This window comes from Arthrobacter glacialis (genome assembly GCF_002909415.1).
Taxonomy (GTDB): domain Bacteria; phylum Actinomycetota; class Actinomycetes; order Actinomycetales; family Micrococcaceae; genus Specibacter; species Specibacter glacialis.
In genome coordinates, this window is sequence record NZ_PPXB01000007.1 from 113509 (window position 1) to 170832 (window position 57324).

Consider the following 57324-nt stretch of genomic DNA (forward strand, 5'->3'; position numbering starts at 1 on the left):
AGCTGTTGCCATGACTTTTAATGAAGGTGCCCGACTGGACCCGTCGCAGGCTGAGGACCGCAGGGGCCGCACGGGCATGGGGCGCGGCGGCAAGGTGGGGCTGGGGCTCGGTGGTGGAATCGTGGTGCTGATTGGCGCACTCCTGGGCATCAACCCTGACTTGCTCTCGGGTTTGTTGGGCGACACGGGCACCCAGCCGGCCATTGAGCAGAGCGGTGCCAGCGGCTTGGAAAGCTGCCAAACCGGCCAGGACGCCAATGAACGCCTGGACTGCCGGATCCTGGGCACGGCCAACTCGCTCAACAGCTTCTGGCCCGGGTATCTGGCCCAGTACAACATCAAGTACTCAGTGCCGAAAACAGTGATCTTCACCGGCAGCGTCAGCACTGCCTGTGGTTCTGCCACCTCGGCCGTGGGGCCGTTCTACTGCCCCGGGGACAACAAGGCGTACTTCGATCCCGACTTCTTTGCCCAGCTGGAGGAACAGTTTGGCTCCTCCGGCGGGCCACTGGCGCAGGAGTACGTTGTGGCGCACGAGTTTGGCCACCATGTCCAGAACATCACCGGCACCATTGACAAGGGCAATCAGGGCGCCACGGGCGCCCAATCCGCAGCTGTGCGAACCGAACTGCAGGCCGATTGCTATGCGGGTGTGTGGATGCGCTACGCCTCAACACAGCCGGCGCCGGGCTCCACGCTGCCTTTCCTTAAAGCATTGACGCAGCAGGACCTCAACGACGCCCTCTCGGCGGCCTCCTCGGTGGGTGACGACCGAATCCAGCAGGCAGCCACGGGCCGCACCAATCCGGAGTCCTGGAGTCACGGCTCCAGCGCCCAACGTCAAAAGTGGTTGTACACCGGCTACCAAAGCGCCGACATGGCCGCCTGCGACACCTTCTCAGTCCCCAAGGTGTAGCCACCAACCGAAACGAAAGAACCGCCGTCGTCCGGGCAAATGCCAGGACAACGGCGGTTCTTTGCGCAAGCAGCATGTGCGCCGAGGCGCTGATGTGCGTGCCGGGAGCGGCTCCGGGCGTCCGCGATGGGCCCACAGCTGCGCGGGCCCCACTGCGAGCTTGCGAGTGGAGGGAGCAGCTGGGGACGGGCGGGCACCAGATCAGCGCGAAGGTGCGCTTGCTGCCTACTAGATGTTGAAGCCGAGGGCCCGCATCTGGTCGCGGCCGTCGTCTGTGATCCGCTCGGGACCCCACGGCGGCATCCACACCCAGTTGATGCGCCATTCGTCAACGATGGGACCCAGGGAGGCCTCCACCTGCTCCTCGATGACGTCCTGCAGGGGGCACGCCGCTGTGGTCAGCGTCATGTCCAACAGCAAGGCACCGTCGTCGCCGTAGCGCAAGCCGTAGAGCAGGCCCAGGTCCACGATGTTGACGCCGAGTTCCGGGTCAATGACGTCCCTGAGGGCTTCCTCAACGTCTTCGAGGTTGGTTTGCCCAGCAACAATCGCTGCGCTTGTTTCGCTGATGTCAGTCATGATTACCTTCTTGGCAATATAGAGAGTGGCGTGGCGGTTAGGCCGTTGCCGACTCTGCAACCTGGTAGCGGTCGTAACCTTCGTCTTCCAAGCGGTCGGCAAGTTCCGGGCCGCCCTGTTCGGCAATGCTGCCGTCAACGAACACGTGCACAAACTGCGGCTTGATGTAGCGCAGGATGCGTGTGTAGTGGGTGATGAGCAAGGTGCCCAGCCCGCCGTCTTCGATGGAACGGTTGACGCCTTCGGAGACAACCTTCAGCGCGTCAACGTCCAGGCCGGAGTCGGTCTCGTCCAGGATGGCGAACTTGGGCTTGAGCAGTTCCAGCTGGAGGATTTCGTGGCGCTTCTTCTCGCCACCGGAGAAGCCTTCGTTGACGTTGCGCTCAGCAAACTCAGGCTCGATGCGCAACTGCGCCATGGCAGCCTTGACGTCCTTGGTCCAGGTGCGCAGCTTGGGGGCTTCGCCGTCAATGGCAGTCTTGGCGGTGCGCAGGAAGTTGGTCATGGTGACTCCGGGGATTTCCACGGGGTACTGCATGGCCAGGAACAGGCCGGCGCGTGCACGCTGGTCGACTGTCATCTCCAGGACGTTTTCGCCGTCCAGGGTGATGGAGCCGCTGTCCACTGTGTAGCGGGGGTGGCCGGCAATGGTGGCCGCGAGGGTGGATTTGCCGGAGCCGTTGGGGCCCATGATGGCGTGGGTTTCCCCGGTGTTGATGGTCAGGCTGACACCCTTGAGGATGGGCTTGACGCCCTGCTCGGTCTCAATGCTGACGTGCAGGTCCTTGATTTCCAGAGTCGACATACTCTATTTTCTCCTAAAAATTTGTGTGTGCGGGCCGCGGCGCTACTGCGCGCTGACGCCGTTAAGAATGTTGGTGACGTCCACATAGACGTCGCTGCCATGAATGCTCAAGGCAAAGACGGGCACCGGCTCAAATGCGGGCAGGGTCAGCGGTTCGCCTGATTTCAGATCGAACGAGCTGCCGTGCGCCCAGCATTCAATGGTGCCGTCCTCCACGTCGCCCTCGCTCAGGGAAATCTCTGCATGGGAGCAGGTATCTCCAATAGCGTGAAGGTCTCCGTAGGAGTCCCGCACAATCGCGATGGGGAAATCATCAACCTCGACGAGCAAGGATGACTTGACCTGAACATCGCTGTCTTGGCAGACAATGACGCCGGCAGGCGTGGAGGAATCACTCACTGTGGTGTCGCCGCCAATTCGCGTTCCACGGCATCGCGCAAACGCTCTTCGAGGGCAGGAACCTTGATGTGCTGGATGACTTCATTCAAGAAACCACGAACCACCAAACGGCGGGCCACATCTTCTGCAATGCCGCGAGCCTGCAGGTAGAACAATTGCTCGTCATCGAAACGGCCGGTGGCACTTGCGTGTCCGGCGCCTTCGATCATGCCCGTCTCGATTTCCAGGTTGGGCACCGAGTCGGCACGCGCACCCTGGGTCAGGATCAGGTTGCGGTTCATCTCGTAGGTGTCGGTGCCTTCGGCCTGCTTGCGGATCAGGACATCGCCAATCCACACAGCGTGTGCCCCGTCGCCCTGCAGTGCACCCTTGTAGGTGACGCGGGACTTGCAGTTCTTGGTGGAGTGATCCACGAACAAGCGCTGTTCCAGGTGCTGGCCGGCGTCGGCAAAGTACAGTCCGTACATTTCAACCTCGGCACCGGTGCCGCTGTAGCGGGCGGCAGGGGTGGTGCGCAGCAAGTTGCCACCAAGGTTGACGACGACGTGCTTAACTTTCGCGTCGCGGCCCACCAAAATGTGCTGGGCACTGGCGTGCACGGTGTCGTCGTTCCAATCCTGGATGCTGACAACCGTCAGGTTGGCACCGTCCTCAACCAAAATCTCAATGTTCTCGGAGAGAACTGCACTGCCGCGGTGGTCAAGGACCACAACGCCGGTGGCGAACTTCTTGGCGTGCACCACAATGTGGGCTGCAGCCGGAACGTCGCCCTGGCCGGTGAGGGTTAAGGTGGTGACGTTCTCAGCGTTGCCAACAAATTCTGCCGGCAGCGTGACAACTGTGGCTTCGGTGAAGTTCTCCCATGCGGCAGCTGCCACACGGTCCTCGGGGATGCCTGCCTTGCCGATGCGTGAGTCGTCGCGCCCCACGGTCTCAACCGTGACGCCGTCGGGCTTGGAGACCTCAACGACGGGTGCCGGGCCGGAGAGTTCCTGACCCTTGACACCAACACGGTCAAGGCCGCGCATGCGCTTGAGCGGGGTGAAACGCCATTCTTCTTCACGGCCGGTGATGAGCGGGAAGTCTGCCATCTTGTAAGAGGTCAGACGGCCTGCGCGGGAGCTGTCGGGAACGCCAACGCCGCCGCCGTGGCTGTCGCCGCCATGGCTGTGCGCCTTGGCAGCGCTGCCGCCCAGCGGGCCGGTTTCAGGGTTGATCTCGGAAAGCTGTTCGCCTTCCTCATTCATGCCCTTGATGAATCCCTGCGACCAAGTCTTGCCGCCTGTTGTCTTTTCTTCTGTGAGCTCGGTCATTTAACCGACGGCCCCTTCCATCTGCAGTTCGATCAGGCGGTTCAGTTCAAGTGCGTATTCCATGGGAAGTTCCTTGGCGATCGGCTCGATGAAGCCGCGCACAATCATGGCCATGGCCTCGTCCTCGGGCATGCCGCGGGACTGCAGGTAGAACAGCTGCTCTTCGCTGACCTTGGACACTGTTGCCTCGTGGCCCATGGAGACATCGTCTTCACGAACGTCCACGTACGGGTACGTGTCGGAGCGGGAAATGTTGTCCACCAGGAGGGCGTCACAGCGCACGGTGTTGGCCGAGTGCGTTGCGCCTTCACGGATCTGGACCAAACCGCGGTAGGCCGCGCGTCCGCCACCGCGGGCAACGGACTTGGAGATGATGGAGGACTGCGTGTTGGGCGCAATGTGAACCATCTTCGAGCCCGTGTCCTGGTGCTGGCCCTCGCCGGCGAATGCCACCGACAGGGTCTCACCCTTGGCGTGCTCGCCCACAAGGTAGACGGCCGGGTACTTCATGGTGACCTTGGAACCGATGTTGCCATCGACCCACTCCATGGTGGCGCCTTCGTGTGCAATGGCGCGCTTGGTCACCAGGTTGTACACGTTGTTGGACCAGTTCTGGATGGTGGTGTAGCGAACGCGGGCGTTCTTCTTCACCACAATTTCCACAACGGCCGAGTGCAGGGAGTCCGAGGTGTAGATCGGGGCTGTGCAACCTTCAATGTAGTGAACGTAGCTGCCTTCATCGGCGATGATGAGCGTGCGCTCAAACTGGCCCATGTTCTCGGTGTTGATGCGGAAGTACGCCTGCAGCGGGATGTCCACGTGGACGCCCGGGGGGACGTACACGAAGGAACCGCCGGACCAGACGGCCGTGTTCAGTGACGCAAACTTGTTGTCGCCCACAGGGATCATGGTGGCGAAGTATTCCTGGAAGATCTCCGGGTATTCGCGCAGACCGGTGTCGGTGTCGGTGAAGATGACACCCTTCTCTTCCAAGTCCTCACGAATCTGGTGGTACACCACCTCAGATTCGTACTGGGCAGTTACGCCACCAACCAAGCGGTTGCGCTCAGCTTCCGGGATGCCCAGCTTCTCGTAGGTGTTGCGGATGTCATCCGGCAATTCTTCCCACGTGGTGGCCTGCTTCTCGGTGGAGCGCACAAAGTACTTGATGTTATCGAAGTCAATGCCGGAGAGGTCTGCACCCCAGGTGGGCATGGGCTTGCGGTCGAAGTACTTCAAGCCCTTCAGGCGCATGTCCAGCATCCACTGCGGCTCGTTCTTTTTCGCGGAGATGTCGCGGACGACCTCTTCGCTCAAACCGCGACGTGCGTTGTCGCTGGCCGCGTTTTTGTCGGACCAGCCGAAGGCATAGTTGCCCAGGCCCTCCAGCTCGGGGTTTCTTTCGAGGATGTCGTGGTTGGTGGCATCTGCCACGTCACCGTTGGCGCTCACATCCTGCGCTAATTGATCCGTCATCACGGCCTTTCTTGCTGATGGTTGGAAACGGAGCTCGGGACACGTTGGCTTGTTGTGGGCGTGGGCCCCAACTTGCGAACTACTGCGCGTCCCGTGGGTACATGGGTGGTGCAAACATGTCCGCCACTTGCCATGGTGGAGAGCCTGCGCACATCGACGCCGATCAGTCGGGAGAATATCTTTGTCTCGGCGTCGCAAAATTCGGGAAAGGAGGTGGCTAGTTCCTGGATGGGGCAATGGCCCTGGCACAGCTGCTCGGCAGCCATGGCGGAACCGGCGTTGAGGGAGTTTGACGTGGCCACAAAACGATCGGCGTTCAGCGCCTCGGCAAGAGCCTTGGAGCGGGCCGCAACATCGTCGCCGGCGGCATCAACCAACGGCTGGTATTTGGCTTCCATCATGGCAAAGCGGCGTTGCGCAAATTCAACAATGCCTTCCTCGCCCCGGGTGTCGGCGATCTGCCGCAGCGCCAGGGTGGCAATTTCCAGGTAGTCATCGCCAATTTCGGTCTGCCCTCGCTTGGAGACAACATATCTGCGCGCCGGCCTGCCAGCACCGGACTTGGCGTTGCTGATGAGCTTGATCTCGATCAAGCCTTCACGGGTCAAGGAGTCCAAATGTCGGCGCACGGCAGCAGGCGTCAGCCCCAGCAGCGTGCCCAACTGGGCTGCACTGACAGGTCCTTGCTTGAGTACGGCAGTTAAGACGCGGTCTCGGGTACGTTCATCAGGCTCCACACTGGACAATGTCCCGGTATCAATTTGCTGACTCATTCACACCTCACACACAATCGAAATAACACACAACATTAGACAAGACAAGTATGCCGTAATTAGCCCGCGACATCCACTAAGGTGAGCCTACCCACGCAGCGCTGGTGAGGGGTCCGCCGTCGCGCCCTACTACCTCGCGTAGAATGGGCGGGTGCCACAGCCTCTCTCACCCGAACCTGCCCTGATCATCGAGGGGCTCATAAAAGACGTTGGTCCCATCACGGCCCTTGACGGCCGGATGAAAAGAATCGTCTCCAATATTAGTCTCCGGGCCCATTTTGGCCAGGTCACAGCGCTGCTCGGAGCCAATGGCGCCGGAAAAACCACCACGATTGAATGCGCCCAAGGCCTGCAAAACCGCACCGGCGGGTCCGTTTCCCTGCTGGGCCAGGACCCCGAGAACGCTGACGCGGTGCTGCGTTCCCGCGTGGGTGTCATGCTTCAGGACGGCGGACTCCCCCCATCGGCGCGGCCCATTGCCCTGTTGCGGCACGTGGCCAGCTTGTATGAAAATCCGCTGAGCGTGGATGCCCTGGTGGACCGGTTGGGGATTGCAGAATTCTCCAACACCACCATTAGGCGGCTCTCCGGCGGCCAGAAGCAGCGCGTTGCCCTGGCCGCGAGCCTGTTGGGAAACCCCGAGGTATTGTTCCTGGATGAACCCAGTGCAGGGCTGGACCCGCAGTCGCGCCTGATGGTCTTTGAGCTGATCCGCGAATTGCGTGACAGCGGCAAGGCCATCATCCTGACCACCCACCTGCTCGACGACGCGCAGCGACTTGCCGACTATGTCTACATTGTCAACCACGGCGAGTCTGTCGCCGAGGGCACTGTGGCGCAGCTGCTGAGTCAGTCGACGGCAGCGCAAAAGCACCGCACCATGACGTTTGAGACGGTGCCGGGCCTGGACACAACTGGCTTGCAACACAGTGGCCTGATCTGCTCGGAAACCCGCCCCGGCGCGTACAGCCTGTCTGGGTCCTTCACACCCGCCGACATGGCGGCTTTTGGCCAATGGTGTGCCGCTTCGAACGCCATGCCCACCTCGGTGCACCTGGCCTCCCAGTCACTTGAGGATGTCTTCCTGGCCGTGTCAGCCGCAGCGTCGCCCTCCAGTGAGGCATCGGCCAGTGGATCAGCCAGCACCACAGGCAACACGGAATCAAGCCGCGCAGAAGCAGAATCGGAGCTCTCATGAGTACACCCTCACTTTTCGCTGGCGAGAGGACCACACGTCCGGCGACACGCCTGCGCCGTGTCATCAGCCAGGGCCGCTATGAGGCGGCCACCATGCTGCGCAACGGTGAACAACTGGTCCTGATGGTTGTCATGCCGCTGCTGGGCCTCATTGCCTTGACAGCCACTCCCCTGCTGGACGGCATGGGGTACAGCCGCGTCGAGATGGCAGCACCGGGCATCCTTGCCTTGTGTGCGTTGTCCACGGCGTTCACAGGCCAAGGCATTGCCACGGGTTTTGACAGGCGCTACGGCGTGCTGCGGTTCCTGTCCACAACACCGCTGGGCAAGGGTGGCCTCATTGCCGGCAAGGTCATTGCCGTGCTTGTGGCGCTGGCTCTCCAGGTGGTCATCATCTCCACGGTTGCCGCGTTTCTGGGCTGGCGCCCGCCGGTTGCCGGTGTGCTGCTGGGGATTCCCCTGCTGATTTTGGGGGCGATCACCTTCACAGCGCTGGGCCTGTTGATTGCCGGGACCGTGCGCCCCGAGGCGACGCTCGCCATCACCAACCTCGGTTGGATCCTGTTTGCCGCGCTGGGTGGCATTGTCCTGCCAGCCGGCAAGTTCTCGACGTCGATGGCCGACTTTGTCCAGTGGCTGCCCTCCGGCGCGCTGGGAAATTTGATGCGGGGGGCGCTCCTGGAGAGCCGGCTCGATATTTTTGCAATGGTCATCCTGCTGGTCTGGGCGGCACTTTGTTCGCTTGCGGCCGTTAAGTGGTTCAAATGGAATTGAAAGATGTGAATGACGTGACACCTCCCACCACCGCCAAGCGATCCTTTGCCGATCGCCTGCCCACCAGCATCACCCCGGCCCTGCGGCGGCTGTCTATTGCCTCGCTGGTTGGCCAGGGCGTTCTGATTGTTTCCGGTGGCGTGGTGCGCCTGACCGGTTCGGGCCTGGGCTGCCCCACGTGGCCCAAGTGCACCGCCGAATCCATCACCAACACCCCCGCCATGGGCATTCACGGTGTCATCGAATTCGGCAACAGGACACTGACCTTCCTGCTGGCCGCGATCGCTTTGGCCATGCTGGTCATGCTGTGGAATCTGCGCAAGGAACGCAAGGACCTGTTCTGGCTGGCCTTTGGCCTGCTGGCCAGCATCCCGGCCCAGGCCGTCCTGGGCGGCATCACCGTGCTTTCCGGACTGAACCCCTATGTGGTGAGCCTGCACTTCCTGGTCTCGGCCGCACTAGTGGTGGTTTCCATGCTGCTGGTCAACCGAACCTATGGGCGCACCGGCATGAGCGCACCGTCCGACGCCGAGCGTCCCCGCCCCCTGATTCGCCGGCTCAGCGTCGTTGCCGCAATCGCCACGTACCTGGCAGTAATTCTGGGCACGCTTGTCACGGGAGCCGGACCGCACTCCGGCGACTCTTCCTCCCCCAGGATCGAACTTGACGGCTACCTGGTGACCCGCATCCATGTGGTCCCCGTGTACGTTCTGGTGGCCGTTTCGCTTCTGCTGCTAGTCCTGCTGTGGCGCCGCGGCAAGGGCGACATCCTGCGCCAGGCCGCCATCCTGCTCTTCCTGGGCGTCCTGCTCCAAGGCTTCATTGGCTACTGGCAGTACTTCACCGGCATCCCCGCCCTGCTGGTTGGCTTCCACATGCTGGGTTCCTCAGTCATGCTCGCTGCGGGCACCAACATTGTTGACCTGGCCCTGCGACGCGGCAAGTAAGTCTAGCTTTTCACGCCCTAGTACGACGGCGGCCGGTGACCTTCTTTTTTGAAGGTCACCGGCCGCTTTTGCTTGCCAAAGAGCACGCACTGCAGCGTTTTCCACATGGCAGGTACGAACAATGACAGGTACTAAACGGTCGGAATTTCCGGTCCCAATCAATGAGTTTGAAATGAAGCGGTTGGATCCCTCAACCGCACTCGGCCCCTGAATCTTGCCTACGAAACACTTGGTGGCCGGGCGGTACGCTGAAAGCCAAGGCCAGCGAGCGGGAGGTGCCCGCATCTGGTTGAAAGGACATCATGGAACTTGACGACCTGCTTGAGGCTTTGAATGCCGGCCGCACCATCGCTGGGGACTCGCCGTTGCATGAGGTCATGCACCGCGTCAGCCAAGAAGCCCTTCGCATTACGGGGGAGCTAAATGGCGGATACCAGGAACCGGCGCGGGTTCGGGAGCTGCTGGCCCGGCTGACGGGCAGGCCGGTTGACGAATCCGTGACGCTCTTCCCGCCCTTCAATTCCGACTTCGGAAAGAACATCATTCTTGGGAAACGGATCTTCATCAACTCAGGTTGCAAGGTTCAGGACCAGGGCGGGGTGACCATCGGCGATGACACCCTCATCGGGCACAACGTGGTGATCGCAACACTGAACCACGACCTCGCGCCGAGCCGCCGAGCCGACGTGCATCCTGCCCCCGTGACAATCGGCCGCAACGTGTGGATCGGCTCCAACGCCACCATCCTTCCGGGTGTGCACATCGGGGATGATGCAGTGGTTGCGGCCGCCTCCGTCGTCACGAAAGATGTGCCGGCAGGAGCCGTTGTCGTGGGCTCCCCTGCACGGGTGGTGCGCACGGTGACCGACTGAACCGGGCTGTTTACAGGCCCCATTCTGCCGGGTCAGGAATTGCTTCTGCACCATCTGCGCTCAAGGTCCCAGACGTCGGTCGACAAAGAAGCGGCCGCTTTCCCTTCGGAAGAGCAGTCTGGAGACAATCCGTCAGCAACCCAGAACCGCCGCGACGGACGCTTCAACAATGGCCCTCCCGACGAGGAGCCCCCTCCATCTGCGTAGTCACCTTCTCAGTGGACCTCGTGCGACCCCACGGATTCCCCGTCAGAACCTCGTTGGGCACGCCCTCTCTGAAACGTCGTTCGGGCAAGACCCCATTTTTTGAGACCAAAGGCGGCATGCCGAGGCCAATGACATCTGCCTGCCGCCTGACCACCGAAGACCAAGGGGTGGCCTCGCCCGTGCTTGTCCTTACAGAGTAATGGTGCCTCGGATGCACGTGATGGTGGATCCGCCGACCCAGACTTTGCCGTTGGCGTCGGTACTGACCTCGATGTTGCCGGCACGTCCGACGCGTGCACCCTGCGATACCCGGTAGGAGGTGGGTTCGGTTTCCGTGGAGGTAAGCCACTGGCCCACGCTGGCGTTCATGCTGCCGCATACAGGGTCCTCGGCGACGCCGACTCCGGGTGCGAAGGTGCGCAGCTCAAACGCATGCTCTGAACCTTCGGGACAAGCGCCAAGCACACCAATCATCGCCTCGGGTATCCGGGACAGATCGGGTTCCAGGGCGAGGACCTCCGCTGCCGTGGCGAGTCGCACGACGGCCCAACCTGGGCCATTGTCGACCCATTGGTGGTCCAGGATGAGGTCGCGGTCAATGCCGAATGCGGAGGCGATGTCCGTGACATAGGATTCCTCGACCGGGCCGGAACGAAGCGTCGGAGGGGCCGCGAAGGAGAGAGCGTCGCCGTTTCGGCGTAGCTCGATGAGACCCGCGGCGCATTCCTGGATGACGTGTTCGCCCGATCGCGGACTTCCGCCCCGCTCCAGCCAGGCGTGGGCCGATCCAAGCGTTGGATGTCCGGCGAATGGCAGTTCACCCCCTGGGGTGAAGATACGCAGGCGGTAGTCGGCTTCGGGGGTTGTGGGCTGCAGGATGAAAGTGGTTTCGGACAAGTTCGTCCAGCGGGCCACCCGCTGCATCGCTTCGTCCGTCAGTCCGTCGGCGGCCAGTACAACGGCCACGGGATTTCCAAGGTAAGCGGAACTAGAGAACACGTCGACCTGGGCGAAAGCGAAATCACTCATGAGGGCTTCCTTTCAAGGAAAAGGCAAGGGGGTTCGACCTCCATCAGACCCCAAAGCCGCACGCGAGTACATGGCCAATTTACCTAAACTGGCTGGATGCCCGCCAAGGCAACGTCCGCCACATACGACATCAACGTGGGAGTGCAGTAAGCACCTGCGTGAGGATGCAGTTCCGTCACGCAGGGTCGGCCTGGATGCGGCCCAAATCCAGGAAGGTTAGCATCTCGTGGTGTGGTGGAGTTTTCCTCGACACGGTGCGGGTCAGTGCTTTGATTGTGCTGCAGTCATTTCTGGGAGCAAAATTCCTTCCTCTACTGGAGCGTGGGTAATCCACCCGGCCCGAGGTTGAAGCTCCATCACCCCGCTATTTTAGGCCGGTCGGCTAAAACACATCACGGGGTAGCCGAACTTACGAGGAAATAACTCCAAACTTTCGGGCTGGAAACTAAATTTGGGCAACTTTTCCACTCCCCCATCGCCTGCCACTGTCCGAAAGCGCAGCTTTATTCCAAATCTAGAGTTGATTATTGCCCCTACGGCTAGTTTTCGATTTTTGTCACTGAGATGAGTTTCAAGATGCCGAAAGACACTGTTGGCACATGTTTGTCTCGTTGGCGACTAGGCAGGGGGCCGGCGCGGTATTGCGGGAGTCGCACCCCAGTAGTGGAGTTGCCTGCACTAATCGTGGGAGCATGGTTGATTCCTGGCGGCTCGGAGGGCTGCGCCCTGAAGATCTAGGGGGGTCCCGCGTCTGAGGTGCGTGGCGTTCCGCCATCCGCAGGTCAGGGTATTGCCATTCCGGCAGCGTGGCCGGAATGATACTCAAGGCATTCAAACTGGCCTACCCATACTTAGCTGCTTTGTGTCAAATTATTCTTTTTCATTGTGTTACATTATAGGTTCAGATATTTTTGGGCCATTTTTTTGCCCAAACCACGAGAATAACCAGCTGCCAGGATACGTGCGCCATTTTGCTACAGATGCAGGGAAAAACAGACAAGGGCTTTGGCCCACCACGAGCACATCTTATTAAGAGATTCGAACGGGTCGGTGCCGTCTTTCTGGTTCTACTCCTAGCAGCGGCTTCGTTGATATTCATCAACAGTCAACCCGCAGCCGCAGCCGCAGATGGGAAATTGACCGTTCGTGCAACCAGTGTTGCTTGCGGATTCACAAACGTCATCGCTCCGAATCTAAGAACCCAATGCGCGGATATCGCGGACCACTGGTACCCGAGTGAGACAGCCAATAGGCAGGCGATACTTGAAGGTACAGGCACCCCTGTCGCCAACTGCGGCACCAGCGTCGGCATCACCGAGGCTGTGCAGAACATCGGCGTGAGCTCAGTCGCTGCCAGGGACCTGACGTGCAACGAGCGAACGCATTCAACGGATAACCTCCTCGCATCCATTTTCAGCGGAGTCGATGCTAACAACCAGCCTGACCTTCCAGTTGTTGGAGGCCCTTGGTCGCCGGCCGCTCCCACCAAATGTGAAGTCGCTGATGCCTTGGTTACAGACATCGCCCCGGCCACCTGCGGGGTGGGCGGCATCTCACGGACCACAGCCGAGTGGTACATCATGGAGGGCTACGTCAGATTCCCCGCCACGGCCAGTGGACAGATCACGTTTGAGGCCAGCAACCTAGGCCGAGATAACACCTCGCGGGCCGAATATCTCGCGTTCATGGCCTCCCCAGACCGGACCTTCGCCAATCTCGCCTTCGTTGGCGAAGCTGAAACGGCTCGCAATTCAACTGTCGGTTTGCAGGTCTCCGTGAACGTGAGTACTGACGTCGGGGACAGGTGCTCCAACATTCGGGGCATCCGCCTCTACATGCAGGACCAAATCGAAGGATCCTCCGCGAATCTTCGCTGGGACATCGGAAACGGCATGGTGCCAATCCCTGCCGCCAATGTGGGCACCAACAACGATCCGCTGGAGGGTTGCATGCCTCCGGTTGCTGAAAATAATGAAGAGACGACTAATCCTGGTGTAGCTGTGGACATTCCTGTACTCGGTAATGACACCAAGGGTTCAGGAGATATCGACCCCACAACGGTTCGCTTCCTTGATCCGATCAGTGGGGACCGGATGGAGAGCCTTGTTGTTCCGGGAGAGGGTACCTGGAGTGTTGATACTGCCACGGGTGTTGTCACATTTACTCCGCTGCCTGAGTTCACGGGCGTTACGGCCCCGGTTAACTACGAATTTTTCGATGGGAACGGATTGTCGGCTCGGGCCGAGGTTGTCGTGACGGTCAACGCCGGTCCAACTCCCTCAACGGAACCAGCCACTGATCCGACAACAGACGCTGCTACTGATCCCGCGACGGAACCAGCCACTGATCCGGCAACGGACGCCGCGACAGATCCGACAACGGACCCCATGAAGGATCCGACACAGAACCCAACGACGAACCCTGTTGCGGTCCTGACGAATGGTTCAACTTCACAGTCGAACAAGGATGACTTGGCCACCACAGGATCGTCCGCCAAGTTACTGATTACAGGCGGCGGGCTGCTGCTTGCGTTGGGACTTGTCGGCCTGTTCATGTCCACCCGTCGCCGCAGTCAGCACTGAGCGGAAAGACTCGTAGTTAGCTAGTGCGGACGCTGCTTCACTGTTCAACCACTGACGGCCGGCGCGACACCCCGAATGCGGGGTCGCTCCGGCCGTCTTTGCGTTCAATGCTCACCACGGGAACACGATTGACGAGGACGCCTCGGGCCTCGAACTGGTCAGGGCCGAAAAAGCCTTCTTGTCATTGGCGTTCTTGTCTGCGAATCCTGACGCCGGTTTCACAAGAACCCGAGCCCAACTTCAGGAGATGCTCGCCTATGTCCGTCGCGGTGGAATTCAGCGACAAAGAAGCCGCCGGCATCCGCACCCGTTCTTGTCCAATTAAGTGTTCCGCCGGTCCAATCGATGACGTGTCGGTCCTTGAATGATGTCGCGACGACTGCCAAGCTAGTCGCGAATCCAGGTCAGGCCTCCCCTCGGCTCGGCCATCTCGTGGACAAGGAAATGAAACCCCTCCACGTCGAAGCTATCAGGGCCACAGACCCAGGTGAGCTCCATGGTGAACATTCACCGACGTAGATTAAGTCGGGAGGCGCAGCATTGGACTGGCAGGTCGCCAGACACTCGCCTAGGGTGGGAAGTGGACGAAAGGAGCACTTCATGAAGAAAATCCTCATGGTTCTGACCAGCGTTTCCGAGATCGGTAATACAGGAGAGAAGACCGGCTACAACGTGGCCGAGGCCGCACATCCTTGGAAGGTCTTCAAGGATTCCGGACATTTCGTTGACTTCGCCTCCATCCAGGGCGGCCAGCCCCCTCGCGATGAAGTCGACTCCGACGATCCCATCCAGGTTGCCTTCACCAAGGACGAGGCCACACGCGCCGGCCTTTACAACACCGCCCGCGTCGACGTCGTTGATCCCGAACAGTACGACGCCGTCTACCTCGTGGGAGGCCACGGCACCATGTGGGACTTCCCGGACAGCGAAGGCTTGGCGAACCTGGTGTCCAGCGTCTACAACGCCGGCGGCTTGGTGGGCGCAGTCTGCCACGGACCGGCCGGCCTGGTGAACGTGAAATTACCGAACGGGCTCGGCCTCGTCCAAGGCCGCAATGTGGCTGCCTTCACCAACGACGAGGAGGTTGCGGCAGGGAAGGACAAGGTCATCCCGTTCTTCCTGGCAGACCGGCTTGTGGAACAGGGCGCCACTCACATCCCCGCCGACGTCTTCGAGGAGCAGGTTGTGGTCGACGGCCGGCTGGTAACCGGACAAAACCCGGCCTCAGCTGCTGGCGTGGCCAAGGAGATGGAGAAGCTCTTTGCCGAGGTAATCCACCAGGAAAAGGCAGAAGAGCAACATGAGGCGGAAGCTCTGCGCGCAGAGCACGACGCCGAGAAAAACGCCAAGAAGAAAGCCGCGGCAGACGCGGAGCACTAACCACGCACAAGCGTGGGAGAATCCGCGTAACGGCACCCTGCGGACGATCACGAAAAAAAATTAATGGCGCTGGCGTGTACTCGAGCGTTGAGGCACTCCCGGTACCTATAAAGTGAACAATGTCTCTTATAAGTTTTATGGGAGATGACAACGAAGAGAACGGGAGTTACTACATGCGCGGAAGCAGTCTTGTATGGACAATCGTAGGTGTTTTGGTGGCCATTGCCTTGGTCATTTGGATCGTCTCAGCGATCTAGAACGCCTCCTCATAGTAGTCAAGAGGAGCCCCACAGTGTTTTTGGGGCTCCTCGGGAAAGGTCCTGAATGCAAAAAGTATTTTTTGCATTCAGGACCTTTCTGTCGCTTCCGCTCGCGCCTGGAACGCGGAACCCGGTGGCACGCTTGTTGGTGCGAACTGAGCCGAAGCACAGCGATGTGGCGCATTGTGGCCGCCGTCCAGATAAGGAGTGGCCTCCCGAAAGCCCTGCTAGAGATTCGAGGGTCCGTTCTTTCATGGCCGGTCCGGAGCAACTCGCCTCGCTCGAGGGCCACCAATAGGTGGTGCTCCGTCCTGCCGCCGGATGTAGTCAGCCACCCCTTCACCGGACACGTTATAGTGCGGGGTTTTTTCGAGCCCGGCCGCGTAGAACACCTGAAAGAGGCCGTGTGCGAGTGGGCTCGCGAGCACCCACCCGTCGATCTGCGAGTTGAGGCGATCGAGTGTTCCCGGCCCCATGCAAGATCGTCATTGCCCGTCTTGAGCGGACCGTGTCGCTCATGACAGCCTACCCACGGCGAAGCACAAGCAAACCGATTTCAATCGAATTGGCGAGCTAAACCTTGACGACTGGATCTTTCACATGTCGATTGCCCACTGTGGCGAGCCCCCCCGACCACGCTTAGGAGGGCGCGAGGTCATCGCTGACGGCCGAACCATGGCCGCAGACAGTCGGGAGAATGACTCCATGCGCCGGAATCAGTGCAGGGGGTTGTGTCCTCGCACCAAGCCTGTTGGGCCTTGACGAGTACGACTCGACGGTGGACGCCTTGTCCAGGTACGGAATGGTCCAGGTCGACGTGGGCAAGCAAACCCTATTGGGCTCTTCGTGACGGTCAGGCGTTGGAGGTTGGCGGGAACAGTGTTGTGCTGCTCTGACGGATCCACGGATGGGGCATCCCGCCCAAGGTTTCGCACTGGACTGATGCCCTGGCGTCATCGAGCATTGGATCCAGCTATGGGCTCTCCACTTGGCCGGGGTTGTTCGCACGTGCATCGCGACAAGGCGATCGGCCCGGGAACATTCGAGGCTGCTTGGATGCCCCAGCAGTGCGGGCTGGAGACGACTGTAAAACAACAATCTGCGACTCCGTGAGGTACGGCGGTACCCGCTCCGGCCATCGGTAGTCACCGCGGGGCTGGAGCAATGCAGTGGGATACGCACGGATGTTGGATTGCGGCGGACGCGTCTTTAAGCATGACCATGCGGCACCGGCCGAACCCCAGCAGCCCCATGACTTCAGTTGCGACACCGACCAGCATCTTGTTGCCTCGGGCCCGCCCAGGCGCCAGTAACCACTAAGCGGTATCGGGTTTAGCCCAAAATTCGTTGTTTTTGGCGGGTGAACTCTTCGTCGGTGAGTAATCCCTTGGAGTACAGTTCGGCGAGCTGCGTGAGCAGAACGACCGGGTCTTCGACAGAGGGGGGCAAGGCGGCCGGCGTGGCCGCGGTCGGCAGTGGTTCGGGGCTGCTCGCCTGTTGAGACCATCTATTGGCCTGTCGTCGTGAGACGTTATTGGAGACGGCGGTGGCGGTTCCTGAGATAATGGCGGTGCGGGCGATGCCCCTGAGAAGTCCTGGCATAGTAGTCTCTCCTTAGTTGATTGGAGTCGTGCAATTCGCCGCGTGGATTAACCGGCGTCGGTGGCCTGGAGCGCAGCCACAAGGTCTGCGGACGGGATCCGCCCGCTCGCGACCAGTTCCGCTCCCCCTCGCCGTAGAGCACCGATGAAGGGCACTGCCCAAAGGTTCTCGTAAATGACGACGCCCGCCGAGCTATTCGCCTGGATGACGCCACCCGCTTCGGCGATGTCGTCATCGTCAAGGAGACCCGATGAAGCCCCGTCGAAAACAGCGAGATCAAGCTGGCCGTCACCATCAAAGTCTGCAACGTTCAACACGGTCACTGCCCCGTCGGAAGCCTTGTGGATGAACACCAGATCGAGGATGCGGATAATCCCTCGATCGACCAGGTCGACCAAGATGGGGAACCCTTCTCCCGTCATCCGATTCCCCGGAAACTCCACCACTAGGTAGTCGACCGGGCCGGTCTCATCGTTGTCCGCCATGGTTGCCGCCGTTCGCATCGTTCGAGTGTGATTTTCTTCACAGTACGTGAGCTCCGGTGCTCCTACAAGGAGTCTCACGTCAAACGTTTGGCGGGGACTCTTGAACGCGATGGCTTCGTGTGGCCGGACATGGCGGTGGTCCATGACCCGCATGACCCGGGGTTCTGCGCCCGCATGGCAGCTACCGACCGCGGCGATATCTTCCACCCGAAGTTGTTGACCGTCCCGTCCTAGCCCTCCGCGCCCGGCGGAAAGCCTAGAGCGGTTTCTTGGCCAAGGCCTTGTCCGCAGATGAGGACTTGCGCCCCAGCCGGCGGTCAAGTGTTACCTGAAGCCGTGCAGCGGCAATCTGCGCGCGTTGTTCACCGAGAGACCTTGGCGCTGTATTTGGGTCGCTCACCTGCTGAAAGCCCTGCTCTTTTTTCGATGCTGGTGTCATCAGACTCACGGGAGCTCCTCATTTTCGTCGTTGCTTCCATTGTTGCCGTTGTCGTCCTCTGAGTCCAGATCAGTCTGCACGTACTCATTGCCTGGCGCCGACCCTGTCAGTCGTTGCCAGAATATCTTCCACGCTGACTGATCCTTTAGAGGGGTTGCCTCCGGCTCTGACCCGGACACCGCCTCCGGCTCAATTGGCTGAACTACAGCCCGCTCACCGTTGGTGGGGTTCTTGAGTGTTCGCAGGGCTTCGTCGAGCAACAGCAGCTCCTCACGGGCAGCCAGCTTGCTTTTGGCCAGCAACGTGAGGATTGAGAATCCGAGCGTTCTCGCGTCCGGATCCTTCTCGCGAGCCATTTCGATGGCCCACTGCGTTCGCTTCCACCACTCGCTGCGAGCGTCAGCAACAGTGCGCTGACGAATCGTCCTCCACCCCACGAGCCCTGCCACCAAAGCGCCCAAGATAATCGCAATGGGCCCGATGGACGCGAAAAGATCCCACCATTGCACGGGGTCTGAGGGGCTGGGAACGGGAGTAGGTGTCACCAACTCAGCCTAAGCCGTACCGGTGTCCAAATGCCTACGACACCACCGCACCGACCTGAACCATCGCATGGATGCAACCCTGCAACGGGAGGGTTGCTCACCGGAGCCAGCTCCCGACGTCGAACATGCCACCGAGCCGATCCCCCTCGACCCACAAGTGCTACGAGGAAGCGTCCTCTTCAACGTCTTTCGGTCCACTGAGATCCATGTCGAGGAGGGGAACAACTCGTGATTTGGTGACGTGTCGGTGGACCAGCCACAGGCCCAAGAAGATCGGAATGCCGATGTAGGAAGAAAGGATTTCCAGCCCACGTCCCGCCAGAACGGCCTGGTAGTTTTGCCCGGCAACCACCACAATAAGGACGGCGAATGCCAGCAGCGGTCCAATCGGGAAAAACGACGCCTTGTAGGGCAAATCGCTCACCTTGTTGCCTTGGGCGAGGAATCCGCGCCTGAAGCGGTAGTGCGAGAGCGCGATGCCTGCCCAGACAATAAAGCCGCACAATCCGGAGACATTGAGCAGCCACGCGTAGGCGGCCCCTTGGCCGACGATGGCACTGAGGAACCCAAAGAGTCCCACCGCGGCCGTGGCCAATAACGCAGCCATGGGGACGCCGCGTGAGTTGGTCCGGCCGAAGATCTTCGGCGCCTTGCCATCATGGGCCATTGCATAGAGCATCCGGGTTGAGGCGTAGAGGCCGGAATTGCCTGCGGAGAGGATGGCCGTAAGGATCACGGCATTCATCAAGGCAGCCGCAAAGGCAATTCCCGCACGTTCAAAGACCAGGGTGAACGGGGACGCTGCAATGTCTGCTTCCCCGGAGGCCAACAGGCTCGGGTCGGTGAACGGAATCAGGCAACCGATGACGAAGATGGCGCCAATGTAAAAGATCATGATGCGCCAGAAGACGGAGCGGATTGCTCGGGGAACTTCCCGGCGCGGGTTCTTGGCCTCCCCTGCTGCAACACCCACCAGCTCGGTACCTTGGAAGGAGAACCCGGCGATCATGAAGACGGAAATGATGGAAACCCAGCCGCCGTGGAACACATCTTCACGGTTTTGCCAGTTGCTGAATCCCGGTGAATTATCGCCCAGGATGCCAAAGATCATCAGCACACCTGCCACCAGGAAAAGCACGACTGCCACCACCTTGATCAGTGACAGCCAGAATTCGCTTTCGCCAAAGGCCTTGGCCGAGAGTGCGTTCATTGCCGTGAGCAGAACAAGGAAAACTCCGGCCCAGAGCCACCCAGGCACCCCGGGAAACCAGAAGTCCATGATGATTCCCGCGGCGACCAGCTCGGCAGCCACGGTGATGGCCCAGTTGAACCAGTAGTTCCAGCCGATGGCGAACCCGAACGACGGCGATACGAAGCGGGTTGCGTAGGTTTGGAATGAGCCCGCCACGGGAATTCTTGCAGACATTTCCCCCAGGGACTGCATCAGCAAGAAGACCATCAGGCCCACCAAGAGGTAGGCAACCAGTGCACCGCCGGGGCCGGCTTGGGCAATGGTTCCACCTGAAGCTACGAAGAGGCCGGTGCCGATGGCGCCACCGATGGCGATCATCTGGAGGTGGCGGCTGCTCAGCCCTCGTTTGAGTTCATTCTCTGCCTGGTCCATGGGAGTGCCGGGCTGTATTCCGCTGGCGGGGACTGGCTTCGTTGGAGATTCTTCTTGAGGTGCAACAGATATATTGCTCATTTTTGGCTTCCCGACTGGTGGTCATTGACGGATCAAGACAGTGCCAGGTTCTTGGATCCGGGCCTGCTGGACCCTGAAATGTCGGGCGGAGATTGGCTCCATGAGCTCCTATCTGACGCAACGACACTGACCATTATGACGGGGAATTGTCACAAAGCAGGAATCGGTGCACCTTGGGCGGCACCCGGATCAGCCCGGGCCGCCAATCCAACTATTTTTCGTTGTTGCGGCGCACCATCTCGTTGATCCAGCTGGGTGCGAACGGCGAGGTGCAGTTTGGTGGCGTTGGGTAGTCCTTGAGCACTTCCAGACGCTCCCCAATGTCAAGGGCCCGTGCGCGGTGCTCGGCGTGCTCAATACCGATCTGGGCCAAGCAAAAGTTCATGGCCCACTGCAGCCGGTCCGGAGCTTCCTTCATCTGCGCTTCAATGATGTCCAGCAATTCCGCAAGATCCAGTCCTTGGGGCTTCTTCACCACCCGTTCGCTGGTCAGCGCCCACCCGGCACTGGCTACCGACGCGTCCGGATCGGTGAACCAGGCCACCCGCAATTCCTGGGCATGCGGGCTCTTCTTCACCACGTAGTTCACCAGCCACTCGTTCACCTTGGGTATCCGGGCCTCGCGCATCATGGCATCCAGTTCATCGCGCCCAAAATCCTTGGGGCGGCAAATCAGCAGCGCCACCAGCCGCGCCGGGGTGTCGCCCGTCGCCCACAGCTCGCGGGCAAGCTCATGCTGCGTCTTCAGCCGTTTCGCCATGGCGCGCAGCTTGCCCAGGTTAACACCGTGGTCGTCACCATGCTTCTCGTTTACGGCGCGGGCTTTCGGATCCTCCAGCGCAGCCAACTCGGCCAACACCTTGCTTGCCGCAGCACTCATCATCGTTGCCTGGGCCATCGTGCGCTCCTGTCCATCATGGGTAGGTTCCAGCGTACTCGGAAGGTACCCACAAGCAGGAGAACGGGCGACGCCGGGCACTTGGCTTTTCTGTTCGGCTCAGAGCGGCATGGGCTAGATTCTAAGGAGCTGACAGTCAGCTGGATCGCGAAAGGGACAACCAATGACAAGCCCCGATCTAGGTGTCTGGCCACACGGCGATGCCCAGTACCGACGTTCGGAAGTCACAGCCGTGGTGGGAAACGGTGACGGCGTCTGGGAACGCGCTGCAACTGAAGTGCTGCGCTGGAAAGTGAAGACCGCAAGTGGATTCTCCGTGGATTCAACCGAATCTGTTGCGCCCGGCCAGCGTGTGATCGTCACGGCACGGATGTTCGGGATAACGGTTCATGAGCCTGTGGAAGTAGTGGCCGTGGTGGAGCAGCCGGACCGGGTGGGTTTCGCTTACAAGACTCTGCCCGGGCATCCGGTCAGCGGCGAGGAAGCATTCATTATCCACCGCAAGGGAGACCAGGTGCATCTGAGTATCCGATCGCTCACCCGCGCGGCACCGCAGCAACCGTGGCGCGCCCTGTTCCCGATCCTCTTGCTCGCACAACTAGTAGTTCGACGGCGTTACCTGCGCGCACTGCTGTGAGCCGGCTGGAACGACGCAGTGGCCAAGCCCCGCACTCGTGTGGACGCTATGCGCCGGAAACCAGGAACTCGTTCCGCGTCTCAATGAGCTTCTTCAAGTACCGGGTCAGAACCATCTTCTCCACCAAACGCCCCAACGGACCAAAAGGGGCAGCGAATTCGATTCGCTCAGTCATGGTGGTCCCGGCAGCGTCCTCGCGAAAGTCGTGAACGTGCCGGAAATAGCGGAACGGGCCGTTGACTTGCTCATCAACAAAACAGCTGGGCGTTTCCAGATAGGTGATCCTGGAGGTCATGCGCAGCGGAACGCCGAAGTGCCAGGCCCGCCACGTTACTTCCTCCCCCAGACCAATCGACCCGGATGTCACTCCGGCAACGGCCGTTTCCTTCGAATGCCCCATCGACTCCGTGTGTGCATCAATACTCAGAGAAAGGTGAAACAGCTCAGCTCGGCTCATGGTGGTTCGGGTGACACATTCAAAGGAGGCAGGCATGGTTGCCAGTATCCCAGAAGCCAACGGGCATGAAGGCACTCAGTCGCGAAGTTTAGCTTCAGCGGCCAATTCCGCCGTGGTGGGCGGGCGGCCGCTGGAGAGGTCCTCGGGCAGGTCCCCCGGGAGCCGGTTCGGCATCCGGCCAGCCGGCACAATCGCCAGCATGGCGATGGCCGCCAGTCCGAGGAGGGAAATCTTCAGGGCCTGCAGGCGGGCGTCCTCATTAACCTTCACGGCGGCATCCACCTGGGCGGCGGTTGCCGAGGTGGTGGCCAGGAAATCCTTGAGGTGGTCGTTGGTCACAAAATTCACGCTGTCCAACGGAATCTGCTGCTGCAGATCGGCCGGGATCTCATCGTGGGCGCTCATGCCCGCCGTGACACTCATGGCCAGGATCGAGACGGCGAACACGCTCGCCACCGCGATGCCCACCGAGCCGGAAATGTTGTGCACCAACCCGCGCCAGGCACCCACGTCACCGGCAAGCCTTTTGGGGGATGCCGACAGCAAGGTGTTGAACACCAGGGCCACAATGGCACCCTGGCCCAGGCCCAGGGTGATCAGGCCCAGCACCACGAAGATCTGGCCCCAGCTGTTGCTGATGGTGAAGGCCAGCAGAATGAGGCCCAGTGACACCACAACAAAGCCCATGCGTGCCAGCTTCCGGGGCGTGAACTTATCGTAGAACTGGGCCACCATGGAGCTGGCCACAAAGATGGACAGCGTGTAGGGAATGATGGAGATGGAGGTTTGGAAGCTTGAGCGGCCCTGCACAATCTGGATGTACAGGGGAATCAGGAAGTTCGCCGCCGTGCCCACAAACAGCATGGCAGCCATGGCGAACGTGGTGGCCTTCTCCTGCCCCGACTTCAACACGTCAAGGTCAAAGATTTGCGGGCGTCCCAGCGACTTTTGCTTGCGCAGCCACATGAAGAACACCTGTCCGCCAATGATGCCCAGCACAATCAGGACCAGCGCCGGTGACAGGCCCAGCACATTGAACGGCGCGGCCTCGGTGGCCATCACCACGCCCCAGGAGTTCATGCCACTGAAGCCGAAGCTCAGGAAAATGATGGACACGGCCGCAACCATGGCCCCCACCCAGTCGATGGCCACCTCGGGCATCGGGGCAATGTTCTTGAGCTTGAAGCTCAAGGCAAAGTTCACAATTGCCAGCAGCACAATGAGCCCAAAGGAGTAGCGCCAGCCGATGGTTGAGGCGAAGGATCCGGCAATCAGCAGTGCCAGCACCCCTGCTGCCGGGATGGCCGCCGCAAGGAAGCCAATGGACTTGGCCTGCTGGTCCCCCTTGAAGTTGGCCGCGATGAAGACCACCAGGGCCGGTGCAATCAAGGCGATCACTGCTCCGGACAGCGCCTGGGCAACAAAGAGCATGACCGGGCTGACGCTTAGCGCCACCGCAGCCATGGAGAGCCCGTGGATGGCCACGGCGATCTGGAAGACCTTGCGTGAACCAAACTTGGCCCCCACCTTGGCCCCGAGCAGGATGAACGCGGCCATGGCGAACGTTCCGGCGGTGATGGCCGTGCCAATGTTCGTGGCGGGCGTGTTCAGGTCCGTGGTGATGCCCTGCATGGATACTGTCAGCGCGTTCACGGCAAACGATGCTTGAATTTGGGTTAGAACCACCACAATGAGTGGCAGCCACGACGCGTGGGCAACAGCCTCAGCGGCCCCTGCCGGTACTTGACGACTGGACATCAGCAGGCCTTTCTCTCCTCCGGCCGGCCACACACCAGATCCGGCCCGGCTTCAGCCGGGATACGTGATCTTCAGTCTAAGCAGGACGACGCAATTTCGTTAGAAGAATTCAAGCGTGCCGTAATACAACATCCAGCACAGACCGCTTAGCCGTCGTAAGCGGCCTGCAATGCGGCAATGTCGAGCTTTTGCATGCCCAGCATGGCGGCCATGGCGCGCTGTGAGCCTTCCGGGTCGGGACCATTGAGAACACTGGTGAGCATGGCGGGAATCAATTGCCAGGACACCCCGAATTTGTCCTTGAGCCAGCCGCATTGGCTTTCCTCGCCGCCGTCGGCCGTCAAGGCATTCCACGTGGCATCCAGCTCTTCCTGGTTGTCAAAGAACAGCTCAAAGGAGATTGCCTCCGTAAAGGAGTACATGGGGCCGCCGTTCAGGCCACGAAAACTGCGCCCATCCAGTTCGAAGGCAACTGTTAATGCAGTGCCGGGCTCCCCCGGGCCGCCTTCACCCCAACGTGCCACGTCCGTAATGCGGGAATTCGGGAACAACCCCACATAAAAACTTGCTGCTTCTTCCGCCTGGCCATCAAACCACAAACATGTACCAATTCCTGCCATTGCCACCACATCCATTCATCGAGACACAGACCAGACAACTGTTCCGGTCTGTGGACGAGCCTAGAGCGGCAGGCCACCGGCTTCAATGGTTACTTGCCGGTAGCTTTCGCCGAGACGAGTTCTTCGTCGGCGACGCTCTTAAGGGCGACGGCGGGGCTTGGCTTTGACGGCGTCGGCCATCACCAGAGACAGGACCAACCAGAGGCAAAAGGCCGTGCCGCCGAGGACCACGGCAAGGGTGGGCGGAAGGATCCCCGCCACCCACTGCTTGGACGTCAAGGAAATCGCGCCAGCCAGAAAAAGCAGCGCTCCACCGACTCCCAGGACAATGTTGAGCAGGCGCAGCAACCAGAGCCGCACGTCGCCTCCTGTGTCGCGGTAGGGGGAATGTCAACCGGAGTGACCGGCCCAACGGCACAGCCACCTCTGCAAGTTTACGACTAAACTTCCATGAGTGACTCAAACACAGACGCGCCCCAGTTCGAAGATTCTTTTCTACACGATCGCCGCGGACATTGTCCTGGTGCTGATCTTTGCCCTGTCCGGACGCAGCTCCCACAGCGAAAATCTTTCCGTGGGTGGCGTGCTGGAAACAGCGTGGCCATTTCTCGCTGCACTGGCTGTGGGCTGGCTGGTTTGCCGCACCTGGGTGCAGCCGCTGCGTGTGTGGCCGCACGGCGTCTGCCTGTGGATGATCACCGTGGCCGGCGGAATGGCTTTGCGCATCCTCTCCGGCGCTACCGCGGCGACCCCCTTTGTGGTGGTGGCAACACTTGTTTTGGCCGTGTTCCTGCTGGGCCACCGGCTCATTGCAACACGTGTGACACGTGGCACCAAAAGCCCATAATTAGCGAATCCCCTGCGTTACGATGGAGGCAACGAACTGCGTTTTTGTGACATCGCGCAGCATTTTTCCGCCTGCTTAAGCCACACGACAAGGACCCCGCCTGTGATCACCGCTTTTGTCTTGATCAAGACTGATGCCTCCCGGATACCCGAAGCCGCCCAAGAGATTTCTGAGCTCGCCGGAATCAGTGAGGTTTATTCGGTGACGGGTGAATGGGACTTGATTGCCATTGCGCGCGTGCAAAAGCATGAGGAGCTGGCAGATGTGATCGCCGACAAGCTTTCCAAGGTTAAGTCAATTGTCTCCACCACCACCCAGATTTCCTTCCGCGCTTATTCGCAAACTGATTTGGATGCAGCGTTCTCCCTCGGTTTCGACCACTGAACCGCCGGATGCGCCTCGAAATTGCTGTCCAGGATGTCCCCGGAGCTCACCTGGCAGCGGCGCACGGTGCCGACCGGATTGAGCTCTGCTGCGCTTTGCAACTGGGCGGGCTCACACCGTCCCACGGTTTGCTCAAAAGCGTTCGCGACGCCGAACCGAACCTGCCCATTCATGCCCTGGTCCGGCCGCGCCCCGGTGACTACGTTTATGACAGTGCTGCGGTTGCCCTCATGGTTGAGGAAATCAAGGCCCTGCGCGACGCCGGTGCCACGGGCGTTGTGATTGGCGCCCTGACCGCGGCGGACACCATTGGCTACTCCACTGTTGAGACGCTGATTGCGGCAGCGGATGGCCTGCACATCACCTTCCACAGGGCAGTGGACCATCTCAAGCTTCACGACGCCGCAGCTGCCGTTCCACAGCTGGCCGACCTTGGGGTGCAGCGCATCCTGAGCTCTGGCGGAGCCGGCCGTGCGGGTGAGGGCCTGACACAACTGCGGGCCATGCATGAGGCGGCCCAGGGTCGGTTGGATGTCATGGCTGGCGGCGGTGTTGGCATCGGCGATTTCTCCGCCTTCCACGCTGCCGGCTTGCGCGACGTTCACCTCTCGGCCAAGCGCGTGGTCACCCAAATCCTGCCCGAGCCCATCACGGCAGCAGCCCAGGCCGAGGACCACAGCTACTTTGCCACCGACGCCGACGTGGTGCAGCAGGCTGCCAGCGCGGCGCGCGCTCTGAACTAGGGCTTGGCGCCGGCCCTGGTTGTGCTGGCTTGAGCATGTTCACCACCAACACGTGAAGGGCCCTCCAGGGAGCCCTTCACCTGTTTAACCGGTGGGTTGGTGCGCGAAGACTATTCGCCAGCACCCTCAGCCGAGAGTGCAACCCAGTTCTTCAGAACGTTCGCGGCAGCGCCGCCGTCGATGGCCGCCTCGGCCCGGGCTGCGGCAAAGTGCATGCGTTCCACCAGGGTGCCTGAGGCCGACTGGTCGTAGGCCACAAGGCCCGCGGCCGCATTGAGGACCACGGCATCGCGGACGGGTGTTCGCTCACCGTCCAGGATGCGCCGAACAACGGAAGCGTTGAATGCTGCATCGGCGCCGCGCAAGTCTTCAATGGTGGCCCTGGGGATGCCAATATCCAAGGGGTCAAAAGCAAGTTCCGTGACTAACGTGTCCCTGACCTCCCAGACAGTGGAGGTGCCCGTCGTCGTGAGTTCATCCAGCCCATCGCTGCCCCTGAACACCAAGGCTCGCACGTTGCGCGCCGCCAACACGCCAGCCACCAGGGGTGCCAGACGCGCGTCCGCAACACCAATGGCTGAGGCGTTCACGCGCGCTGGATTGGTCAACGGGCCCAGCAGGTTGAACGCCGTGGGAATGCCGAGCTGGCGCCGGGCAACAGCTGCGTGTCGCATGGACGGGTGGAAGAAGTTGGCAAAGCAAAAAGTGATGCCCACTTCGCTAGCCGCACGCGTCACCATCTCCAAGGAAAGGTCAAGACGGACGCCCAGGCTCTCCAGCACGTCTGCCGAGCCTGCGGCGGAGGAGGAGGCCCTGTTGCCATGCTTGACCACCGTGGCCCCTGCGCCGGCGCAGACCAGGGAGGCCATGGTGGAAATGTTCACAGTATTGAGCCTGTCTCCGCCGGTGCCCACAATATCGAGGGCATCCGTGGAAACATGCATGGGCCGGGCATTGGCCAGCATGGCCTCCACCAGGCCGGTCACTTCGGCGACCGTTTCGCCCTTGGCACGCAAGGCCACCAGGAACCCGGCAATCTGCACATCGGTGGCGTTTCCGGCCATGATGGTGTTCATGGCCCACTGTGTTGCGTCCTGGCTGAGGTCTTCCTTGGCTATCAAGGCGGCAATGAGGTTTGGCCAGGTGCGGGTGTCGGCAACAGTGTTTGGGAGAGGATTCACTCTCAAGATGTTAGTGGAAATCGGCCGCCGCCTTCGGAATGTGACCATTGACACGCGCATCGTGTTGTGCATACGCATCTGGGTTTAGGCTGTGAATCCGCCGGAATTTCGCAAGTTTGTAGAAAAAGATCCGGCAAACGGCATTTTGCATTGGGAACTCTGGAGTTTTATAGACATAATGTCTATGTGACAACTGCGACCCATGCCCCCAGTACCCCGGCGCATCCGACGCTGAATCGACCGAACATGGTTTCTGTAGGAACCGTAGTTTGGTTGTCCAGTGAGCTGATGTTCTTTGCCGGCCTTTTTGCCATGTACTTCACACTGCGTTCCACCACTGGTGGGATGTGGGCTGAAGAAACGGCCAAGCTGAACTTCCCGTTCGCCTTGGTGAACACCATCATCCTGGTTTCCAGCTCATTCAGCTGCCAGATGGGTGTGTTTGCTGCGGAGAACCTTCGGCCTCGCCGCACCGGACGCCTCTTCCAGTTCTCCAAGTGGGGAATGACGGAGTGGTTCCTGTTGACCTTCGTTCTCGGTGCCATCTTCGTTGCCGGTCAAGCGACCGAATACGCGATGCTGACTTCCGAGCACGTGACACTGAACTCAAACCCCTATGGCTCAGCCTTCTACATGACAACAGGTTTCCACGGCCTGCACGTCCTTGGCGGACTCATTGCATTCCTACTCATCATTGGCCGCGCCTATGCTGCAAAGAAGTTTGGACACTTCGAAGCAACCAGCGCGATCGTCACTTCTTACTACTGGCACTTCGTGGATGTCGTGTGGATTGGCCTTTTCTTGGTCATCTACGTCCTGAAGTAAGCTGCCAACAGCTTTCTTCTATACAAGTAAGACTTAGCATTTGCGGCTCTCACTAGGGGCTGCTGGATATAGATCAAAGGAACCACCAAGTGAAGGCACTTTCGCAGAAGCGACGTCATCCGCTGGCTGCACTAGCGTTGCTAGTGATGGGGCTCATGCTGACAGGTGGGCTATACGCCGTTGTCACAACCATGAATGAGGCCAAGGCCGACACCACCACGTTTACCGCGCAGCAGGTCGAAGAGGGCGAGAAGCTCTTTATCGCCAACTGCGCCACCTGTCATGGGATGGGCGCCAGCGGCTCGGACGCAGGACCGTCCTTGGCTGGCGTCGGCGCGGCCGCAGTAGACTTCCAGGTCGGCACGGGCCGTATGCCCATGCAGATGCAGGGGCCTCAGGCTCGTGAAAAGCCCAAGCAGTTCGATACTGAACAGACCCGTGAACTGGCCGCTTATGTAGCCACGTTGGGTGACGGTCCGGCGATGCCGGCCGAGGAGTTCATTGACGGCGGCGGCGACGCAGCTGTTGGTGGCGAGCTGTTCCGCGTGAACTGCGCCATGTGCCACAATGCTGCCGCTGCCGGTGGCGCACTGACCCGTGGCAAGTTTGCACCGCCACTGGCTGGCGTGTCCAACAGCCACATGTACAGCGCCATGGTTACCGGCCCGCAGAACATGCCTGTGTTCAACGACGCCAACATCAGCCCCGAGGGCAAGCGCGACATCATCACCTTCTTGAACACCATTGAGAACCAGGGCTCCCCCGGTGGCGCCAAGCTTGGCTCGCTCGGTCCGGTATCCGAGGGCTTGTTCCTCTGGACTGCCGTCCTTGGCGTAGTCATTGGCTTCACCATCTGGCTGACGTCCAGGACTTCCTAAGTTTCAAGAACCACAGGTTTTTGGCTGCGCCAGCAGCCACCAGATACATACATTACGACCCCGGGAATGCGCCGGGATAAGAGAAGGATGAGGGGATTATGGGCAACCATAGTGACGGCACGCCGACAAGCTCGGACGCCGTAGCTAAGGCTGGTCACGATGAGGTGGATAAGTTCCAGGACCCTGGACTGCCACCACATCGTTTGCGACTAGCTGACACGGACCCCAAGGCTGCAAAGCGGGCCGAGCACCAGGTGGCATGGCTATTTATCATTTCCATCGTTGGCACGCTGATTTTCTTCGTTGGCTACTTTGGCGTTCGTCTTGATGACACCTTGGACACTTTGCGTTTGCAGAACACCTTCCTTGGCATAGGCGTGGCATTTGCCATGCTGGGCATTGGAACGGGAATTGTGCATTGGGCCCGCGCCCTCATGCCGGACCATGAAGTTGCTGAAGAGCGTCACGAACTGCGCTCCGAGGAAGACCGGCTGGCAGCCATTCAGATCATCGATGACATCGTTGACGAGACTGGCATCAAGCGTCGCCCGCTGATCCGCAATACCCTCATCGGCGCCGTCGCACTGGCCCCCCTGCCGGCAATTGCGATCTTCCGCGATCTTGGCCCCCTGCCGGGCAACGCCTTGCGTCACACGCTGTGGAAGGAAGGCGAGCGTTTGTCTCGCGATCCTGATGGCACCCCCATCAAGGCAGCCGATGTCACCATCGGTTCGGCTTTCCACGTGATTCCGGAGTCCTTGAACAAGCTCGAACACGGCAAGCTCAACGAGAAGGCCAAGGCAGTTGTTCTGCTGATGCGTTTGAACCCGGAAGACCTCAACCCTTCCGAGGGTCGCGAAGACTGGGCCTACAACGGCATTGTTGCCTACTCCAAGATTTGCACCCACGTCGGTTGCCCTGTTGCCCTGTACGAGCAGCAGACACACCACCTGCTGTGCCCCTGCCACCAGTCAACTTTTGACTTGACGCAGGAGTGCAAGGTCATCTTCGGGCCGGCTGTTCGCCCGCTCCCGCAGCTGCCCATTACGGTTGACGCCGAGGGTTACCTGGTCGCCCAGAGCGACTTCCATGAACCTGTTGGACCGAGCTTCTGGGAGCGTGGCTAATTATGTCGACAGCACCGCAAACCACATTTGAGCCCAAGACCGCCACAGGGCGCATCACCAACTTTGTTGATGAGCGCGTGGGCGGTTCGGGCATGCTGCGTGAATTTGGCCGGAAGGTCTTCCCTGACCACTGGTCCTTCATGTTCGGCGAAGTTGCCTTGTACACCTTCGTCATCTTGCTTCTTTCAGGTACGTTCCTGACGTTCTTCTTTGACCCGTCCATGGCGGAGACCCACTACAACGGTTCCTACGTGCCCCTCAAGGGCGTGGAAATGTCCGTGGCGTACAGCTCCTCACTGGACATCTCCTTCGAGATTCGTGGCGGCTTGTTTATGCGCCAGGTTCACCACTGGTCAGCCCTGTTGTTCGTGGCTGCCGTATCGGTGCACATGCTGCGCGTGTTCTTCACGGGCGCATTCCGCAAGCCTCGTGAACTGAACTGGGTGGTGGGCGGCGTGCTGCTCATCCTCTCGATGGCTGCCGGCTTCACCGGCTACTCACTCCCCGATGATCTGCTGTCCGGCAACGGTCTGCGCATCATTGATGGTGTGGTTAAGTCCATTCCCATTGTGGGCACCTACATCTCCTTCTTCCTCTTTGGCGGGGAGTTCCCAGGCACTGTCATCATTGGCCGCCTGTACATGATGCACATCATGTTGGTGCCGGCGCTGATCCTGCTCATGATCGCCATCCACTTGTTCATGGTTGTCATCCATAAGCACACGCAGTACCCCGGCCCGGGACGCAATGACCGCAACGTGGTGGGTTACCCCCTCGGCCCGGTTTACGCTGCAAAGGCTGGCGGCTTCTTCTTCATCGTGTTCGGCATCATCGCATTCGTTGCTGCAACGTTCACCATCAACCCCATCTGGAACTACGGCCCCTATGACCCCTCCCCCGTTTCAGCAGGCACACAGCCTGACTGGTACATCGGTTGGGTGGATGGTGCCTTGCGCCTCATGCCAGGTTGGTTCTTCAACATCCCGATGGAGTGGCACATTCCGTTCCCGTGGGGCGTGAACACCTTGTCCTTCAACGTTCTTGGCCCGGCCTTGATCCCTGCCGGAATCGTCTTCACCGCATTGTTCCTCTACCCGTGGATTGAGCGCTGGGTAACTCGCGACAACCGCGAGCACCACGTGCTGGACCGTCCGCGCAACGTACCGACCCGTACGGCCATCGGCGTTTCTGGATTCATCTTCTACTGCGTCATGTGGGCTGCTGCAAGCTCCGACTTGATCGCAACACACTTCCAGGTCTCCCTGAACGATGTCACGTACTGGTTGCGCGCACTGTTCTTCATTGGCCCGGTACTTGGTTTCATTGTGACCAAGCGTGTTGCCTTGGCGCTTCAGCGCAAGGACCGCGAGATTGCACTGCACGGCCGCGAGACCGGCCGCATTGTGCGCCTGCCGCACGGTGAGTTCCAGGAAATCCACGCACAGCTCGATGACTACAAGCGCTACAAGCTGGTTGGCTACGAGTCCCCCGTTGCCGAAGAGGGCATCCCGAACGAAAACGGGATTGTCACCAAGAAGGAAAACCTGCGAGCCAAGCTCAGCGGATTCTTCTTCGAGGATCGTGTTGCCCCGGCAACGCCTTCGGAGCTGGAAGCCGGACACCATCACGAGGCCATCGAAGCCAGTGACGATGACAAGGCCATCAAGCACTAAGCAGTTCTGAAACAAAAAGCAGTTCTGAAACAAAAAGCAGTGGCCGGTTCCCTCGAGGAACCGGCCACTGCTTTTTGTTGCCCTACCGGATTTGATGCCTTCACGGGCCGCCCGCGCCGCGCTGTGGACGTCCGGAGCCCCCTTCTAGTACATGCGCCGGGTACGCACGCCGGGGCGCTGCAGGGGCACACGGAGCTTGTAACGGTCAGCCCGGTAAAAGGACACCGAATAGTCCACGGTTGATCGGGAGACAAAGGCATGGCGTTCAGTGCGCAGCACCGGGGCGCCTATATCCACTTTCAACAGCCGGGCAATGGAGGGTGTTGCGGCGTTGGCTTCGATGATGTCCTCACCCCACTCAATGACCAGGCCGTAACGCTCGCCCAGGACGTTGTAGAGGGACGACGGCGGTCCGGCGTCGAGAATGCCCGGCACACGCCAGGCGGGGAGGAAGTTCTCATCCACGCTCATAGGCTCGTCGTCGGCCAGCAGCAGCCTTCGCAGCCTGATGACTGCCTGCCCCTCCTCCAGCTGCAGTTCGCGCGCCAGGCGGGCCGTGGCGCGAATCTGTTCAAAGGCCAGCACCCGCGCCGAGGGTCGCATGCCACGGCGCGCCATCTCCTCGGAGTATGAAGTGAGTTTGAGGGTCACATCCAACTTGGTGCGGGCCACGAAGGTTCCCACGCCCACCACTCGTTCTAGGAGCTCCTCCTCCACGAGAGCTTCCACGGCGTGCCGCAGGGTCATGCGGGCCACGGAAAAATGGGCCGCCATGTCCCGCTCTGAAGGCAATTGCCGCCCGGACTTGTTGGAGGACAGCACATAGTTGCGCAACAGTTCACGCAATTGGACATGGACGGAGACAGGCGACTCCCTGTCCAACTCCCCCGGGATCTCTTTCGCCGGCGGGACCAAATAGCTCATGAAACTCCTTTGCTCACAACTACCAGCCTAAAACACGACTACTCTCATTACAGAAACATCTACTTTCTAGGAGCCAGTGAATGTACACCCGCAAGATCACCGTGGCTGCAAGCGTCGGCTTGCACGCCCGCCCGGCAGCAGTTTTTGTCCGGGCCGTCAACCGCACGGGCCTGCCTATCACCCTGTCCAAAGAAGGCATGGAAGCCATTGACGGACGGTCGCTGTTGGCGGTCATGAGTGCCGACTTCCAACACGGCACTGAGGTTGAATTGGCTGTGGGCCCGTGCGATGCCGATGGCGACGCCGTGCGTGCTGCCGTGGACCACTTGGCGGAGCTGCTGGCGACGGACCTGACAGACCCCTCCTAACTTCTGCCCACTCGTGCTTCAGCCGGGCACAAAAAAGGGATTGTCCCCCACCATGTGGTGAGGGACAATCCCTTTTACTTTGTTCAAGTCAACCGGCTGCTGGAGCCGGGCAATGCTAGTGTGCGTGGTCTCCGCGGCTGTATTCGTAAACCCAGCCAACCAGTGCAATAGCGGCAAGGCCCAGGCCGACCATGAAGATCCACCAGCCCACTGCCAAGCCCAGGAACCCTGCAGCACAGGACAGAGCCAAAACCAGCGGCCACCAGCTCCAGGGGCTGAAGTGCCCCTGTTCGCCGGAGCCTTCGTGAACTTCGGCGTCAAGGCGGTCCTCGGGACGAGGTCCAACACGGTTACCCGTGTAGTAAAGGTAAACACCCACCATGATGCACAGGCCGGACAACAGGTACATGCCCAGGAAGCCTACGGGCTCCGTCCAGTGGGTCATGAAACCGTACACGGTGGCCACCGGAATGAAGAAAGCGCCGGTGAGCAAAAACAACCAAGATTCTACCTTCACTTGCTTGCTCCCTTCGAAGTTACTGCTGCTGCCGGTACGTAGTGCGGGGCAAGCTCCGGATGGTGAAGATCCAGGGCCGGACGCTCCGAACGGATGCGCGGCAAGGACGTGAAGTTGTGACGCGGCGGCGGGCAGGATGTTGCCCACTCCAAGGAAGCACCAAAGCCCCAAGGATCATCAACTTCAACCTTCTTGCCACTGCGCCAGGTGATGTAGACGTTCCAGAACCACGGGATCATCGATGCGCCCAGGACGAACGAGGAAATGGTGGAGAACTGGTTCATCCAGGTGAAGTTATCCTCCACCATGTAGTCGGCGTAGCGACGCGGCATGCCCAGGACACCCAACCAGTGCTGGATCAAGAAGGTGCCGTGGAAGCCCAGGAACAAGAGCCAGAAGTGGATCTTGCCCAAACGCTCGTTGAGCATCCGTCCGGTGAACTTGGGCCACCAGAAGTAGAAGCCGGCGAACATGGCGAACACCACTGTGCCAAAGACCACGTAGTGGAAGTGAGCAACCACAAAGTAGGTGTCAGAAACATGGAAGTCCAACGGGGGCGATGCCAAGATGATGCCTGTCAGACCACCGAACAAGAAGGTGATCATGAAGCCAAGGCTCCACAGCATGGGGGTCTCGAAGGTCAGCGACCCTCGCCACAGGGTGCCAATCCAGTTGAAGAACTTCACACCCGTTGGCACTGCGATGAGCATTGTCATAAAGGAGAAGAACGGCAGCATGACCTGGCCTGTGACGTACATGTGGTGAGCCCACACGGTCACTGACAAGGCGGCGATGGCGATGGTGGCGAACACCAGGCCCTTGTAGCCGAAGATAGGTTTGCGGCTGAAGACCGGGAAAATCTCAGAGACAATACCGAAGAACGGCAAGGCGATGATGTAAACCTCTGGGTGTCCGAAGAACCAGAAGAGGTGCTGCCACAGCATGGCGCCACCGTATTCGGCATCGAAGATGTGCGCGCCGAATCGGCGGTCAGCACCCAGGGCGAACAGTGCAGCTGCCAACGGCGGGAAGGCCATCAGGACCAAGATGGCCGTAACCAAAGTGTTCCAGGTGAAGATCGGCATGCGCCACATGGTCATGCCGGGGGCACGCATGCAGATGATGGTGGTGATGAAGTTGACGGCACCCAAGATGGTTCCGAAGCCTGACAGTGCCAGACCGAAGACCCACAAGTCGCCACCAACACCAGGGCTGAACGTGGTGTTGGACAACGGTGCGTAAGCAAACCAACCAAACGCTGCGGCACCCTGGGGAGTGATGAACCCGGATACTGCGATGGTGCTGCCAAAGAGGAAGAACCAGAAAGCCAGGGCGTTCAAGCGCGGGAAGGCAACGTCGGGTGCACCAATTTGCAGGGGCATGATGACGTTGGCGAAGCCGGCAAACAACGGGGTTGCAAACATGAGCAGCATGATGGTGCCGTGCATGGTGAACAACTGGTTGTACTGATCCTTGGTCTGCAAGATCTGCATACCAGGCTCAAACAACTCCGCCCGAATGATGAGCGCCATGACGCCACCGAGACAGAAGAAGATGAATGCTGCGATCAGGTACATGTACCCGATCGTCTTGTGGTCGGTTGAGGTGATCCAGTTGACGACGATGCGCCCCTTGGATACGGGAACCACCCGCGGAGCAGCCGAATTCACTTCGGTTGCTGAGTACTCGAGCGTAGACACTTTCCTCGTCCCCCTACTTCTTCTCGGTGGTGGCGGCGTTGGGATTGCGGTCATACTCTTCGCCCAAGGCGCCGGTCTGGCCCTTGGCCTTGAGCTCAGCCAGGTGCGCGTCGAATTCGGCCTGCGTGACAACCTTGACGTTGAAAAGCATTTCGGAGTGGTATTCACCACAAAGTTCGGCACACTTACCGTCGTACGTGCCCAGCGCCGTCGGCGTCAGGGTCATGTAGTTGGTCTTGCCGGGCAGCATGTCCTTCTTGTCCAAGAATGCCGGCACCCAGAAGGAGTGAATCACTTCACGGGAGTTCAGCTGAAGCTCAACAGAGCGGTTCACGGGCAAGTACAGGGTGGGCAGCTTCGACTTGTCGATCGGCTTGCCATCCAGTGTGGCCTGAACGCCAGCTGAGTAAACAGCTTCCTTGATGTCGTTGCCTTCAAGATAGTTGAAGTCAAATGACCACTGCTTGGCGCGGACATCAATAGTGACATCCGGGCTGTCAACACGGGCGTTGATGGACTTCTGCTCCACGTCTGTGAAGTGGAAGAACACCAGAACCATGAACAACGGCACCAACACATAAAAAACCTCCAGCGGGAGGTTGTAGCTCACCTGGCGAGGGAAGCCAGTGGCACCCTTGCGGCGGCGGTACGCGATGATGCACCAGATGATCAAGGCCCAGGTGATCAGGCCAATAATCAAGACTGTGATCCAGGAATTAACCCATAGATCGATGATTCCCGCCGTGTGATTGGTGGTATCACGCTCGGCTGGCAACCAGCCGTTCTTACTCTCTGCCGTACATCCAGACAAAGCTAACGCTCCGGCAATCGCCATCCCAGCCATGGGGATGACTTTTGCGCGTCGGCTGCCGGTTCGGTCCTGCGAACTCACAGACGGCCCTTCCTCTTGTTACTGCGCTCTGCGGCGATTGAGAGCCGCTAGGAGCTAAATGGGTTTTACTACTCGATGTAGAGCTTACCGCTATGGCACAGAAAATGCGTACAAAACCGCGCGTGCGTCGGATGTCCGCAAGGAATCTCCTGCAGTTAGCTCTACATCCAGTAGAAAACTTTGCTTAGTGGAACGAATCACCGCAGGCGCAAGAGCCTCCGGCGTTCGGATTGTCAATGGTGAAACCCTGCTTTGAAATGGTGTCTTCAAAGTCGATGCTGGCACCATCCAGGTAGGGGACGCTCATCTTGTCAATGACAACTTCGACGCCGTCAAAGTCGCGGACTGCGTCGCCGTCGAGCATGCGCTCATCAAAGTAGAGCTGGTAGATCAAGCCCGAGCAACCGCCCGGCTGAACTGCCACGCGCAGGCGCAAATCGGTGCGGCCTTCTTGTTCCAGCAGGCTGCGCACCTTTCCGGCAGCTACATCGCTGATCAACACACCGTGGGTGGGCAGTTCGGCGGCGGCAACATCTGCTGATGAAGTTTCTTCGTGGACATTTGCAGTCATGGCATTTCCTTACGTGGGGGTACAAGTACATGCTACGTCGAGCCCGGCAGGGGCGCTAACTTATGTCAACTACCTGGACGCGGATTGTGTTCCGCAAGGGCGCCGTTGTTAATGGCGCCCAGCAGATAAGCCTGGGCCACGATGGCCTTTTCAAAGTCGCCCAGGTGCAGGGACTCGTTGGCGCTGTGGGCCCTGGAGTCGGGATCCTCCACCCCTGTGACGAGGATTTGCGCGCCCGGGTAAATTTCCTTCAAGTCCGCAATGAAGGGGATGGACCCGCCAATGCCCGTTTCAACGGCACGTACTCCCCACGACTCCCCCAGTGCCCACAGCGCCGCCTGGGCGGCAGGCGCCTGGGTGTCCGTGGCAAAGGACTGGCCCGCCTCACCGGGCACAAAACTGACTTTTGCGCCAAAAGGCGCGTTGGACTGCACATGCTCCGCGACGGCCGCCATCGCGGCGGCTGGATCCTGTCCCGGCGCCAGGCGCAAACTGATTTTGGCCCTTGCCGTGGGAAGCAGGGTGTTGGAGCTCATCTCGACACTTGGCACGTCCATGCCAATGACGGACAACGCCGGCTGGGTCCACAGGCGCGAGGTGATGGTGCCGCGCCCGGCCAGCTGCACGCCGTCGAGCACCCCAGCGTCCGCACGGAACGTTGCCTCGTCGTAGTCCACGTCGCTGTGCTCGTTGCGCACCAGGCCCTCAATGGCCACCGAACCCTGCTCGTCGTGGAAGGTGGCTATGAGGCGCGCCAGCAAGGTGGGCGCATCCAGCAGCGGACCGCCAAACATGCCTGAATGGACCGCGTGGCTTGTCACGCTGACCTCCACCACACCATCCACCAAGCCGCGAAGGCTGGTGGTCAGGGCTGGAATGCCCACCTGCCAGTTGGCCGAATCAGCCACCACAATGACATCGCCGGCCAGCAGCGCCCGGTACTTTTCCAAGAATGTGCGGAACGTGGGCGAACCAGCTTCCTCTTCTCCTTCAATGAAGAACGTCACGCCAACTCCGAAGTCGGCTCCCAGTACCTTCTCCACCGCACTGAAAGCGGCAATGTGTGCCATGATTCCGGCTTTGTCGTCGGCAGCCCCGCGCCCGTAAAGGCGCCCCGCACGCTCCTGCGCCACAAAGGGATCACTGTCCCACAGCTGCGCATCCCCCGGCGGCTGCACGTCGTGGTGTGCGTACAGGACAACGGTGGGGAATCCGGGAGCCGCGGCCTTTCGGGCCACAACAGCGGGTCCGCCCGGGCCGCCGTCGTCCTTGGCAACACGCAGAATCTGCACATCTTCAACACCCGCTGCGCGAATCAACGCAGCAACTGCCCGGGCACTCGTGTCCAGGTGGGTGGCGTCGAAGGCGTCCCAGGCGATTCCGGGGATGGCAACAAGCTTGGTCAGCTCCGCAACGGTGCTGCTGAAGTTCTCTGCAACGCTGTGGCGCAGCTCATCGAGGGGAAGGTTGTCGGTTACCTTGGCTGGCAGCGCCGTGGCGCCTTGATCGTTGTGGGTCATAAACGCCAGACTACCGCCGGCAATGTGCCAGCGGTCAAGGCAAGGCGCCGTTTCAGGGTATTCTGTACGGGTGTTTGGACGTAAGAAAGATCAAGCCCCCGACCCGCAGCTGACGGCTGCCTCCTCCGAGCAGATTTCCCCTTCCAGGGATGCCCAATCTGCCAAAGGTGTGCCCACTCCCTCACGCAAGGACCAGGAAGCGGCACGCAAGCGCCCCCTGGTACCCAATGACCGTGCAGCCGCCAAGGTCGCTGCCCGTGATGCGCGCCGTGATGAACAGGCCCGCATGCGCCGCGCCCTGGACACCGGCGAGGAACGCTTCTTGCCGCTGCGTGACAAGGGACCACAGAAGCGCTATGCCCGCGACTACGTTGACGCCCGGTTCAGCCTTGGCGAGTACGTCATGTTCGCCGCCTTGGGCATTGTTCTGCTGACCCTGGTACTGCCGCCCACCGGCAATGCCTCCATCATTCTCTTTGCAGCATTCTGGGTCATGGTTGCTTTTGTGGCGATCGATGTCTGGTTCATGGGCCGCAAGCTCAAGCGCCTGATCGCTACGAAGTTTGGTTCCGTCGATTCCGGCGTCATCTGGTACGGCTGCATGCGCTCCATGCAGTTCCGCCGCCTACGTCTGCCCAAGCCCATGGTTCGCCGCGGGGAATGGCCCTCCTGACCAAGGTTTAACGCGCCGGTCGCTTCCTTACGGAAGTGGCCGGCGTCGTTGTTTAAGCAGCTGTCATTGGTGCGAGGTTCGGCATCCAGATTCGCTAGGCTGGGTGGATGGAATACCGCTACCTTGGCCGCTCAGGCCTGAAGATCACCGAAATCACCTACGGCAACTGGCTCACCCACGGCTCGCAGGTGGAGAACGACGTCGCCACGGCGTGCGTGCGTGCCGCGCTCGACGCCGGAATCACCACCTTTGACACGGCCGACACCTACGCCAACGGCGCCGCCGAGCAAGTCCTTGGAAGCGCGTTGGCCACCGAACGGCGCGAATCGCTGGAGGTTTTCACCAAGGTTTACTGGCCTGTTGGACCCAAGGGACCCAATGACACGGGCTTGTCACGCAAGCACATCATGGAGGGCATCAACAACTCCCTGCGACGCCTGAACATGGACTACGTAGACCTGTACCAGGCCCATCGTTACGACTATGAAACACCGCTGGAGGAGACCATCGCGGCGTTTGCCGACGTGGTCCGGGCGGGCAAGGCCCTCTACATTGGTGTTTCGGAGTGGAACGCCCAGCAGCTCCGGGACGGCCAAACACTGGCCCGCGAGGCCGGGTTCTCACTGGTCTCCAACCAGCCGCAGTACTCTGCCCTGTGGCGCGTCATTGAGCCCGAGGTGGTCCCCGCCTCGCTGGAGCTGGGCATGTCCCAGATTGTGTGGTCGCCCATGGCCCAGGGCGTGCTCAGTGGAAAGTACCTCCCCGGCGCGCCGCTGCCTGCCGGCTCCCGCGCCACGGACGCACTGGGCGGGGCGAACATGATCAGCGGCTTCCTCGATGAGCAGATCCTGACCAACGTGCAAAAGCTGCGCCCCATTGCCGATGAACTGGGCCTGAAAATGTCCCAACTGGCCGTTGCCTGGGTTCTGCAGAATCCAAACGTGGCAACAGCCATTGTGGGCGCATCCCGCCCGGAGCAGGTGGCGGAGAACGTTGCAGCCTCCGGAGTGAAGATTCCAGCCGAACTCATGGCAGCCGTTGACGCCGCTCTGGCCTCGAGCATCGTCAACGACCCGGCCAAGACGCAGAGCCCGCCAAGCCGCGTGGCGTAGCAGGCGAATTGGGCTATGCGCATGCGTGGACGGTGGCGTGGCGCATAGCCCTTGGCTAGTTTTCACATGCGCACAGCGAAGTGCCAGCACGGCGCAGCTGTCACAGGGGCGCACTGCTGTCCACAACGGTTGCGCACAGACAAAGTCGACGTGGCGCATACTCCACGTCGCGCGGTCATTTTCCGCCTAAACGTACTTTGTCCGCTTATACGTGGTTTAGAAACCACGTATAAGCGGACAAAGTACGTTTAAGCTTCGGTGCTGCCTATTTGCGCAGGGCAGCCAGTTCCTTGTTGATGCGGGCAGCCCAGAACGGGCCCTCGTAGAGGAATGCCGTGTAGCCCTGAACCAAGGTGGCGCCGGCGTCGAGGCGTTCCTGAACCTCGGCACCGGTTTCGACGCCACCCACGGAGATCAAGGTCAGCTGGTCCCCCACGGCGGCCTTGAGCTGGCGGAGCACGGCCAGCGACCGCGCTTTCAGCGGCGCACCGGAAAGACCGCCAGCACCCTTTTCCGCCACCATGGCGGCGTCGCTCAACAGACCCTCGCGGCTGATGGTGGTGTTGGTGCAAATGATGCCGTCGAGCTTGAGCTCCAACGCCAACGCGGCGACGTCGGCAACGTCCTCGTCAGCCAGATCGGGGGCGATCTTCACCAACAGCGGCACGTGGCGCCCGGCTGCCGCATCGGCGGCTTCGCGCACACCAATCAGCAGGGGGCGCAGCGTTGCAACGTCCTGCAGCAACCGCAGTCCCGGGGTGTTGGGCGAGCTCACGTTGACCACCAGGTAGTCGGCTGCTGGAGCCAGTGTGCGGGCGCTGATGAGGTAGTCCTCCAGTGCGTCCTCAAGCTCCACAGCCTTGGTCTTGCCAATGTTGACACCAACAATGGGCCGCACAGCCGGGTACGTCTTGTCCAACTCAGCGAACGCCTGCACAAGGCGCGGCGCAACGGCGGCTGCGCCGTCGTTGTTGAAGCCCATGCGGTTGATCACGGCGCGGTCCTGAACCAAGCGGAACAGGCGCGGCTGGGGATTACCCGGTTGCGACTGGCCCGTAATGGTGCCCACCTCAACGTGGCCGAATCCAAGGTTGGCCAAGGCGTTGATGCCCTTTCCTTCCTTGTCAAAACCGGCGGCAAGTCCAAACGGTGTGGGGAAGGTCATACCGAGCGCTTCGGTTTGCAGGGATGCCGCGGGGGTGAAGATGCGGCGCAAGACGGCGCCGGCTCCCACCGTGTGAGTCGCCTTGATCATGGTGAAGCCGATCTTGTGCGCTCTTTCGGCGTCCATCCAAGAAAAACAGAGCCGGAAAACTGTGGGATAAATTCGCATACCCCTAGTTTTCCGGTTCTGCCTCACATCTGCAAAACGTCGAGCCACGATCTTTGACGCATGGCGGGCACCAAAGGGCGTTAGCATGTCCACATGGATACCAATGGTGGCGGTGCATGGCAACAGGCGGATGTTGTAGTGGTGGGGGCCGGGCTGTCCGGCCTGGTCAGCGCCGCCGAGGCGTACAACGCCGGGCGGACGGTGCTGATCCTGGACCAGGAGCCGGAAGCTTCACTGGGCGGGCAGGCCCATTGGTCCTTTGGCGGCTTGTTCCTGGTGGACTCCCCCGAGCAACGCCATCTGGGTGTCAAGGATTCCGCCGAGTTGGCCATGAGCGACTGGATGGGCTCGGCCGCCTTTGACCGGCCCGAGGATCTCTGGCCGCGACGCTGGGCGGAGGCGTACGTCAATTTTGCCGCCGGCGAGAAACGTGCCTGGCTGCATGCGCTCGGCGTGAAGTTTTTTCCCCTGGTCCAGTGGGCCGAGCGCGGCGGCTACGATGCCGCGGGCCACGGCAATTCTGTTCCGCGTTTCCATGTGGTGTGGGGCACCGGTCCCGGGATTGTGGCACCCTTCCTGAGTAAATTGGAAGAAGGTGTTGCCGCGGGACGGGTGCAGTATGCGTTCCGGCACCGGGCCACCGAGTTGATGTTCGACGCCGGAACCGTCACGGGAGTGCTCGGCGAGGTGCTGGCTGATTCAGAGGCTGCCCGTGGTGTGGCGAGCAGCCGTGAGGTTGTTGGCGGCTTCAGCGTCCAGGCCGGCGCGGTGATTGTCACGACCGGCGGCATTGGCGGCAACCATGCCATGGTGCGTGAGCAATGGCCCAACGGCACCGGGCCGGGCTACATGCTGACGGGTGTTCCGGCGTCGGTGGATGGGGAATTCCAACAGGCGGTGGCCCGCGCCGGCGGGGCCCTGATCAACACCGACAGGATGTGGCACTACCCCGAGGGCATTCACAACACCGATCCGGTGTGGCCCAATCACGGGATCAGGATCCTTTCCGGCCCGTCTCCGCTGTGGTTGGACGGGGATGGCAGGCGTCTGCCGGTGCCGCTCTTCCCCGGCTTTGATTCCCTGGGCACCCTGCGGCATCTGGAAACCACGGGGCACGACCATTCCTGGTTTGTGCTGAACAAAACCATCATCGGCAAGGAATTTGCCCTCTCCGGCTCGGAACAAAACCCGGACCTGACGGGCAAGGACGTGAAATTGCTCGCCAAGCGCGCCCTCCCCGGCGCCCCCGGCCCCGTGCAGAACTTCCTGGACCACGGCATCGACTTCCTGCAGGCCGCCACGGCCCAGGAGCTTGCCGCGAAGATGAACGCCTTGGTCGGTGTTGACTTGATTGATCCTGCGGAACTGCATGAAACGTTGTTGGCCCGGGACCGCCAGGTGGACAGCGGTTTGGGCAAGGACACCCAGCTCAACGCCATCAGGGAAGCCCGGCGCTTCGCCACGGACAAGTTGATGCGTGTGGTGCCACCCCATCCCCTGCTGGCGCCCGAGCACGGCCCGCTCATTGCGGTGCGGTTGACCACCTTGACCCGCAAGAGTTTGGGCGGGCTGACCACGGATCTGTCAGCGCGTGTTCTTGACGCTGCGGGCAACCCCATCCCGGGACTGTATGCAGCCGGTGAAGCAGCGGGGTTTGGCGGCGGTGGCATGCACGGCTACCGGTCGCTGGAGGGCACCTTCCTGGGCGGCTGCCTGTTCTCCGGCCGCATTGCCGGCCGTTGTGCAGCAAGCGACGCCGGAGCGTGAGGGCTAGCGCCACGCGGTGGCATGCGGACATTCTGGGACCCGACTACCAAGCCCTGACATTGCACGTACGCGCACGGGCAGTTCCGAGCAAAGACGGCAATGACATCGCGGCAACACCTGGGGACAGCACCGCCCCGGCCCAGTCCAGCCCCGCTGAGACGGCGGAGGGGGAACCGGTACCTGTTTCCTACCGGGCAACCTTGGTCCGGCACCGGCCAGCCAGGCGGCAGGGAGGGGAGACGCCGTCGCCCCCTGCCACCAAGACTGCCGTACTGTTCATTCACGGCTGGAGCGACTACTTCTACAACACCGGTCTGGCCGAGTTCTTCACCGGCCATGGCTATTCCTTCTACGCCTTGGACCTGCACAATCACGGGCGCAGCCTGACCTCCCACGAATTGGGCGGCTATGTTGCCGATTTAGCCGATTACGACGCCGAGATCCTCGCCGCCCACGCCGTCATTGCCCAGGAAATTTCCGGTAGTTCCGTCACGTCTGGCACAGCAGGCGGCAACGTGCCGATCCTGTTGATGGGCCACTCCACGGGAGGATTGATCGCCACCCTCTGGGCGCATCACCACCCGGGTTTGGTGAGCCATCTGATTCTCAACAGCCCTTGGCTGGAAATTCAGGGCGGTGCTGCCATCAGGCGTGCAGCCACTCCCTTGGTGCAGCTGGCGGATCTTCGTCCGCTCATGCGGATGCGGGTGCCCGAACGTTCGTTTTACTGGCGGGGCATCAGCGATGAGGCCTATGGCGAATGGCCAGTGGATAAGAAACTCCGCCCACCGCACGCCTTCCCGGTCCGGGCGGGCTGGATGAAGGCGATCCTGGCTGCGCAACAGGAAGTGGCTGCAGGGTTGAAACTGCCCATGCCGGTGCTGGTGCTGCTGTCCACCAAGAGCATGCTGGGGCCCATTTGGAGCGATGCCATGCTCCGCGCCGATGTGGTTCTGGACGTGCGCTCCCTGGCACTGAGGACGCTGTCGCTGGGCAACAGCGTCACGCTGGAACGGCTGGAGGGAGCCCTGCATGAGGTGCTCCTCTCCCCCCAGCCCGTGCGCGATGACGGCTATGCCCGCATGGAGCGCTGGCTGCGCGGCTATGTGGGCCAGTAGTTAAGCCTTGGCGGCGTCAACGGCGCCGCCGTAGCGCCTGTCCCGGCGCGCGTATTCATCCACGGCAGCCCACAGGGTGGTCCTGTCCACGTCCGGCCACATGGTGTTCATGAAGACAAACTCCGCATAGGCGGACTGCCACAACAAGAAGTTGGACAGGCGCTGTTCCCCGCTTGAACGCAGGAACAGGTCAACGTCGGGAACGTCTGGCACATACATGTACTTCTGCACGGTCTTCTCATTCACGGACTTGGGGCTCAGTTTGCCCGCCGCAACATCCGCGGCCAGGGCGGAAACGGCGTCGGCAATTTCGGCACGGCCACCGTAGTTAACACACATGGTCAAAGTGATGACGTCATTGTCCTTGGTGTGTTCCTGGGCTTCCTCGAGCTCGCGGATCACCGATCCCCACAGCTTGGGCCGCCGCCCGGCCCAGCGAATCCGCACACCCCAGGCATCGAGTTGGTCGCGCTGGCGACGTAGCACATCCTTGTTAAAACCCATCAGGAACCGGATTTCCTCCGGGGACCGCTTCCAGTTTTCGGTGGAGAACGCGTAGACGCTTACGTACTTGATGCCCATTTCAATGGCACCGGCCATGACGTCCAGCAGCGCCGGTTCGCCAGCTTTATGGCCCTCTATCCGGGGCAGCCCGCGCTCATTGGCCCAGCGACCGTTGCCATCCATGACAATGGCCACGTGCTCCGGAACCAACTCCCTGGGAATGTCCGGCATGGCGGCCCCTCCCGCATGGGGCCACGGTGCCACAACCTGGGGTTTGGACTTGCTGCGGCTGCTCTTGAGCCCGCTGCTGTTGAGTCCGCTGCTGTTGAGTCCGCTGCGCTTCATTGCCATATTTTTATACACGCTCCACGAGTTTCAGGGAACGCACTGTGCGTTCCAAATGCCATTGCACATAGCCGGCAACCAGCCCGGCTGCTTCACGGCGGTGAATGTTTATTGAGGCATCAGCCCCTGGCCAATCCCCACTCAGGAGCTGGCCCAGGAGTTTCATCGTTTCAGGTGCAGGAGCCGGCGAGCCCGGAGGCCGGCAGTCATGGCACACGGCCCCGCCCAGCGCGGCGTTGAACGCCCCATGCGGGCCGGGTTCACCGCAGCGGGAGCAATCGGTAAAGCTGGGGGCCCAGCCGGCAATTGAAACCGCCCGCAACAAGTATGAATCCAGGATCAATTGTGGGGCGTGGGCGCCTCGGCTCAGTGACGACAGGGCGCCCACCAGGAGCAGATAGTGGGCCGTGGAGGTTTCCCCGTCAACATCTGTGAGGCGCTCAGCCGTTTCGGTCATGGCCGCGGCCACAACATATCTGTCGTAGTTGGCGGCAATGGCGTCCCCATAGCTGGCCTTGGCAACAGCCTGGGTCACAATGTCCAAGGACCGTCCCTTAACCAGTTGCAGATCCGCCACCATGAAGGGTTCCAGCCGGGCGCCGAACTTGCTGCTGGTTCGCCGCACACCCTTGGCCACGGCACGCAACTGGCCATGGTGGTGTGTCAGCAGGGTGATGATCCTGTCTGCTTCACCCAACTTGTGGGTGCGCAAAATAACGGCGTCATCCCTGTAGGTGCGGGCGGCAAATGATTGATAAGACACCATCTCATTGTCCCATCATTGCCGGCGTTGGCGGCAGTGGGCGCACCGGCGGCGCCAGCTCTAGGGCACAGACGCAAAACACCCCGGCACGGACCCTAAAAAGGCGGATCCGTGCCGGGGCAACTTTGCTTAAGCTTGGGCGTCCCGAATGGCCCGGTTTACGGCGGAGATGACAGCCTTCAGGGAAGCTGTGGAGGTGTTGGCGTCGATGCCCACGCCCCACAGGACACGCTCCCCAACCGTGCATTCCACGAACGCGGCGGCGCGGGCGTCGCCACCTTCGGAGAGTGCGTGCTCGGTGTAGTCAAGTACCCGCACGTCCATGCCGTCCTCGGCCAAAATGGACAGCAGCGCGGCGATGGGACCGTTGCCGGTGCCGGTGCGTGTGTGTGTCGCACCGTCAATGTCCAGCTTGGCGGTCAGCATCATCTCGCCGTCGTCGTCAGTTGAGGTGGCGAAGGAACCGATCCGGTAGCGACCCCACTGATTGTCGCTGCCTTCGGCCGGCAGGTACTCATCCTTGAAGATGGTCCACAACAGGCCGGCGCTGACCTCGCCGCCGACAGTGTCGGTGCGCTTTTGGATGACGCCGGAGAATTCGATCTGTGCCCGGCGCGGCAGGTCCAGGCTGTGCTCGTTCTTGAGCAGGTAGGCCACACCGCCCTTGCCTGACTGGGAGTTGACGCGGATGACTGCCTCGTAGCTGCGGCCCAGGTCCTTGGGATCAACAGGCAGGTACGGCACAGCCCAGACCTGGTCACTGACGGGAACACCTGCGGCGTTCGCATCTGCTTCCAGGGCTTCCAGGCCCTTCTTGATGGCATCCTGGTGGGAGCCGGAGAAGGCCGTGAACACCAGGTCGCCACCGTAGGGTGAGCGTTCAGCCACGGGCAGCTGGTTGCAGTACTCCACCGTGCGGCGGATTTCGTCAATGTCGGAGAAGTCGATCATGGGGTCAATGCCCTGCGTGAACATGTTCAGGCCCAGGGTCACCAGGTCAACATTGCCCGTGCGTTCGCCGTTGCCAAACAGGCAACCCTCAATGCGGTCAGCCCCGGCCAGGTAGCCCAGTTCCGCCGCAGCAACGCCCGTGCCGCGGTCATTGTGGGGGTGCAGGGACAAGATGATGCCCTCGCGCGGGTGCAGGTTGCGGCTCATCCATTCGATGGAATCGGCGTAGACGTTGGGGGTTGCCATTTCAACGGTGGCCGGCAGGTTGATGATGACCTGGTTGTCGGCAGAGGCCTCAAAAATGTCGGCAATCGCGTTGCAGACGCGCAAGGCGTATTCCGGCTCGGTGCCGGTGAAGGACTCCGGCGAGTACTCGTAGGTAATGACAGTATCGCTGAGGGTTTCTTCATACTTCTTGCACAGGCGCGCACCCTGCAGGGCGATGTCCAAGATGCCGTCTTCGTCCTGCTTGAAGACAACGCGGCGCTGCAGCACCGAGGTGGAGTTGTAGAGGTGCACAATGGCTGACTTGGCGCCCACCAAGGATTCATAGGTGCGCTCGATCAGGTGCTCGCGCGCCTGCGTCAGGACCTGGATGGTGACGTCGTCAGGAATGTGGCCGCCCTCAATGAGTTGGCGCACAAAGTCAAAGTCCGTCTGTGAGGCGGAGGGGAAGCCGACTTCGATTTCCTTGTAGCCCATTTTGACCAGCAGCAGGAACATTTTCAGTTTGCGGCCCGGGCTCATGGGGTCAATCAGGGCCTGGTTGCCGTCACGCAAATCCACAGCACACCAGCGCGGAGCTTGGGTGATGACCTTGTCGGGCCAGGTGCGGTCCGGCAAATTCACGGATATCTGGTCCTGGAACGCAACGTAACGGTGGACGGGCATTCCAGAGGGCTTTTGCGCATTTCGCATTGGAGGTGACCTTAATATTGTTCAACGAAGGGTAGGCCGGCCGGGCAACACAAACACCGCAGCGAGGATGGCCACATCCACGTCGATCAATTCAACGGGTTCAAGGCCTCGCCGCGGCAGCTAAGAAGAAGCATTCCAGTGCGCACTTTTTTACCCTAACACGGCACGTAGGATGATGGTGAACCAACTCACTATTGTGGACGCGTGAAAACGCCTCACAGCAGCCAACCCACGAAGGGGATCCGATTCACTTGAGCCACTCCGGTATCAACCTCAACAACATTGACCCGAACGTCCGCCCCCAGGATGACCTATTCGCCCACGTCAACGGTGCGTGGCTTGAGGCGGAGGTCATTCCGGAGGACCGGGCACTGACAGGCTCTTTCATCACCTTGCGGGACACTTCCGAAGCCGCCGTGAAGGCCATCATTGAACATGCCAGCACGCAGGCGGGCAATCCTGAGGCAACGGACGCCGAGCTGGCCGCCAAAATTGGTGAGCTGTATGCCGACTTCATGGATGAAGGCACCATCGAGTCCGCCGGCGCAACTCCCCTGGCCCCCCTCTTGGCGGCGATCGACGGCGCAGACTCCATTGCCGCCGTCGTGCGTCTGATGGGCGAACTGGACAGGACAGGTGGCAGCACACTTTTTGGCGCCTATGTGAACAACGACGCCGGAAATCCGGACCGCGCGCTGCTGCACCTTTTCCAGTCTGGTCTGGGACTGCCCGACGAGTCGTACTACCGTGAGGCGAAGTTTGCTCCCATTCGGGAGGCCTACGTGGCGCACGTGCAAAAGATGCTGGAACTGGCAGGTGTTGGCGATGCCGCCGCGAAGGCCCCGCGCATCATGGCGTTGGAAACGGAGATTGCCGCCACACACTGGGACAAGGTGACCCTGCGTGATCCACAGAAGACCTACAACCTCATGGGCAGGGACGAGGTGCTGGCCCTGCTGCCAGCACTTCAATGGTGGCTTGATGCCCTCGGCGTCAGCGCAGAACAAGGTGCGGAGCTGGTGGTTGCAACCCCCGATTTCTTCTCCGGCCAGCAGGCGCTTTTGGTTCAGGACCGTTGTGCCGATTGGCAGGCCTGGTTGAGCATGCGCACCATTTCCACCCTGGCCCCGTACCTGTCCAAGGACTTTGTGGACACCAACTTTGCCTTCTATGGCACTACGCTCAGCGGCACACCGGCCATCCGGGACCGCTGGAAGCGCGGCGTTGCCCTCGTGGAAGGTGTGTTGGGCGAGGCTGTGGGACAGCTGTACGTGGCAGAACACTTCCCGGAATCCCACAAGGCCCACATGGAAGCCCTCGTGGCTAACCTGATCGAGGCGTACCGGATCAGCATTGTGGGGCTGGCCTGGATGAGCCAGGAAACCAAGGAAAAGGCGCTGGAGAAGCTGGCCGCGTTCACCCCCAAGATCGGCTACCCGGCCAAGTGGCGCGACTATAGTGATCTGAAAATTGTGGCCGGTGATTTGCTGGGCAACATTGAGCGCAGCAACGCCTTTGAGCTGTCCCGCCAGCTCAACAAGATCGGGGCCCCCATTGACCGCGACGAATGGTTCATGACACCCCAGACCGTCAACGCCTATTACAACCCCACCATGAACGAGGTTGTTTTCCCGGCAGCCATCCTGCAGCCGCCGTTCTTTGACGCGCAGGCCGACGACGCCGCCAACTACGGTGGCATTGGCGCGGTCATTGGCCACGAAATTGGTCACGGCTTTGACGACCAGGGTTCCCAGTTTGACGGCACGGGCGCCCTGCGCAACTGGTGGAGCGATGACGACAGGACAGCCTTCGAGGCCCTGACGGCCAAGCTGGTGGAGCAGTACAACGCGCTCTCCCCCATGGCCGCCCCCGACGAGTTCGTCAACGGGGAACTGACCCTGGGTGAGAATATTGGCGACCTTGGCGGCCTTGCCATCGGCTTCAAGGCGTACCAGATCAGTCTCGACGGCGCCGAGCCGGCCGTCATTGACGGTCTCAGCGGCGCGCAGCGGTTCTTCTTCTCCTGGGCCGAATGCTGGCGTACCAAGATCCGCCGTGAGGAGGCCGTGCGTCGCCTGACGGTTGATCCGCACTCCCCCGCGGAACTTCGGTGCAACGCAGTTGTCAGCAATCTTGACGCGTTCCACGAAACGTTCGGCACCAGCCCGGAGGACAAGATGTGGCGCGAACCGGGCGACCGCGTTTCGATCTGGTAGAACTTGAGTTAAATAACTGAGGCGTTGTTACTGCCGGTGACTACCGGCAGTAACAACGCCTCAGTTGTTAAGCGCCTCAGTTGTTAAGCGCTCGACCTAGAACGTGTAGTAGTACGGGTTCACTCTCAGGCACTCGCCGCCCTGATCAGCCGTACTGGCAACAATGTCCGCCGGCACCACGATCTTGCCAAATTCAGTGCCGGAGACCCAGTCAGCGCCCACCACCAAGCTCACGCCCGAGATGGTTGGATCGGATTTCACCGCCGTTGCCGGCAGATTGAACAGCTTGGCAACATCGGCGGCAACATCAGCCATCTCGGGACCGTAGAGCACCTGTGACTCTGCCCTGGATGGTACGTCGCCCGCCTGCCATGAGCTGTTGAAGCCCGCCTGGGCCAAGGCCTGAACGATCTCCACTGTGCGTCCAACCACCGCTGAGGCGTTGGTGACGCTGACGGGTTGAATGGCCTTGTCATAAGCCGGAGCTGCTGGCGCAGCGGGCTCCGCGGTAACAGTAGCCGGTGTTGCCCCGGAAGTTTCTGCCGCAGCGGTGCTGGGTGCCGGCGTTGGCGCCGGCGTCAGGGCCTTGTCGTTGCGCAGGGCCGCGAAGAACTGGCCAGCCTCCGGCTGCTTGAGCTGCACCCGGTTGGGATCGCCCGAGTAGGCCTCATTGGGCACCGTCACAAAGGAAATCTGGGCCAAGTCAATCTTTGCCAACCTATTGGCGATGCCGATCATGGCCGGAATATTGGCCAGGCCCTCATCAATAGTCAAATTCTTGGTCACCACATCCGCCAAGTTGTACAACTGGGGCAGATTGGTCAGTGTGCCCTCGCTCTTGACCTTGCGGACCATGGAGCCGAGGAAGTATTGCTGGGCCTTGATCCGGTCCAGGTCGCTGGCATCGCCGAATGCGTGGCGCGTGCGGAGGAACGCCAAGGCCTGCTCACCCTTGATCAGGCTCTTGCCGGCGGCCAGTTTGAGGAATGAACCGTTCACGTCGTACATGGCGTGGTCAACACACACCTCCACACCGCCCAAGGCGTTGGAGAGTTCCTTCACGGCTGTGAAGTCAGCCAGCATGAAGTGGTCAATGGTCAGGCCCGTGATGTCATTGATGGCGGCAACGGTGCAACCGGGCCCCGCATCCAGTGCTGCATTGAGTTGCCCGCTGGGCGAGCCGGGAACAATGTCACCGCCGCCGGCTGGCTTGCAGTCGGGGATGGGCACCATCAAGTCGCGCGGGAAACTTGACACGGAGACCCGGCTGTTGTCTGCGGAGATGTCCATGAGCAGCATCACATCCGACTTACCCTCACCGGCCGAGTCATCGGCAGTGCCGTAGTCGCTGTTCTTGCCGGCACGGGTATCTGTGCCCAAGATCAGAATTTGCATTGAGCCGGTATCTTCAACCGGCGACTTGGTGGAATTGGGATCGGTCAGCCCGGCGTTCAAGGGTGCCGTGGTGACATTGTTTTGCAGCTTGTAAAACAGCAACCCAGCGGTTCCTGCACCCAAGACAAGGGCGCCGGAAAGCGTCACAGCAGTAATTCGCAACCAGAGGGGTGCCTTGCGGTGCGGCCGGTAGTGCCGGCCTACCGGCTCGTCATTTTCGATCGGTTTTTTCCGTGGGGTGCCGGCAGTACTAGCTGCCCCCGATTCGGCACGGCGTCGCCCCATGTATAAACCTTTCAAGATGAACATTAACTCTGACGAGTTTAGCCGCGAATTCTGGGAGCAACCCCTACGCCACACACTGATCAGGGCAGAAGTGGCGGCCGAACGACGACCGCCACTTCACAAAGAGCTAATTAAAAACCAAGTTTAACAAGCTGTTTCGGGTCTCGCTGCCAGTCCTTGGCAACCTTGACATGCAGGTCCAAATAGATTTTGGTTCCCAGCAAAGCTTCAATGCCCTTGCGCGCATTGGTGCCCACTTCACGCAACCTGGCGCCACCCTTGCCAATAATGATGGCCTTCTGCGAGGGTCGCTCCACATAGAGGTTAACGCGCACATCCAACATGGGGTTATCTTCGCTGCGTCCCTCACGGGGGATGATCTCCTCGACCACAACTGCCAGGGAGTGCGGCAGTTCATCGCGCACACCCTCCAAGGCGGCTTCACGAATCAGCTCCGCCACCATGACAGCCTCAGGCTCGTCCGTGAGTTCGCCATCCGGGTACAAGGCCGGGGACAGCGGCAAGTATTCGGCAAAGACGGTGGCCAGCGTGTTGACCTGGAAGTCTTCAACGGCAGAGACGGGCACGACGGCGGCGAAGCCCCTTTCGCCGATGACCTCACGGCCCAGCTTCTCAACAGCAATGAGCTGGTCCGTCACCGCTTGGCGGTCCACCGTGTCAGTTTTGGTCACGATCGCGATGACCGGCTTGTTGCCGCCCACTTGACCCAACTGGGTGGCAATGAAACGGTCGCCGGGGCCAATCTTTTCATTGGCAGGCAGGCAGAACCCAATAACATCAACCTCTGAGAGAGTGTCCGCCACCAGGTCATTGAGGCGCTTTCCCAACAGGGTGCGCGGCCTGTGCAGCCCTGGAGTGTCCACCAAAACCAGCTGGAACGTGTCCCGGTGCACAATTCCGCGAATCGTGTGGCGGGTGGTCTGTGGCTTGGCGGAGGTGATGGCAACCTTTTGTCCCACCAATGCGTTGGTCAACGTGGACTTGCCAGCGTTGGGGCGTCCCGCAAGAACAGCAAAACCTGCCCGGAACCCCTCACCCTTGGCTTCAATTAAGGCTAACTTGCCTTTGGACTTACTCATGATCACTCCTGTGGTCTTGCTGGGTGGGGTTGGCAGCCGCCGCTGTGCCGCCGTCGTGCTTGAATTTTGTTACATACTGACTGCTAATACTGCCATTGTGGGCCGGTTCCACGACGCTGGCAATGACATGGCTGACGCGGTTGCGTGATGCTTCCATGCGATCGGCCACCAACAGGATGCCGTTAACGTCAACGCTGCTGCCCAGGGAAGGGATCTTGCCAAGATGCTTGGCCAGGAACCCGCCCACGGTGTCCACCTCGTCGTCGTCGATGTCCTTGCCGAACAGTTCGCCCAGTTCATCAACAGCCATGCGGGCACTGATCCGGTACTTGTTTTCGCCAAGCTTTTGCACCTCTGGGGAGACCAAGTCATATTCATCGGCGATCTCGCCAACAATTTCCTCGATCAAATCCTCCAAGGTGACAAGTCCGGCTGTTCCACCGTACTCATCAACCACAATGGCCACGTGGGTGGATTCCTGTTGGAGTTCCTTGAGCAGGTCATCCACCGGCTTGGATTCGGGCACATAGCGCACGCTGCGGGCCAATTGGTCCACCCGGGGGCGGGCGTCAGCGACAGAGTGCCGGTAGAGGCTGGCCACCAAGTCCTTCAGGTACAAGATGCCCAGAATGTGGTCACTGCTCTCACCAATAACCGGGATGCGGGAGAACCCCGAGGCCAGGAATGCTTCCAACGCCTCTTCCAGGGTGGCGTCCTGTTCAATGCTCAGGATGTCAGTGCGTGGCACCATGACGGCACGGACCATTGTCTCGCCCAAGTCAAAAACGCTGTGGATCAGGTCAGCTTCACTATCCTCGATCATCTCAGACTCACTGGCGCGGTCAACGAACTCACGGAATTCCTCCTCGCTGACAAAGGATTCATCCCTGGTGGGTGCGTCCTTGGAGAACAGGGCACCCACCCGGATGAGCCAATGCGGCACCGGTCCCAAAATGCGAGTCAGGAAATGTACCAGCCAGGCGGTGCGGCCCACCAGCGAGGTGGCGTAGAGCCGGCCCAATCGGCGCGGTGAAACACCCACCATCACGAAGCCAAGCACTGCCATGACCCCCGTGGCCACCAGCCCGGCCAACCATTCGTTGCCCAGCAGTCGGACCAGGAAAAGCGCTACGGCAATGGCGGCCGCCATCTCGCACCAGACCCGCCAAAAACGCAGGGCGTTCAGGTGTGCCATGGGATCGGCAAGGATTTTCAACAGGGACGTGCCACGCCCATGGGCGGCCACGGTTTCGGCGTCGTGGCGGGGAAAGAAGTTCAGCGCTGATTCAATCGCGGACAGCAAAGCCGCGATGGCCATGAAAACCAAGCCCATGACCGGCAAAACAACAAGCATCACTTCATTGTCTCCCGGGGGGCTTCCTTGCCCAGGAAGCTGGAGAGCAGCTCACGCTGAATCCCAAACATCTCTTCCTTTTCCTCCGGTTCACGGTGGTCGTAACCCATCAGGTGCAGCATGCCGTGCGTTGTCAGCAACAGCAATTCTTCTTCCATGGAATGGCCAGCAGTAACGGCCTGCTCCTGGGCAACCACGGGGCACAAAACAATGTCGCCCAGAAGTCCGGCGGGGGTAGGTGCAGCGGCACTGCCGGGGCGAAGTTCATCCATGGGGAAGGAGAGAACATCTGTGGGCCCGGGTTCATCCATCCACTCAATGTGAAGTTTTTCCATAGTGTCCACGTCGGCCAAGATAATGGACACCTCCGTTTGGGGGTGGATAAACATGGCAGTGAGGATGTGCTTGACGAGCTTGATCAGCTCTTCCTGGCGCACGTCCACACCTGATTCATTGTTGATTTCGATGCTCATCTGGAGGTGCTTTCCTTGGCTTTTGGGGGGCTGGGTTGGGTTTCATCCCAGGAGTTGTAGGCGCTGACTATGGCGCCCACCAGGCGGTGCCGGACTACGTCCTCGGCATCCAGGAGGGCAAAGTGAATGTCATCCACGCCCTCCAAAATTTCTTTCACGACACGCAGCCCCGACTTGCTTCCGGCCGGGAGGTCCACCTGCGTGATGTCTCCTGTGACAACGATTCGGGAACCAAATCCCAGCCGTGTCAGGAACATCTTCATTTGTTGGGGTGTGGTGTTTTGGGCCTCATCCAAAATGATGAAGGCGTCGTTAAGCGTGCGTCCGCGCATGTAGGCCAGCGGTGCCACTTCAATGGTGCCGGCAGCCATGAGGCGTTGAATGGTCTCTGGATCCATCATCTCGTGCAGGGCGTCATAGAGAGGGCGCAGATACGGATCAATCTTGTCGTTCAAGGTTCCTGGCAGGAAGCCTAGACGCTCCCCCGCCTCCACGGCCGGGCGCGTGAGTATGATGCGGCTGACATCCTTGCGCTGCAGGGCTTGGACAGCCTTGGCCATGGCCAAGTAGGTTTTGCCTGTTCCGGCCGGCCCAATCCCGAAGACCACCGTGTTCCTGTCAATGGCATCAACATAGAGCTTTTGATTGGCAGTCTTGGGGCGAATGGTCCGCCCCCGGCTGGAGAGGATGTCATAGCTGAGAATATCCACCACGGAAGAATCCGGGCGGGTCTTGAGCATGGTCACCAACTGCTCCCACACACTGGCACTCATGGGGCTGTTGTGCGCCACCATGCCCCGGGCTTCCTCCATGAGGTGCATGATCCGCGGCACCATGGCCGCAGGCCCTGTAATGGAAAGAACGTTTCCACGGGCAAGAAAACTCACTTGGGGGTAAAGGGATTCAACAACGCGCAGGCCCTCATCCTCGGCACCCAACGCCGCCACCATTTGCTCAGTGGAGTGAAAATGCACCACTTCGGTGCGTGTTCCGTCAACGGAATGCGGAAAGTGCCGCCCCGGACCCTCATCAGGATAAGAATCGTGGCGGTGCGCTGTTGTCTCTGCCATAATTTCGGCCTTCCTAGCCTGAAATCGCTCCTCGAGTTTGCCGGTGGTCACCACCGAATTTCGTGCCGCTTATACCTGTTACTGATTCTAATGCACAGCCCCAACAACGCGGCCCATAACCTCAGTGATGCTTGATCACATTTTTGTGCCATATGTCGGGAAAAGTATTTCGATACGGTTTCAGTTCGCTCCGCAGGGCCATAAACCGGACATCGGGGTTCCCTGTTGTGCCAAGCTTGAACAGGTCCAAGGAACTGTGGGGAACCTTGACTCAGCCCCGTTCAGGGACGGTCGTGAGAACGTACCGCCCTCCACATACCAACAGACCAGCGAGACAGTTCCCCATGGCCTCACCCTCCACCGCCCTGCCAGGACGCCACGGCGCGCCCGGTTCCGGGGCCCGTCGGGAACGCCGCGCCAGCAGACGTTTCCCCGCGGTGGACGGCCTGGCCATCATTGGCCTTTCCTTGACACTGGCACTGACGGGTTGCACGGAGAAGATCAGTGAGCAGGACGACGTCACGATGCCCACAAGCACTGGCTCAACCGCCTCAACACTGGTGACAAGTGCTCCCTTGGAGACGGCCACAGCCGCGCAAACACTTCCTGTCTATTGGCTGGGGCGCAGCAACGACGACGTGTTTTTGTTCCGGGAGTTCTTCCCCACGGCTGCAACCGACGACCCCATTGTCGCCGCGTTGCACACCATGATGAGCGCCAAACCCAGCGACCCGGACTATTTTTCGCTGTGGAACACACCGAGCCGGCTTGGGGCGTCCGTTTCCGCCAAGAACGTGATTACCCTTGACGTCTCGGCCGATGCCTTTGGGCAAAAAATGGATCAGGGAATCGCCGACCGCTCCGTGTCCCAGCTGGTGTACACCGCCACGGCGGCTGCTGCCATGGCCGGACTCATTGATGCCTCCAGCGCTGTGCAGGTCACCGTCCTTGTTGACGGACATACTGGTTTCAACGCTTTTGGCCACGTGCCGCTGGACAAACCTCTGACCCGCAATCCGGCATTTGTTGCGCCCGTCTGGATCATTGACCCCGCCAACGGTTCCACCTACCGCACCCTTCCGCTGAAGGTCAAAGGCCAGGGCGTCTCGCCTACGGGAACCCTTGCCTGGTCGTTGTCCCAT

56 protein-coding genes (1 of these 56 only partly in view) are annotated in these 57324 nt (G+C 60.5%); 23 read left to right on the forward strand and 33 right to left on the reverse strand.

Annotation, left to right across the window (positions count from 1 at the left end; genetic code table 11):
* Positions 1-10: 10 nt before the first annotated feature.
* Positions 11-916, forward strand: coding sequence for a KPN_02809 family neutral zinc metallopeptidase (ypfJ, locus tag CVS28_RS10555; RefSeq protein ID WP_103465732.1), 906 nt, complete (start codon positions 11-13; stop codon positions 914-916).
* Between the two features lie 228 nt (positions 917-1144).
* Here the strand turns inward: ypfJ and CVS28_RS10560 are convergent, their stop codons facing one another.
* The 6 genes from CVS28_RS10560 to CVS28_RS10585 are packed head-to-tail and all read right to left on the reverse strand — an operon-like array spanning position 1145 to position 6261.
* The gene (locus CVS28_RS10560; RefSeq protein ID WP_103465733.1) at positions 1145-1495 is read right to left on the reverse strand and encodes a metal-sulfur cluster assembly factor; all 351 of its coding nucleotides are present in this window, start codon (positions 1493-1495) and stop codon (positions 1145-1147) included.
* A gap of 37 nt (positions 1496-1532) precedes the next feature.
* A complete protein-coding gene (gene sufC / locus CVS28_RS10565; RefSeq protein WP_103465734.1) occupies positions 1533-2300 on the reverse strand; it encodes a Fe-S cluster assembly ATPase SufC in 768 nt (255 codons plus the stop codon).
* Positions 2301-2342: 42 nt separating this feature from the next.
* Entirely contained in the window at positions 2343-2699 is a 357-nt protein-coding gene (locus CVS28_RS10570) for a non-heme iron oxygenase ferredoxin subunit (protein ID WP_103465735.1), read from the reverse strand.
* The gene (gene sufD / locus CVS28_RS10575) at positions 2696-4012 is read right to left on the reverse strand and encodes a Fe-S cluster assembly protein SufD (RefSeq protein ID WP_103481480.1); all 1317 of its coding nucleotides are present in this window, start codon (positions 4010-4012) and stop codon (positions 2696-2698) included. Before sufD ends, CVS28_RS10570 begins: the two co-directional genes overlap by 4 nt.
* Positions 4013-5488 (reverse strand): Fe-S cluster assembly protein SufB, encoded by a 1476-nt coding sequence (sufB, locus tag CVS28_RS10580; RefSeq protein WP_103465737.1) that lies wholly within the window; start codon positions 5486-5488, stop codon positions 4013-4015.
* Positions 5488-6261 (reverse strand): helix-turn-helix transcriptional regulator, encoded by a 774-nt coding sequence (locus CVS28_RS10585; RefSeq protein ID WP_103465738.1) that lies wholly within the window; start codon positions 6259-6261, stop codon positions 5488-5490. Before CVS28_RS10585 ends, sufB begins: the two co-directional genes overlap by 1 nt.
* Positions 6262-6412: 151 nt before the next feature.
* On the opposite strand from CVS28_RS10585, the gene CVS28_RS10590 reads away from it, so the two are divergent.
* From CVS28_RS10590 to CVS28_RS10605, 4 genes are all read left to right on the forward strand, one after another.
* Positions 6413-7459, forward strand: a complete 1047-nt coding sequence (locus CVS28_RS10590) for an ABC transporter ATP-binding protein (protein ID WP_243399826.1) — start codon at positions 6413-6415, stop codon at positions 7457-7459.
* Positions 7456-8232: an ABC transporter permease gene (locus tag CVS28_RS10595; RefSeq protein WP_103481481.1), complete on the forward strand. Its 777-nt coding sequence runs from the start codon at positions 7456-7458 to the stop codon at positions 8230-8232. Before CVS28_RS10590 ends, CVS28_RS10595 begins: the two co-directional genes overlap by 4 nt.
* On the forward strand, positions 8223-9179 hold the full coding sequence (locus CVS28_RS10600) for a COX15/CtaA family protein (protein ID WP_103481482.1): 957 nt from the start codon (positions 8223-8225) through the stop codon (positions 9177-9179). The genes CVS28_RS10595 and CVS28_RS10600 overlap by 10 nt, the downstream gene beginning before the upstream one ends.
* 302 nt (positions 9180-9481) lie before the next feature.
* Positions 9482-10051: a DapH/DapD/GlmU-related protein gene (locus CVS28_RS10605; protein WP_103481483.1), complete on the forward strand. Its 570-nt coding sequence runs from the start codon at positions 9482-9484 to the stop codon at positions 10049-10051.
* A 396-nt stretch (positions 10052-10447) separates the two neighbouring features.
* Here the strand turns inward: CVS28_RS10605 and CVS28_RS10610 are convergent, their stop codons facing one another.
* Positions 10448-11287: a PhzF family phenazine biosynthesis protein gene (locus tag CVS28_RS10610; protein ID WP_103481484.1), complete on the reverse strand. Its 840-nt coding sequence runs from the start codon at positions 11285-11287 to the stop codon at positions 10448-10450.
* 1508 nt (positions 11288-12795) lie between these two features.
* On the opposite strand from CVS28_RS10610, the gene CVS28_RS19700 reads away from it, so the two are divergent.
* On the forward strand, positions 12796-13869 hold the full coding sequence (locus tag CVS28_RS19700; protein WP_165788129.1) for an Ig-like domain-containing protein: 1074 nt from the start codon (positions 12796-12798) through the stop codon (positions 13867-13869).
* Positions 13870-14469: 600 nt separating this feature from the next.
* Positions 14470-15249 carry a type 1 glutamine amidotransferase domain-containing protein gene (locus CVS28_RS10625; RefSeq protein ID WP_103481486.1) on the forward strand — a complete coding sequence of 260 codons (780 nt, stop codon included), beginning with the start codon at positions 14470-14472 and terminating at the stop codon, positions 15247-15249.
* A gap of 1592 nt (positions 15250-16841) precedes the next feature.
* On the opposite strand, the gene CVS28_RS10630 is transcribed toward CVS28_RS10625, so the two are convergent.
* Positions 16842-17111, reverse strand: coding sequence for an SHOCT domain-containing protein (locus tag CVS28_RS10630; protein WP_103481487.1), 270 nt, complete (start codon positions 17109-17111; stop codon positions 16842-16844).
* Between the two features lie 47 nt (positions 17112-17158).
* Positions 17159-17614: a DUF6325 family protein gene (locus tag CVS28_RS10635; protein ID WP_243399827.1), complete on the reverse strand. Its 456-nt coding sequence runs from the start codon at positions 17612-17614 to the stop codon at positions 17159-17161.
* Positions 17615-17623: 9 nt separating this feature from the next.
* Between CVS28_RS10635 and CVS28_RS19410 the strand changes: the two genes are divergently transcribed.
* Entirely contained in the window at positions 17624-17830 is a 207-nt protein-coding gene (locus CVS28_RS19410) for a holo-ACP synthase (RefSeq protein WP_133159104.1), read from the forward strand.
* A 22-nt stretch (positions 17831-17852) separates the two neighbouring features.
* Here the strand turns inward: CVS28_RS19410 and CVS28_RS19415 are convergent, their stop codons facing one another.
* The 4 genes from CVS28_RS19415 to CVS28_RS10650 form a co-directional block, all read right to left on the reverse strand.
* Entirely contained in the window at positions 17853-18044 is a 192-nt protein-coding gene (locus tag CVS28_RS19415; RefSeq protein ID WP_103465748.1) for a hypothetical protein, read from the reverse strand.
* On the reverse strand, positions 18041-18580 hold the full coding sequence (locus tag CVS28_RS10640) for a hypothetical protein (RefSeq protein ID WP_133159105.1): 540 nt from the start codon (positions 18578-18580) through the stop codon (positions 18041-18043). The genes CVS28_RS19415 and CVS28_RS10640 overlap by 4 nt, the downstream gene beginning before the upstream one ends.
* Positions 18581-18740: 160 nt before the next feature.
* Positions 18741-20204 (reverse strand): amino acid permease, encoded by a 1464-nt coding sequence (locus tag CVS28_RS10645; protein WP_103481489.1) that lies wholly within the window; start codon positions 20202-20204, stop codon positions 18741-18743.
* 292 nt (positions 20205-20496) lie between these two features.
* Positions 20497-21183 carry a DNA alkylation repair protein gene (locus CVS28_RS10650; RefSeq protein WP_103481490.1) on the reverse strand — a complete coding sequence of 229 codons (687 nt, stop codon included), beginning with the start codon at positions 21181-21183 and terminating at the stop codon, positions 20497-20499.
* Between the two features lie 163 nt (positions 21184-21346).
* Here CVS28_RS10650 and CVS28_RS10655 point away from each other — a divergent pair, with 163 nt between their 5' ends.
* Positions 21347-21820, forward strand: coding sequence for a DUF1990 family protein (locus tag CVS28_RS10655; protein WP_103465752.1), 474 nt, complete (start codon positions 21347-21349; stop codon positions 21818-21820).
* A 46-nt stretch (positions 21821-21866) separates the two neighbouring features.
* Here CVS28_RS10655 and CVS28_RS10660 read toward each other — a convergent pair whose 3' ends face one another.
* The 4 genes from CVS28_RS10660 to CVS28_RS10675 all read right to left on the reverse strand — a co-directional run bounded on the left by CVS28_RS10660 (position 21867) and on the right by CVS28_RS10675 (position 25015).
* Positions 21867-22313, reverse strand: a complete 447-nt coding sequence (locus tag CVS28_RS10660; protein WP_103481491.1) for an SRPBCC family protein — start codon at positions 22311-22313, stop codon at positions 21867-21869.
* A gap of 39 nt (positions 22314-22352) precedes the next feature.
* Entirely contained in the window at positions 22353-24035 is a 1683-nt protein-coding gene (locus CVS28_RS10665; protein WP_103465754.1) for an MFS transporter, read from the reverse strand.
* A gap of 146 nt (positions 24036-24181) precedes the next feature.
* Positions 24182-24655 (reverse strand): VOC family protein, encoded by a 474-nt coding sequence (locus tag CVS28_RS10670; protein ID WP_103465851.1) that lies wholly within the window; start codon positions 24653-24655, stop codon positions 24182-24184.
* Between the two features lie 138 nt (positions 24656-24793).
* Positions 24794-25015, reverse strand: coding sequence for a hypothetical protein (locus CVS28_RS10675; RefSeq protein WP_103465755.1), 222 nt, complete (start codon positions 25013-25015; stop codon positions 24794-24796).
* 94 nt (positions 25016-25109) lie between these two features.
* On the opposite strand from CVS28_RS10675, the gene CVS28_RS10680 reads away from it, so the two are divergent.
* The 3 genes from CVS28_RS10680 to CVS28_RS10690 all read left to right on the forward strand — a co-directional run bounded on the left by CVS28_RS10680 (position 25110) and on the right by CVS28_RS10690 (position 26629).
* Positions 25110-25502: a DUF3054 domain-containing protein gene (locus CVS28_RS10680; protein WP_243399828.1), complete on the forward strand. Its 393-nt coding sequence runs from the start codon at positions 25110-25112 to the stop codon at positions 25500-25502.
* A gap of 102 nt (positions 25503-25604) precedes the next feature.
* Positions 25605-25886 (forward strand): Lrp/AsnC family transcriptional regulator, encoded by a 282-nt coding sequence (locus tag CVS28_RS10685; protein WP_103465756.1) that lies wholly within the window; start codon positions 25605-25607, stop codon positions 25884-25886.
* An 8-nt stretch (positions 25887-25894) separates the two neighbouring features.
* Complete coding sequence (locus CVS28_RS10690) at positions 25895-26629, forward strand: copper homeostasis protein CutC (RefSeq protein WP_103465757.1); 735 nt, start codon at positions 25895-25897, stop codon at positions 26627-26629.
* A 110-nt stretch (positions 26630-26739) separates the two neighbouring features.
* On the opposite strand, the gene trpD is transcribed toward CVS28_RS10690, so the two are convergent.
* Positions 26740-27810: an anthranilate phosphoribosyltransferase gene (gene trpD / locus CVS28_RS10695; RefSeq protein WP_243399829.1), complete on the reverse strand. Its 1071-nt coding sequence runs from the start codon at positions 27808-27810 to the stop codon at positions 26740-26742.
* A gap of 186 nt (positions 27811-27996) precedes the next feature.
* Here trpD and ctaE point away from each other — a divergent pair, with 186 nt between their 5' ends.
* From ctaE to qcrB, 4 genes are all read left to right on the forward strand, one after another.
* Entirely contained in the window at positions 27997-28635 is a 639-nt protein-coding gene (gene ctaE / locus CVS28_RS10700; RefSeq protein WP_207767498.1) for an aa3-type cytochrome oxidase subunit III, read from the forward strand.
* Between the two features lie 89 nt (positions 28636-28724).
* A complete protein-coding gene (qcrC, locus tag CVS28_RS10705) occupies positions 28725-29513 on the forward strand; it encodes a cytochrome bc1 complex diheme cytochrome c subunit (RefSeq protein WP_103465759.1) in 789 nt (262 codons plus the stop codon).
* 98 nt (positions 29514-29611) lie between these two features.
* Positions 29612-30640, forward strand: coding sequence for a cytochrome bc1 complex Rieske iron-sulfur subunit (gene qcrA, locus CVS28_RS10710; protein WP_103481492.1), 1029 nt, complete (start codon positions 29612-29614; stop codon positions 30638-30640).
* A gap of 2 nt (positions 30641-30642) precedes the next feature.
* Entirely contained in the window at positions 30643-32313 is a 1671-nt protein-coding gene (gene qcrB / locus CVS28_RS10715; protein WP_103481493.1) for a cytochrome bc1 complex cytochrome b subunit, read from the forward strand.
* Positions 32314-32457: 144 nt separating this feature from the next.
* Here the strand turns inward: qcrB and CVS28_RS10720 are convergent, their stop codons facing one another.
* A complete protein-coding gene (locus CVS28_RS10720) occupies positions 32458-33237 on the reverse strand; it encodes a GntR family transcriptional regulator (protein ID WP_207767499.1) in 780 nt (259 codons plus the stop codon).
* Between the two features lie 80 nt (positions 33238-33317).
* Between CVS28_RS10720 and CVS28_RS10725 the strand changes: the two genes are divergently transcribed.
* Positions 33318-33605 carry an HPr family phosphocarrier protein gene (locus tag CVS28_RS10725; protein ID WP_103465762.1) on the forward strand — a complete coding sequence of 96 codons (288 nt, stop codon included), beginning with the start codon at positions 33318-33320 and terminating at the stop codon, positions 33603-33605.
* A gap of 115 nt (positions 33606-33720) precedes the next feature.
* Here the strand turns inward: CVS28_RS10725 and CVS28_RS10730 are convergent, their stop codons facing one another.
* The 5 genes from CVS28_RS10730 to CVS28_RS10750 all read right to left on the reverse strand — a co-directional run bounded on the left by CVS28_RS10730 (position 33721) and on the right by CVS28_RS10750 (position 38805).
* Positions 33721-34122, reverse strand: coding sequence for a cytochrome c oxidase subunit 4 (locus CVS28_RS10730; protein WP_103465763.1), 402 nt, complete (start codon positions 34120-34122; stop codon positions 33721-33723).
* Positions 34119-35822, reverse strand: a complete 1704-nt coding sequence (gene ctaD / locus CVS28_RS10735) for an aa3-type cytochrome oxidase subunit I (protein ID WP_103465764.1) — start codon at positions 35820-35822, stop codon at positions 34119-34121. The genes CVS28_RS10730 and ctaD overlap by 4 nt, the downstream gene beginning before the upstream one ends.
* Before the next feature lie 13 nt (positions 35823-35835).
* Positions 35836-36714, reverse strand: coding sequence for an aa3-type cytochrome oxidase subunit II (ctaC, locus tag CVS28_RS10740; protein ID WP_103481494.1), 879 nt, complete (start codon positions 36712-36714; stop codon positions 35836-35838).
* Positions 36715-36898: 184 nt separating this feature from the next.
* Complete coding sequence (locus CVS28_RS10745) at positions 36899-37285, reverse strand: HesB/IscA family protein (protein WP_103465766.1); 387 nt, start codon at positions 37283-37285, stop codon at positions 36899-36901.
* A gap of 65 nt (positions 37286-37350) precedes the next feature.
* Positions 37351-38805 carry a dipeptidase gene (locus tag CVS28_RS10750; protein ID WP_103481495.1) on the reverse strand — a complete coding sequence of 485 codons (1455 nt, stop codon included), beginning with the start codon at positions 38803-38805 and terminating at the stop codon, positions 37351-37353.
* Between the two features lie 70 nt (positions 38806-38875).
* Here CVS28_RS10750 and CVS28_RS10755 point away from each other — a divergent pair, with 70 nt between their 5' ends.
* Together CVS28_RS10755 and CVS28_RS10760 are read left to right on the forward strand one after the other, a co-directional pair.
* Positions 38876-39478 carry a DUF3043 domain-containing protein gene (locus tag CVS28_RS10755; RefSeq protein WP_243399830.1) on the forward strand — a complete coding sequence of 201 codons (603 nt, stop codon included), beginning with the start codon at positions 38876-38878 and terminating at the stop codon, positions 39476-39478.
* Between the two features lie 107 nt (positions 39479-39585).
* Positions 39586-40590 carry an aldo/keto reductase family protein gene (locus CVS28_RS10760; RefSeq protein WP_103481496.1) on the forward strand — a complete coding sequence of 335 codons (1005 nt, stop codon included), beginning with the start codon at positions 39586-39588 and terminating at the stop codon, positions 40588-40590.
* A 265-nt stretch (positions 40591-40855) separates the two neighbouring features.
* Here the strand turns inward: CVS28_RS10760 and CVS28_RS10765 are convergent, their stop codons facing one another.
* Positions 40856-41923: a quinone-dependent dihydroorotate dehydrogenase gene (locus CVS28_RS10765; protein ID WP_103481497.1), complete on the reverse strand. Its 1068-nt coding sequence runs from the start codon at positions 41921-41923 to the stop codon at positions 40856-40858.
* Positions 41924-42016: 93 nt separating this feature from the next.
* Between CVS28_RS10765 and CVS28_RS10770 the strand changes: the two genes are divergently transcribed.
* On the forward strand, positions 42017-43690 hold the full coding sequence (locus tag CVS28_RS10770; RefSeq protein WP_103481498.1) for an FAD-binding dehydrogenase: 1674 nt from the start codon (positions 42017-42019) through the stop codon (positions 43688-43690).
* Positions 43687-44808, forward strand: coding sequence for an alpha/beta hydrolase (locus CVS28_RS10775; RefSeq protein WP_165788130.1), 1122 nt, complete (start codon positions 43687-43689; stop codon positions 44806-44808). Before CVS28_RS10770 ends, CVS28_RS10775 begins: the two co-directional genes overlap by 4 nt.
* Here the strand turns inward: CVS28_RS10775 and CVS28_RS10780 are convergent, their stop codons facing one another.
* The 3 genes from CVS28_RS10780 to leuA form a co-directional block, all read right to left on the reverse strand.
* The gene (locus CVS28_RS10780; RefSeq protein WP_103481532.1) at positions 44809-45657 is read right to left on the reverse strand and encodes an isoprenyl transferase; all 849 of its coding nucleotides are present in this window, start codon (positions 45655-45657) and stop codon (positions 44809-44811) included.
* A gap of 10 nt (positions 45658-45667) precedes the next feature.
* Positions 45668-46420, reverse strand: coding sequence for a DNA repair protein RecO (gene recO, locus CVS28_RS10785; protein ID WP_103481533.1), 753 nt, complete (start codon positions 46418-46420; stop codon positions 45668-45670).
* Positions 46421-46549: 129 nt separating this feature from the next.
* Positions 46550-48289: a 2-isopropylmalate synthase gene (leuA, locus tag CVS28_RS10790; protein WP_103481500.1), complete on the reverse strand. Its 1740-nt coding sequence runs from the start codon at positions 48287-48289 to the stop codon at positions 46550-46552.
* Between the two features lie 251 nt (positions 48290-48540).
* On the opposite strand from leuA, the gene CVS28_RS10795 reads away from it, so the two are divergent.
* Positions 48541-50505, forward strand: coding sequence for a M13 family metallopeptidase (locus CVS28_RS10795; RefSeq protein ID WP_103481501.1), 1965 nt, complete (start codon positions 48541-48543; stop codon positions 50503-50505).
* Positions 50506-50601: 96 nt separating this feature from the next.
* On the opposite strand, the gene CVS28_RS10800 is transcribed toward CVS28_RS10795, so the two are convergent.
* The 5 genes from CVS28_RS10800 to CVS28_RS10820 all read right to left on the reverse strand — a co-directional run bounded on the left by CVS28_RS10800 (position 50602) and on the right by CVS28_RS10820 (position 56182).
* Positions 50602-52185 carry an LCP family protein gene (locus CVS28_RS10800; RefSeq protein ID WP_103481502.1) on the reverse strand — a complete coding sequence of 528 codons (1584 nt, stop codon included), beginning with the start codon at positions 52183-52185 and terminating at the stop codon, positions 50602-50604.
* A 131-nt stretch (positions 52186-52316) separates the two neighbouring features.
* Positions 52317-53285 carry a GTPase Era gene (era, locus tag CVS28_RS10805; protein ID WP_103465777.1) on the reverse strand — a complete coding sequence of 323 codons (969 nt, stop codon included), beginning with the start codon at positions 53283-53285 and terminating at the stop codon, positions 52317-52319.
* Positions 53278-54642 (reverse strand): hemolysin family protein, encoded by a 1365-nt coding sequence (locus CVS28_RS10810; RefSeq protein WP_103465778.1) that lies wholly within the window; start codon positions 54640-54642, stop codon positions 53278-53280. The genes era and CVS28_RS10810 overlap by 8 nt, the downstream gene beginning before the upstream one ends.
* Positions 54639-55112, reverse strand: coding sequence for an rRNA maturation RNase YbeY (ybeY, locus tag CVS28_RS10815; protein WP_103465779.1), 474 nt, complete (start codon positions 55110-55112; stop codon positions 54639-54641). Before ybeY ends, CVS28_RS10810 begins: the two co-directional genes overlap by 4 nt.
* Positions 55109-56182 carry a PhoH family protein gene (locus CVS28_RS10820; protein ID WP_103465780.1) on the reverse strand — a complete coding sequence of 358 codons (1074 nt, stop codon included), beginning with the start codon at positions 56180-56182 and terminating at the stop codon, positions 55109-55111. The genes ybeY and CVS28_RS10820 overlap by 4 nt, the downstream gene beginning before the upstream one ends.
* A 344-nt stretch (positions 56183-56526) precedes the next feature.
* On the opposite strand from CVS28_RS10820, the gene CVS28_RS10825 reads away from it, so the two are divergent.
* Positions 56527-57324 carry the 5' portion of a GerMN domain-containing protein gene (locus CVS28_RS10825; RefSeq protein WP_165788131.1) on the forward strand. 201 nt of this gene lie beyond the right edge of the window, so only the first 798 of its 999 coding nucleotides appear in the window; it begins with the start codon at positions 56527-56529; its stop codon lies beyond the right edge, outside the window.

Excerpts from the sequence above, each read along its gene's own strand:
- ypfJ (WP_103465732.1), top strand. The coding sequence starts at position 11 with ATGACTTTTAATGAAGGTGCCCGACTGGACCCGTCGCAGGCTGAGGAC.
- CVS28_RS10560 (WP_103465733.1), bottom strand. The coding sequence starts at position 1,495 with ATGACTGACATCAGCGAAACAAGCGCAGCGATTGTTGCTGGGCAAACC.
- sufC (WP_103465734.1), bottom strand. The coding sequence starts at position 2,300 with ATGTCGACTCTGGAAATCAAGGACCTGCACGTCAGCATTGAGACCGAG.
- sufD (WP_103481480.1), bottom strand. The coding sequence starts at position 4,012 with ATGACCGAGCTCACAGAAGAAAAGACAACAGGCGGCAAGACTTGGTCG.
- sufB (WP_103465737.1), bottom strand. The coding sequence starts at position 5,488 with ATGACGGATCAATTAGCGCAGGATGTGAGCGCCAACGGTGACGTGGCA.
- CVS28_RS10585 (WP_103465738.1), bottom strand. The coding sequence starts at position 6,261 with ATGAGTCAGCAAATTGATACCGGGACATTGTCCAGTGTGGAGCCTGAT.
- CVS28_RS10595 (WP_103481481.1), top strand. The coding sequence starts at position 7,456 with ATGAGTACACCCTCACTTTTCGCTGGCGAGAGGACCACACGTCCGGCG.
- CVS28_RS10600 (WP_103481482.1), top strand. The coding sequence starts at position 8,223 with ATGGAATTGAAAGATGTGAATGACGTGACACCTCCCACCACCGCCAAG.
- CVS28_RS10605 (WP_103481483.1), top strand. The coding sequence starts at position 9,482 with ATGGAACTTGACGACCTGCTTGAGGCTTTGAATGCCGGCCGCACCATC.
- CVS28_RS10610 (WP_103481484.1), bottom strand. The coding sequence starts at position 11,287 with ATGAGTGATTTCGCTTTCGCCCAGGTCGACGTGTTCTCTAGTTCCGCT.
- CVS28_RS10625 (WP_103481486.1), top strand. The coding sequence starts at position 14,470 with ATGAAGAAAATCCTCATGGTTCTGACCAGCGTTTCCGAGATCGGTAAT.
- CVS28_RS10630 (WP_103481487.1), bottom strand. The coding sequence starts at position 17,111 with ATGCCAGGACTTCTCAGGGGCATCGCCCGCACCGCCATTATCTCAGGA.
- CVS28_RS10635 (WP_243399827.1), bottom strand. The coding sequence starts at position 17,614 with ATGCGAACGGCGGCAACCATGGCGGACAACGATGAGACCGGCCCGGTC.
- CVS28_RS10645 (WP_103481489.1), bottom strand. The coding sequence starts at position 20,204 with ATGGACCAGGCAGAGAATGAACTCAAACGAGGGCTGAGCAGCCGCCAC.
- CVS28_RS10650 (WP_103481490.1), bottom strand. The coding sequence starts at position 21,183 with ATGGCCCAGGCAACGATGATGAGTGCTGCGGCAAGCAAGGTGTTGGCC.
- CVS28_RS10655 (WP_103465752.1), top strand. The coding sequence starts at position 21,347 with ATGACAAGCCCCGATCTAGGTGTCTGGCCACACGGCGATGCCCAGTAC.
- CVS28_RS10660 (WP_103481491.1), bottom strand. The coding sequence starts at position 22,313 with ATGCCTGCCTCCTTTGAATGTGTCACCCGAACCACCATGAGCCGAGCT.
- CVS28_RS10665 (WP_103465754.1), bottom strand. The coding sequence starts at position 24,035 with ATGTCCAGTCGTCAAGTACCGGCAGGGGCCGCTGAGGCTGTTGCCCAC.
- CVS28_RS10670 (WP_103465851.1), bottom strand. The coding sequence starts at position 24,655 with ATGGCAGGAATTGGTACATGTTTGTGGTTTGATGGCCAGGCGGAAGAA.
- CVS28_RS10690 (WP_103465757.1), top strand. The coding sequence starts at position 25,895 with ATGCGCCTCGAAATTGCTGTCCAGGATGTCCCCGGAGCTCACCTGGCA.
- qcrA (WP_103481492.1), top strand. The coding sequence starts at position 29,612 with ATGGGCAACCATAGTGACGGCACGCCGACAAGCTCGGACGCCGTAGCT.
- qcrB (WP_103481493.1), top strand. The coding sequence starts at position 30,643 with ATGTCGACAGCACCGCAAACCACATTTGAGCCCAAGACCGCCACAGGG.
- CVS28_RS10720 (WP_207767499.1), bottom strand. The coding sequence starts at position 33,237 with ATGAGCTATTTGGTCCCGCCGGCGAAAGAGATCCCGGGGGAGTTGGAC.
- CVS28_RS10725 (WP_103465762.1), top strand. The coding sequence starts at position 33,318 with ATGTACACCCGCAAGATCACCGTGGCTGCAAGCGTCGGCTTGCACGCC.
- CVS28_RS10745 (WP_103465766.1), bottom strand. The coding sequence starts at position 37,285 with ATGACTGCAAATGTCCACGAAGAAACTTCATCAGCAGATGTTGCCGCC.
- CVS28_RS10750 (WP_103481495.1), bottom strand. The coding sequence starts at position 38,805 with ATGACCCACAACGATCAAGGCGCCACGGCGCTGCCAGCCAAGGTAACC.
- CVS28_RS10760 (WP_103481496.1), top strand. The coding sequence starts at position 39,586 with ATGGAATACCGCTACCTTGGCCGCTCAGGCCTGAAGATCACCGAAATC.
- CVS28_RS10765 (WP_103481497.1), bottom strand. The coding sequence starts at position 41,923 with ATGCGAATTTATCCCACAGTTTTCCGGCTCTGTTTTTCTTGGATGGAC.
- CVS28_RS10770 (WP_103481498.1), top strand. The coding sequence starts at position 42,017 with ATGGATACCAATGGTGGCGGTGCATGGCAACAGGCGGATGTTGTAGTG.
- CVS28_RS10780 (WP_103481532.1), bottom strand. The coding sequence starts at position 45,657 with ATGAAGCGCAGCGGACTCAACAGCAGCGGACTCAACAGCAGCGGGCTC.
- leuA (WP_103481500.1), bottom strand. The coding sequence starts at position 48,289 with ATGCGAAATGCGCAAAAGCCCTCTGGAATGCCCGTCCACCGTTACGTT.
- CVS28_RS10800 (WP_103481502.1), bottom strand. The coding sequence starts at position 52,185 with ATGGGGCGACGCCGTGCCGAATCGGGGGCAGCTAGTACTGCCGGCACC.
- era (WP_103465777.1), bottom strand. The coding sequence starts at position 53,285 with ATGAGTAAGTCCAAAGGCAAGTTAGCCTTAATTGAAGCCAAGGGTGAG.
- ybeY (WP_103465779.1), bottom strand. The coding sequence starts at position 55,112 with ATGAGCATCGAAATCAACAATGAATCAGGTGTGGACGTGCGCCAGGAA.
- CVS28_RS10820 (WP_103465780.1), bottom strand. The coding sequence starts at position 56,182 with ATGGCAGAGACAACAGCGCACCGCCACGATTCTTATCCTGATGAGGGT.